Here is a 54,869-nt window from a genome sequence, read left to right as displayed (position 1 = left end):
GGCGATGCACAGCGGCTGCACCCTCGACCAGGTCTCCGATCTCAAGCTGGCGGTCGACCAGATCTGCACGCTCCTCATCGACGCGGCCGCACCCGCGAGCGAGATCACCTGCCGATTCCACGGGGGTCGCGAGGTGTTCGACATCGAGGTCACCGCGACGACCGTGCGACCCTGGCGACCGGCACCCGACAGCCTCGACTGGCGGATCGTGGAACTGCTCGCGGACACCGTCTCGGCGAGCGAAACGCCTTCGCCGAACGGGGAAACCGCGGAATCGACGGTGAAGCTGAGCATCGGGATGCCGGCATGACGCTGGCCGACATCGATTCTCCCCCTGCCGGAGCCGGGCCGGCGAAAAACCGAAGAATCGACGAAGCGGAACTCGCGGAGCTGTTCGTCGCCCTGCGTGCATGCACCCCCGGTTCCGCCGAGGCCACCGCCCTTCACGAGAAGATCGTCACGGCCTCGATGCCGTTGGCGCAGAACATCGCTCAGCGATTCGCCGGCCGCGGTGAGGACATCGACGATCTGAACCAGGTCGCGTATGTGGGCCTGCTCCAGGCGATCGACCGGTTCGACGCCGAGAAGGGGCGGGGTTTCGCCGCGTACGCGGTTCCCACCGTCATGGGCGAGATCCGTCGCTACTTCCGCGACCACGCCTGGTCCACGCGCGTACCGCGGCGGCTCAAGGACCTGACCGTGTCCATCAACAAGGTCACCGACGACCTCTCGCAACGTCTGGGCCGGTCACCGACGGCAGCGGAGATCGCGGCCGAGGTCGGTGCCGGCACCGGTGAGGTCATCGAGGCGCTCGCCGCCCGCAGTGCATATCAGCCCGCCTCCCTGGACACGCCCCTCGATCTGTCCGACGACGGTTCGGGTGCGACGCTGGCGGACACGCTCGGCGAGGAGGACGAGCAGCTCGCGAAGTCCGAGCGCTATCTCCTCCTGAAACCGCTGCTCGAGCGCGTCCCGGAGCGCGAGCGGCACATCCTGATCCTGCGGTTCTTCGAGGAGAAGAGCCAGTCGGAGATCGCGCGGGAGATCGGTGTCTCCCAGGTGCACGTCTCCCGGTTGCTGGCCCGGACCCTGGCGGAGATGAGGTCCCGGCTGGCCGAGGAGTAGGGCGATCGCCCGGTTCGGATGGGCCGGGCGAGGGTACCCACGTCACCGAAGAATGCGCTGTTCCCACGGAGGCTGTCGTGACCGCTCACTCGCACCGCGACGAATCGGACTTCGTCGTGGTGGCCAACCGTCTTCCGGTCGACCTGGAGGAACAGCCCGACGGGGCGAGAGTGTGGCGGCGCAGTCCCGGCGGCCTCGTGACGGCCCTCGAACCGGTCCTCCGGAGCCGCAACGGGACCTGGGTGGGATGGCCCGGTGCCTCGAAAGGGGAGATCGAGCCGTTCGTCCTCGACGGGCTGCGGATGCACCCGATCCATCTGAGCAAGGACGAGGTCGAGGGCTACTACCACCGATTCTCGAACAGCACGCTGTGGCCGCTCTACCACGACGTCGTGGTCAAACCGACCTTCGACCGCAGCTGGTGGGGCACCTATCGGGAGGTGAACCTCCGATTCGCCGAAGCCACGGCGCGCGCGGCCGCACCCGGAGCCACGGTGTGGGTGCACGACTACCAGCTTCAACTGGTGCCCGCGATGCTCCGGGAGCTGCGACCGGATCTCGAGATCGGCTTCTTCCTGCACATCCCCTTCCCCCCGTCCGAGCTCTTCGCGCAACTGCCGTGGCGTGTCGGCGTGCTGCAGGGAATGCTCGGCGCCGATCTGGTCGGATTCCATCTGCCCGGGGGCGCGGAGAACTTCCTGGCGCTCGCCCACCGGCTGCTCGGTCTCGAGACCCGGCCGATCCGCGACGGTGTGGGCAGTGTGGACTGCGGCGACCGGACCGTGCGGGTGGGCGCATTCCCCATCTCCATCGATTCGGCGGAACTCGTGGAGCAGGCACGCAGCGAGAAGATCCGTGCCCGGGCCGCCGAGATCCGGGAGGAACTCGGGGACCCCGAGCACCTTCTCCTGGGGGTGGACCGCCTGGACTACACGAAGGGCATCGATCTGCGCCTGCAGGCGATCGGCGAGCTCTACGACGACGGTCGGCTCGATCCGGCGAAGCAGGTGATGATCCAGCTCGCCACCCCCAGCCGCGAGCAGGTGGAGCAGTACGCACTGATGCGCGACGCGGTCGAGCTGCAGGTGGGGCGGATCAACGGTGAGCACGGACAGCTGCACCGGCCCCCGGTGCACTATCTCTACCAGCCCGTCGACCGCGAGGAGCTGATCGCCCTGTTCGTGGCCGCCGACCTGATGCTCGTCACTCCGTTGCGCGACGGAATGAACCTCGTCGCAAAGGAATACGCGGCATGTCATGCGGACGGCACCGGAGCGCTCGTGCTGAGCGAATTCACCGGCGCCGCACACGAACTGCATCAGGCGTACCTGGTCAATCCGCACGACCTCGACATGGTCGGGGACACCATCGTCGAGGCGCTCCGTGCCGATCCGGCCGAGCGCAAGGAGCGGATGGCCGCCCTGCACGAGCAGGTGGTCGAGAACGACGTCCATCGTTGGGCGGCAAGGTTCCTCGACGCCTTGAAGCGATCCGGGGATTGACGGCCCGAGCGATCGCCGGGACCGCTCAGCGCCGGGGCAGGCGCACGACCTGGACGAAGAAGTTGTCGATCTGCCGCACCGCCGCGATGAACTGGTCCAGATCGACCGGCTTCGTGACGTACGCATTGGCGTGGAGTTTGTAACTCCTCACGATGTCCTCCTCGGCACCGGACGTGGTGAGGATGACGACCGGGATGTCCGCCAGGTCCGGGTCGGACTTGATCTTCTCGAGGACCTGCCGGCCGTCGTACTTGGGCAGATTCAGATCGAGCAGGATCAGATCGGGCCGGACGGCGTCGGCGTATTCGCCCCTCCGATACAGGAAGTCCAGTGCCTGTTCCCCGTCGCGCACGACGTGCAGCGTGTTGCCGACCTTGTTGAATTCGAAAGCCTCCTGGGTCATCAGGATGTCTCCCGGGTCGTCCTCGACGAGCAGGACGTCGATGGCGTGGCCTGAGGGGCTCATGGGTTCGTTCCTTCGGTCGGTGTGGCAGCGACAGGCTGCGCGTCATCGATGGGTGGGTTCTCGGCGACCGGGAGGGTGAAACAGAAGCGGGCGCCGGTATCGGAACCGGGGTCGAGCCGGATCTCGCCACCGTGGTACTCGACGATCTTCTTGCACAGGGACAGGCCGATCCCGGTGCCCGAGTACTCCTCGCGGGCGTGCAGACGCTGGAAGATGACGAAGATCTTCTCCGCGAATTCTTCGGGCACACCGATTCCGTTGTCCTGCACGCATATCCGACACATGTCGCCGTCCTGCTCCGCGGTGATGACAACCCGCGGTTCGGTGTCGGGGCGGCTGAACTTGAGCGCGTTGCCGATCAGGTTCTGCCAGAGCATCGACAGCAGGGTCGGGTCCCCGTCGACCTCCGGCAACCGCTCGGGCCGCTCGATCCGTGCGCCGGTGTCCTCGACGACGGCGGCGAGGTTCGCCAGGGCCTTGTCGAGCGGGCGGTCCAGGGGGAGTCGCTCGAATCCGTCACCGACGCGGCCGACCCGGGAGAACGCCAGCAGGTCGTTGATCAGTGCCTGCATCCGGCGCGCGCCGTCGACGGCGAAATCGATGTACTGCCGGCCGCGGTCGTCGAGCACGTCGCCGTAGCGTTTCTCGAGCAACTGGCAGAACGAGGCGACCTTGCGCAGCGGCTCCTGCAGGTCGTGGGACGCGACGTAGGCGAACTGCTCGAGATCCGCGTTGGATCGCCGCAACTCCTCCGCGGTCGCATCGAGCTGGCGGGTCTGCTCCTCGAGCTGCCGCTGACGATCACGGACGACGTCCAGTTCGGCGACGATGCGGCGGCGCATTCCCTCGATGTCGGTCGCGAGGGAACGGATGTCGGCGGGCCCGCGGCCGGCGTCGACCCGATGCTCGAATTCGCCCTGCGCGACCCGGCGTGAGGACGCGGCCAGCCGCGCCAGCGGTTCGGTGACCGCAACGCGCACGAGCACGGCGAAGATGCCTGCCGCGACCACCAGCACGATGGCCAGGGCCGCGTACACGACGTTGCGCATCGTGCGCGCGCGATCGATCTCCGCCCGCGCGTCGTCCACCGCCTCGGTCAGGTGCTGGTTCTGCTGGTCGAAACTCGCGCGGAGCTCGTCGAACAGGTCCCTGCCGCGCTCGTAGAACGCCGGATCGGGTGCCGGAGCGGCGAGCAGGGGTTCCGCGAAGGTGGACTGCCATTCCTGGGCGGTCCGTTCGAGGGCGTCGAGATCGGCGAGCAGGTCGGGTCGGCCCTCGAGCAGTTCCCGGATCCGGTCCTCGGACTGCTGCTCGATCTGCAGGCCGTCCCGATAGGGGGCGAGGAAGGTCTCGTCCGCGGTGAGGGCGTAGCCGCGCACGCCGGTCTCCTGGTTCACCAGCGCACTCTGCAGCTGATAGGCGGCCGAGCGGGCCGGCATGAGGCGGTCCGTCAGGTCGTCGGTGACGCGCGAGTTCGCGCCGAGCGCCGCCGCGCCCGCTGTGGCGCCGGCGATGACGAGCAGCGTCATGATCGCCAGGATCAGGTTGAACCAGGCCTGCACCGTCAGTTTCGTGCCCGCGGCGGCCTGGGGGGTCGGAGTCGTCACGAGCGGCCGTCCTCGCTCGCCCATTGCACGTGCAGGACCGCGACATCGTCGCTCAGCCCGCCGTGCGGTGCCGCGAGCGTTTCCACGTGGGCGATCAAGGAATCGACGAATTTCTCTCCGCTGCAGTTGCTTCCGAGTTCGCTGGCGTACTCGAGCAGGCCGTCCTCGCCGAGCCGGTCCAGTTCGCCGACCCTCGCCTCGAACAGTCCGTCGGTGAACAGCACCAGTCCGGTCCGTTCGTCGATCTCGATCGTGGTCTTCCGCCACGTGCCGCTCTGCTTGCGCAGGCCCAGCGCCGGTCCGCCGGGCACCTCGAGCCACTGGACGTCGTCCGGGGTGCGCAACAGGATCCCCGGATGCCCGGCGCGCACCACCTCGATCGAACGGCGGTCGGCGGAGAGGACCACGCTGGTCGCGGTCGCGAAGATGTGCGACCGCGGGCGTTCGGCGACGAGCAGTTGTTCCAGTGTGTTCATCTTCGTCTCGACGTCGACACCACCGAGAACCATTGTGCGCCAGCCTATTCTCAGGTTGACGCCGAGCGCCGCCTCGTCGGCGCCGTGGCCGCAGACGTCGCCGATCAGCACGTGCACGGCGCCGTCACGGGTTTCGACGACATCGTAGAAGTCGCCACCCAGCAGACCGCCGGCCCGGCCGGTCCGGTACCGGGTCACCACATCCACATTTTCGCTGCGCAGCAACGGAACCGGAAGCAGACCGCGTTCGAGCCGGGCGTTCTCGCGGGAGCGCTGTTCACTCGCCTGCAGCGCGGCGGCCGCGTGTTCGGCCCGTTTGCGTTCGATCGCGTAACGCACCGAGCGGGTGAGCAGCTCCGCGTCGACGACACCCTTGATCAGGTAGTCCTGTGCGCCCTCGGCGACCGCGGTGAGCCCGGCCTGTTCCGCGGCGAGGCCCGTCATCACGATCACCGGCACACCGGGTGCGTACTTCTGCACGGCCTCGAGAGCGTCGAGACCGTGCGCGTCGGGCAGGTTCAGATCCAGCACGATGCAGTCGGGCCGGGTTGTGCCGAGCCGGGTGCGGGCCTCGTCGAGCGACTGTGCCCAGACGATGCCGAAGTCGATCACCGCGTCCGAGGCCATCTCCTCGACGAGCAGAGCGTCGCCGGGATCGTCCTCGATCAGGAGCAGGGACACCACGGCAGCTTCGGACCTGCCCAAGCCGCCATCGGTGTTCAACACACGTCCTCCTGCGTTCGTCGCGTGACGCCCGCCGGGCCCTTCCGGACCCGGCGGACATGGTGAACCTTTATCGAATCTAGCCGTTGACGGCCGGTTCGGGATCGCGAGTTCCCGTCCCGGAGTCCGCCCCGTCCCGCGACGCGAGCTTGCTGGGCCACCAGATCCGCTTGCCGATGTCGATCGTCAGCGCCGGGACCAGCAGCGATCGCACGAGCAGCGCATCGAGGAGCACACCGAAAGCGACGATGAACGCGAGCTGTCCGAGGAACAGCAGCGGGATCACCGCGAGCGCCGAGAACGTGGCGGCCAGCACGATGCCGGCCGACGTGATCACGCCGCCGGTCACCGTCAGCGCGCGCAGCGTGCCCTCCCGGGTGCCGACCCGTGCGCTCTCCTCACGGACACGGGTCATGAGGAAGATGTTGTAGTCGATCCCGAGCGCGACGAGGAACACGAACCCGAACAGCGGCACCACCGGGTCCGCGCCGGGGAAGTCGAGCACGTGGTTGAACAGCAGCGACGACACCCCGAGCGTTGCCGCGTACGAAACGATCACGGTGATCATCAGCAGCACCGGGGCGACGATCGCTCGTAGCAGCAGGATCAGGATCAGCAGCACCACCGCCGTGACCACCGGGATGATGACGGTGCGGTCGCGGGTCGCGGTGTCCTTCGTGTCGAGATCGACGGCGGTGGTACCGCCGACGAGGGCCTCCGCCTCCGGAACGGCGTGCACGGCGTCGCGGATGCGTTCGACGGTGTCCTCGGCCTCGAGCGAATCGGCGGGATCGGAGAGCGTGGCCTGCACCGCGATCCGGCCGTCGACGACCGTCGGGGCACCGTCGGGACCGGCCACCGGGGTGACCGTGGTGACGCCCTCGAGGCGAGCGGCCGACGTGACCGCCTCGAGGGCGCCTTCGCGGGCGACGATCACCGTGGGCGAACCGCTGCCGGCATCGAAGTGTTCACCGAGGATCTCCTGACCGGACGACGAATCGGTCTGGAGCAGAAACAGATCCGACGATGCGACACCGCTGGCCTTGAACTGCGGCAGCAGCAGCGCGAACCCGACGAGGACGACGCTGCACACCATCCAGATCGGCCTCGGGTTGGCGCCGACCTTCTGGGCGATCGAATTCCAGAACCGGTGCGCCGACGCGAGATCGCCGCGGTCGGCCTGGGGATCGGCCTTCGGGCGGGACGGCCAGAACGCGGAGCGGCCGAGCAGCACCAGCGCGGCGGGCAGGAACGTCATCGACGCGACGAACGACGCGGCGATACCGATCGCGGCGACCGGTCCGAGACCGCGATTCGAGTTCAGATCCGACAGCAGCAGGCACAGCACACCCGCGATGACCGTCGCGGCGGACGCGGCGATCGGCTCGAGCGTCGACCGCCACGCCGTGCGCATCGCCTCGTACTTGTCCTCCACCGCACGCAGTTCCTCGCGGTATCGCGCGACCAGCAACAGGGCGTAGTCGGTGGCGGCACCGAACACGAGGATGAACAGGATGCCCTGGCTCTGCCCGTTGAGGGCGATCGCGCCGGCGTCCGCGAGCATGTACACCGCGAGGCTGGCCAGAGCGAGCGCGAACACCGCCGAGATGATCACGACGAACGGCAGGATCGGGCTGCGGTAGACCACGAACAGGATCAGCAGCACCACACCACCCGCGACGAGCAGCAGCATCCCGTCGATTCCGGCGAACGCAGCGGACAGGTCGGCGATCTGCCCGGCCGGGCCGGTGACGTGCACGGTCAGCCCGTCCGGCGGGGACGCCAACCGGTCGCGCAGTTCCTCGACCACCTCGCCGACGTCGGTCTCCGCGTCGATCGGCACGATCAGCTGGGCGGCCTGACCGTCCTGCGACGGAATCGGAGGCGGACCCACCGACTCGGCGGCGAGAAACGCCAGGTCGTCGGGGGTGATCCCGGATTCGCGTTCGGCGACGACGATGGCGGGCACCGCGTTCGTGGACGTGAACTCCGCATACAACTGATCCGCGCGGGTCGATTCGGCCGACGCGGGCAGGAACGCGCTGTTGCCGTTCTGCGCGACCTCACTGAGCTTCCCGGCGAACGGACCGCCGCCCCCGGCGATCGCGAGCCACACGAGCAACAGCAGTGCGGGTAGCAACCAGCGGAGTCGCCTCTTCGGGCGCTTCGGTGGTGTCGTCGTGGTCGTCAAGCGTTCCTCCTGAAGTCGGTGGCCCTTCGCCGCGTGAACTATCCTGCCGTGCCCGCGTGGACGAGGGGCATTCGGAGCCGTACCGGCCGCGGATGGGTGTTGCCGGGCTCCCTTTTCGGGACACGAACCGCGTTAGGGTGTGGCGTGGCCGCCACACCGTCCCCGGATCGGTCCCGCACCGACCTGATCGACCGACTGCGCGCGGCCGGGTGCGTGTTCGCCGAGGAAGAAGCGGACCTGCTCGCCGTCGCGGCCCGAAGCCCGGAGGAACTGTCCGAACTCGTCGCCCGGCGCGTCGACGGCATGCCGCTCGAGCACGTCCTGGGCTGGGCCGAGTTCTGCGGACTGCGCATCGTGGTCGAGCCGGGGGTCTTCGTGCCGCGTCGCCGCACCGAGTTCCTCACCCGCTGCGCGGCGGAGAAGCTGATGCCCGGCGACGTCGTCGTCGACATGTGCTGCGGTTCGGGTGCGGTCGGGGCGGTGCTGGCTCACTCGGTCGCGGGGATCGGCCTGTACGCCGTCGATGTCGACCCGGTCGCCGTGCGGTGCGCCCGACGCAACATCGAGCGCTTCGGCGGCCGCGTGTTCACCGGCGATCTGTGCGCGCCGCTGCCCGCGTCGATCGCAGGGCGCGTCGACGTGCTCGTCGCGAACGCGCCCTATGTGCCGTCGCACGCGGTCGCGTTCATGCCGCCCGAGGCGCGGCTGCACGAACCGCTGGTCGCGCTGGACGGGGGCGGCGACGGGCTCGACGTGCACCGTCGGCTGGCGGCCGAGGCCCCCGGTTGGCTCGCCCCGGGTGGGCGGCTGCTGATGGAGATCGGGGAATCCCAGGTGGACACTGCGATCGCGACCTTCACCGAAGCCGGTCTCGCGGCGACAGTGCGGGTTTCGGAGGAGCACGACGCCACCGTCGTCGTCGGCACCCGTCCGTCGTAGCGTGCCCCGCAGCCGCCGACGGCCCAGACAGGAGCGCGATGCATGCCGCGCGCTGCTGTCTTCTCGGCGCGCCGGTAGCTCGGGCCGGATGATCTGCCCATCCGCCCGGTCGGGAGTTGGGTAATTCGCCCGACGCGGCGGATCGGCCTGCGCTCCTAGCGTGAGAGACGTTCACAGCAGTACTCACTCGGAGGTTCCCATGAACGCCGAACATGTCGAAACCGTCATCATCGGAGCAGGCCAGGCCGGTCTGTCCACGGGTTACCACCTCCGTCGCCGGGGACGGCCGTTCCTGATCGTCGATGCGAGCGACCACATCGGGGACCACTGGCGCAACCAGTGGGACACCCTCCGGCTGTACACCCCGACGAAATACGACAGTCTGCCGGGACTGCGCTTTCCGGGTGGGCCGTGGACGTTCCCCGGCAAGGACGACGTCGCCGCCTACCTGAACTCGTACGCCGAGACGTTCGAGCTGCCGGTCCGCATGCGCACCCGGGTCGAGCGGCTCTCCGCCTCGGACGACGGCTACGTCCTCGACTGCGGGGACCGGAGGATCACCGCCGAGAACGTCGTCGTCGCCACCGGCACCTTCGGACGCACACCGAAGCTGCCGGACTTCGCCGTCGACCTCGATCCGTCCATCCGGCAGCTCCACTCGAGCGAGTACCGCCGTCCCGCGCAGCTCCGGCCCGGGCCGGTCCTCGTCGTCGGCGCCTCCCACTCGGGCACCGACATCGCCTACGAGGTCGCCGCGACCCATCCCACGACCCTCTGTGGCCGGGATTGCGGCCAGCTCCCGGTGCGTCCGGAAAGCCCGGGGTTCCGGGTGGTCTTCCCCGTCATGGTGTTCGTCGCCAAGCATGTGCTCACGCGGCGGACGCCGATCGGGCGCAAGGCGATGCCCGAGATCCGATTCCACGGTGGGCCGATGATCCGGGTCAAGCGGCAGGATCTCCGTGACCGCGGTGTCACGCGCGTGCCCGACCGGATCGTGGGTGTCCAGGACGGCCTTCCGCTACTCGCCGACGGGACCGTCGTCGACGTGACAAATGTGTTGTGGTGCACCGGTTTCCGTCAGGTCTTCGACTGGATCGATCTGCCCGTGTTCGGCGACGACGGCTGGCCGAAGGAAATGCGAGGCGTGGTCGCGGACGCACCGGGTCTGTACTTCTGCGGGCTCTCGTTCCAGTACGGATTCGGGTCGATGGTCCTGCCCGGTGTCGGCTACGACGCCGAGTTCCTGGCCCGGACGATCAGTGCGCGTCGCGCCGAGGCAGCTTCGCAACCCGCCGCTGCCTGACCCCACCGCGCGTATCCTCCGAGATGGAGGACGCGCGATGGGCATCGTGGAGGATCTGGCGCGGGCACGTGAGGCGTTCGAACGCCGCGAATGGGCCGTGGCGTTCGATCGGCTCTCCTGCGCCGGCACCCTCGACGCCGGGGACCTCGACGACCTGGCCACTGCGGCCTTTCTCTCCGGCGAAGTCGACGCCGCCGTCCGCGCGTTCCAGCGCGGCTATGCGGCCGAGGTGCGGCAGTGCAACCCGCTCGGCGCGGTTCGGTTCGCCTGCTGGTTGTGCCTCGTGCTGAGCCTGCGCGGGGAGATGGCCGTGGCCGGCGGCTGGGTCGCGAGGGCGCAGCGCCTGCTGGGGGACCGGTCCGACGACGTGGCGACGGGCTTCCTCTCGTTGTTCGAAATGCATCGACACCTCGCGGGCGGCGATATCGCAGGTGCGGAGGTCGCCGCGAACCGGATGAGCGACGCCGGGTCCCGCAGCGGGAACGCCGACCTGATCGCGTTGGGCCTGATGGGCAGAGGGCGCATGCTGATGTATTCCGGGCACGTGCCCGAGGGGCTCGATCTGCTCGACGAGGCGATGGTCGGGGTCGCGGCTTCCGAGGTGTCGCCGATCGTCGCGGGAATGATCTACTGCTCCATGATCGAGGCCTGCCAGGAGGTGGCCGACTTCGTCCGGGCCGAGTCGTGGACGTCCGCCCTGACCAGGTGGTGCGAAGCCCAGCCGTCCCTGGTCCCGTTCACCGGCCAGTGTGCGGTCCACCGCGGGCAGATCCTGCGATTGCACGGGGCATTCCCGGAAGCGATCGACGAATTCGCCCATGCTGCACAGAGATACGCGGAAACCGGAACCCCGGGAGCTGCCGGGCTCGCACTGGCCGAACAGGGCGACGTGCTACGGATCCGAGGCGAGTACGACGGGGCCGAGGCCGCGTTCACCGAAGCATCCGTTCTCGGCTACGAACCCCAACCGGGTCTCGCTCTCCTGTGGTCGTGCCGGGGGAGAACATCCCAGGCTGTCGCGGCGGTCCGCAGGCTTCTCGCGGAAACCCCGGATCCCGTGCGGCGATCGCGGTTGCTACCGGCCGCCGTGGAAGTGCTGACCGGCGGGCACCAGATCGACGAGGCACGCACCGCCGCCCGGGAACTGACGGAGCTGTCCGCCGGATTCGGGTGCATCGGGTTGCGGGCGATGGCCGCGTACGCCTGCGGGATCGTCGAACTCGCTTCGGGTGAAACGGAATCCGCGCTCCGCTCCGCACGGGACGCCTGCCGGATCTGGACGGACCTCGACGCACCCTACGAAGCCGCCCGGTCGCGGGTGCTCGTCGGGACCGCTGTCCGGGAGATCGGCGACGAGTACTCGGCTCGGGCGGAATTGACCGCGGCCCGTGGGATATTCGACCGGTTGGGTGCCGTACCGGACGGACGGGATGTCGACCGGATGCTGCGGCACGGTCTGCCGGGCGGGCTGACGGAACGCGAGGTCGAGGTGCTTCGCCTCGTCGCCACCGGCTGCAGCAATCCGGAGATCGCCGAGCGGCTGGTGCTGAGCGAGAAGACGGTGGCCCGGCACCTGAGCAACATCTTCACGAAGCTCGACGTCACCTCCCGCACCGCGGCCGCGGCCTACGCGCACGAGCACGGGTTGTTGTGATCTGTGGACCGCTGCCGTCGTGCGCCCGCAACCGCTGACAGGCAAGACAGCAGCGCGATGTATGCCGCGCGCTGCTGTCTTCGCGTCGCGCGGCTCGAGGGGATGGCCGCGTGTCCGGCGTCGAATTCCTGTACCCGGGGGGGACCCTATCCGGGGAGGACAGAAAAGGATTTGCGGTAAATGGTGTTCGAGGTCAAGGTCACTCACCGGGTCACGTCGACCGGGGTGGCGGCGTGTGAGGTCCACCCCGATCTCTTCGTCGACGAAATGGGACGGGTCTTCACGACCGCCCAGGCTGTGGTGGACGAAGCACACATTCCCGCCGGGATCCGTTCGGTGGACGACGACGCGGTCTTCGTCGTCGAGGACGAGGCGATCGAGCTCGCAGTCGACTGGATCGAGGTGTTGTCCGGCGATCGCAGGGCTGCGAAGCGGCTCGAGCAGCGGACACAGCGTCGGTGGGCTCCTGTGGCCGGGCCCGGTCCGCTCGTGCGTCCCGACGTCGACTGGGCATCGCTGCGAAGGGACAAGCGGACCGTGGAGTTCGCGGTGCGGGCGTCGCATCGCATCAAGTCGCTTGGGGAGCTGGCCTGTGAGCTCTACCCTGATGTGTTCGTCGGAAAGGACAGCAGGGGAGCGTATTCCAGATACGCCGGCATGGCGATGCAACAGCCCGGCGACTTCGTCCAAGAGCTGTCGGCCGGTACGCAGGAGTGGTTCCGTGTCCAGGGTTTGAAGGAAGCTCTCAGCTGGACGTCGACCGTCGCCAAGATTCGCGACGAGTTCTGGTTGAAGCGGCACGGAGAACGCAGAGCCTTCGACTGGGTGCCGGTCGGACCGATGGGTCCTGCCTGCCCGCCGCGCAGCGTCCTGACTCCCTGACCAGCAGCCGCCGACGGCCGAGACAAGAGCGCGATGCATGCCGCGTGCCGGTGACTTCCCGGCGCGCGGATACCGCGCGGATGGCTCCGGGTCAGGTCAACGGCAGTTCGGCGAAGATGCTCGACGGCTGGGTGGATCCGCCGGTCGGTTCGACGCTGAATCCCAATGCGGTTGCGCCGGAGATGTCGTCGAGCACGGCCGTCGTCGACGGGGCGACGTCGTCGGGGGTCATGGTGCCGGCGGAGGTCATGCCCTCGGGGCCGATCAGCCACATCTGGTAGACGGTGCCCTCGCTCGGCGGGGTCACGTTGTTCATCACCAGGACCCCGGCGTCGACCTCCTTCGAGTAGACGACGGTCGCGGTGCCGCCGCCCTCGATGGAGCCCGACGTCGTGCGCACGTCGTCGGCCGCGAGGATCTGCGCGGACGTCGGGGGAGGGGTGACGTCCTGGCGGACCCACGATCCGACGCCGATGGCACCGACGGCGACGATCACGGCCGCCGCGGCGGCGAGCAGGAAGTTCCGTCGCCGATTGCGGTACTGCTCGAGCGAAATCGGCCGAGACGTCGCCTCCGGCGCGGAAGTGCCTGTGGTGTCGATGGTTTCGAGCAGACGCTGCCGGACCTGTTCGGGTGGTTCCACGGCGCCGACGGCGGAGACCTGCGCCATCGCCTCGCGGACCTCACGGACCTCCCGCTCGAATGCGGCGGCCACCTCGGGGCTCGCACCGGCGACGCGTGCCTCGATCTCGTCGCGTTCGGAATCCGAAACCGCGTCGAGGGCGTAGACCGCGGCGAGATCGAGAAGGTCGTCACCGCCGAAATCGGCATGGGTGCTGTTCGTCATCGCTGCTCACCCCCAAGGCAATTCCGCAGACGGAGCAATCCGTCCCTGATTCTCGATTTGACGGTCGGGAGAGAGGCGGACAGTTGTTCCGACACCTCCCGGTAGGTCAGGCCGTTGTAGTACGCGAGCTCGACCGACTGTCGCTGCAGATCGGTGAGCGTGCCGAGGCAGTCCGCGACCTGCTGCGTGTCGTCGCGGCGCACCACCTCCTCGCTCACCGCGTCGAACGCCGGGTCCGTGGACAGTGCCCCGTAGCGGGCCTCCCGGTCGGCGCCGGACTGTTCGGAACGGACCCGGTCGACCGCCCGGCGGTGGGCCAGGGTGATCAGCCACGACAGCGCCGAACCCTGAGAGGGATCGAACCCGGAGGCCGTGCGCCACACCTGCAGGTAGACCTCCTGCAGCGTTTCCTCGCTGTATCCCGGATCGCGCAGCACCCGCAGCACCATGCCGTAGGCACGGGCGCGCGTGAGGTCGTAGAACTCGGCAAAGGCCGACCGGTCCTCCGTCGCGATCTTCGCGAGGAGTCCGTCGAGTGTGTCGGTGCCGCCGCCGACGTCCGTCATCGGCCGTGTCCGCTCATCGCCGGAAAGCCTAGCTGGGCGAATCGGGCAGCTCAACTCGCTCCGGTGACGGAAGCGTGCGGTGTCAGCCGGTGGCGCGGGGGCGAACATGACTCTCAGATCCATCGTGCGCGCGGCGCGGGGGCCGCGGAAGGAAGTACGAGGTGCGCTGCTGGTACTCGGGGTAGCCCGGCCGCCGCGACATCGACCGCTCCAGTAGCCGCGCACCGGTGGCGTACACCAGGAAGTACGTCATGATCGCGGGCGAGGCGACGGTGAGCACACCCGGCCACACGCTCGCGGCGATCAGCCACAGGCCCCACCACACCGTGGCGTCACCGAAGTAGTTCGGATGACGGGTCCACGCCCACAGCCCACGATCCATGATCCGGCCGCGGTTGGCGGGGTCGGCCTTGAACGCGCGCAGCTGCCGATCACCGACCGCTTCGAACACGAACCCGACGACCCACAGCACCACACCGGCGACCAGCGCGACCGTGCCGAGACCGCGGGTGGGTCCGGCGACCGCGGACACCTGGATCGGCAGGGAGACGAACCACTGCGCGGCTCCCTGGGTGACGAAGATCTTCCGCACCACGATCGCGATTCCCGTCGCTTCGCTCGCCCCGTTGCCGACGGAGGCGCCGCCGGCCCGGTTCAGCAGAGCCGTGTACCGCGGGTCCTCGCCCTTGCCCGCGGACTTGCGGTGCATGTGCCAGGTCAGCCGCACACCCCACAGGGCGACGAGCACGAGCAGCAGCACACGGCGGACCGGGTCGCCGCTGCCGAGCGCCGCCGCGACCGCGGCGACGTACACGAAGCCCGCGCCCCACGCGACGTCGACGACGTTGTACCGGCCGATCCGGCGCCCGACGGCGAACGTGGCCGCTTGCAGGACCGCGAGCCCGGCAAGGCTGACCAGCGTGACGGTGAGGAAACTGCTCCAGGCGCTCACGGCCGGGCCTCCTTCGCGAGAACGATGTGCTGGACGTCGAGGTAGCCGGAGCGGAAACCGGCCTCCGAGTAGGCGAGATAAAAATCCCACATCCGGCGGAAGGTCGCGTCGAATCCGAGCGCCGTGACCCGGTCGCTTTTCGCGGTGAACCGTTCGCGCCACAACCGCAGCGTCTCGGCGTAGTGCTCACCGAAGCCGAGACGGTCGACGGTGCGCAGCGACGTGTGGTCCCGGGTGATCGTCTCGATCGCCTCGGTGGACGGCAGCAGCCCGCCGGGGAAGACGTACTTGTGGATCCACGTGTAGGTGTCGCGGGTCGCCAGCATCCGCTCGTGCGGCATGGTGATCGCCTGCAGGGCGACGCGCCCGCCGGGACGCAGCAGCCGGTCGAGGACGCGGAAGTAGGTGGGCCAATAGTCGTAACCGACGGCCTCGATCATCTCCACCGACACGATGGCGTCGTACTCGCCGTCGATCGCGCGGTAGTCGAGCAGATCGATCTGCACCGCGTCGCCGAGCCCGGCCTCGGCGATGCGGAGGCGCGCGAGTTCCTGCTGTTCGCTCGACAGCGTCACCGATCGGACCTGCGCCCCGCGCTGCGCCGCCCGCAGGCTCAGCTCTCCCCAGCCCGTGCCGACTTCGAGAAGACGTGTGCCGGGGCCGACGCGCGCGGCGTCGAGCAGGCGGTCGATCTTGCGCCTCTGTGCCTGTGCGAGGTCGTCCCAGCGGGCCGGGAATTCGTCGAACAGGGCGCTCGAATAGGTCAGGGTTTCGTCGAGGAACGATTCGAACAGGTCGTTGGACAGGTCGTAGTGGCGGGAGATGTTCGAGCGGGTGTTCTTCTCCGAGTTACGTTCCGCGGCAGGGTGGCCGGCGACGAACAGGCGGCGCAGTCGCTGCAGCGGGCGGGGGATCAACCGGTCGACCTCGGCCGCGAAGGGGGTGAGCACCGCGACCGGGTCGGGTGCCGCCCAGTCCCCGGCCATGTAGGCCTCGCCGAATCCGATGAGCCCCGCGGTCCCGAGGCGCCGGGCGAATGCCTCGGGCCGGCGGATGATCATGCGCGGCAGGATCCGCCCCCGCGCTGCGGCACCGACCACGGTGCCGTCGGGATATTCCACGCGCACATCCAGCCGGGACGCGGCGCGGCGGAACAGGCGGTCGGCGACCGCACCGGCCACCCGTGCGTGCCGGTCGGCGCGGACGCCGGCGATGTCGGGCCAGCGGTGCGCATCCACGACGGGTGCGGTGTCGTCGAGTTCCGGTGCGGTCATCGGACTTCCTCCTGGAGACGGTGGCCGGTGGGCCGGGGGACGAGGGGCAGTCTGCGCAGCCACAGGGTGATGCCCTGCCGTCGGATACGGGCCGAGACCATCAGCGGCGCAAGAGGATCGGTGAGCTGTGCGACCGCGACGGTGGCGGCGGTCGCCCGCTGTGCCCGGCCTCGCATCGTCGCGGTGAACGGGATCGACCCGTTCCGGTGCAGGATGACCGCCACCTTCAGCTCGTTCCCCGGTTCCGGGACGGACAGGTGGTAGCGGCCGTCGACGGGATTGAACGGGGAGACGTAGAACGCCTTGTCGACCTCGGCGCGACCCGTGGCGTCGGTGCGCACCAGGTAACAGTGGCGGCCGCCGTACGTGTTGTGCACCTCGGCGACCACGCACACGAGAGCGCCCGTGTCGTCGTGGCACCAGAACAGGCTTAGCGGGTTGAACACGTAGCCGAGCACCCGGGCGTTGAGCAGGGCGGTCACCCGCCCGCCGCGCAGGTCGACGCCGTGCTCCGCGAGGTAGGCGTCGAGGGCGTCGCGCAGTGTCGCCCGCGGCTGCGGATCGTCGAAATGGTCGGCGGGGTCGAAACGCGCGAAGGGCCGCAACCACAGCGGGAGCCGGGGGAGGTCGTCGAGGTCGACGAACCAGCTGTAGCTGCGGTATTCGAAGCCGTGCCGGATCGGGGCGTGGCGGGTGTGCCGGATCCGGGTCCGGTAGAGCGACGGGGTGGTCATGGCGCGAGCACCTCCGCCTCGGCGTGCGGGAACTTCGTGGGGGCGCTGTCCCATTCGACACCGAGACGACGTGCCGCCTCGACGCCGGAACGCGCGCCGTCCTCGTGGAATCCCCAGCCGTGATAAGCGCCGGCGAAAGCGAGTGTGGGGCTGCCGAGTTCCGCAAGACGCTGCTGCGCTGCCACCGATTCCGGTGTGTACAACGGGTGTTCGTAGGTCATCTCGGCGATCACCTTCTCCGGGTCGACGCGGTCGGCGCCGCCGAGCGTGACGAGGAAACGCCGATCGGTGACGGTGGAGATCCGCATCAGCCGGGTCATGTCGTAGGTGACGACCACCGAGCCGCTGCCGTCGCCGTCGCGGGGGATCAGGTAGTTCCACGACGCCCGGGCGCGTTCGGCGCGGGGCAGCAGCGACGTGTCGGTGTGCAGCTGGGCGTGGTTGACGGAGTACGGCATCGCGCCGAGAACCTGCTGCTCGAGGGTGGTGGGACGGGCGAGCATCGCCAGGGCGTGCCGGGGGTGTGTCGCGATGACCGCGGCGTCGAAGGCGCGTGCGTCCCCGTCCCCGGCGACCACGCGGACACCGTCGCCGGTGCGTTCGACATGGTGCACGGGGGTGTGGACGAGCACTTCGTCGAGCCCGGCGGCGATCTTCTCGACGTAGCGGGCCGAGCCACCCGTCACGGTGCGCCACGTCGGTGATCCGAAGACGGTGAGCATGCCGTGGTGTTCGAGAAAGGTGAACAGATAGCGTGCCGGATAGCGGGTGGCCTGCACCGGATCGCACGACCAGACCGCCGCGACCAGCGGCGTCATGAAGTGTTCCTCGAAGTACCGCGAAAAGCGATGCCGGGCGAGGAATTCCGCGAGAGTGACGTCTCCGGGGTCACCGCTCTCGGCGAGCAGGGCACGGGCGAGGCGATGGAACCGGACGACCTCGCCGAGCATGTGCAGGTAGCGGAGGCGGCTCAGCGAGCGCAGGTCGGGGAACAGGCCGGGCAGACCCTTTGCGCCCGCGTATTCGAGTCCGGTCGCGTCGGACCGGATGGACATCGACATGTCGGTGTCCTGCGTGGCGACGCCCAGTTCGTCGAACAGTCGCAGCAACGTCGGATAGGTGCGGTCGTTGTGCACGATGAACCCGGTGTCCACCGGCACCCGCACCCCGTTCCCGAGGTCGACGTCGTGGGTGTGGGCGTGGCCGCCGAGACGCGCGTCGGCTTCGAAGAGCGTGACGCGGTCGCGGCGGGCGAGGACGTGGGCCGCGGTCAGGCCCGCGACGCCACTGCCGATCACGGCGACGGAACGGGGCCGGTCATGCTTCACGGGAGCCTCCGGGGGAGTGGGTGGGCGGGGTCAGGGCGTCGGACAGGAAATCGGCGGTCAGGGCGTGCCAGCGCTCGGGCCGGGTGAGCAGGAAGTGACCGGCGCCGGGGAACGGCAGCCAGGTCGCATCCACGCCGCGGCGGCGGGCGGCCTCCGTCTGGGCTTCGGCGACCGACGGGTCGGTCCACGTGTCCGCGGTGCCGTGGGCGACCAGGAGCCGCCGGCCCGGCGGGATCAGGGCGCCGTCGTTGTCCGGCCACCACGGGGCCAGCGCCACCACCGCCTCGACCTGAGGGTGCGCGGCGAGGTGTGCGACGACACGCCCGCCCATCGAATGCCCGACAAGTCCGATGGGAGCATCGGGCCGGCGGCGGCGGATCTCGTCGAGGGCACGCAGACCGTCCTGCACGGGGCTGCGGACGTTCCCGTTCCAGCCCCGCACCGTGTATTGCACCTGGCGGACGGTGATGCCGGTGCCGGCAAACCGCAGCCGCAGAGACTCGGTGAGCAGCGACATCCGCAGCTGCGACAGGTGCCACCACCGGGCGGTCGCGGTACTCGCCGGCTTGCCGCCGGGCAGCACCAGCACGTGGGCGCGGCCGCGGCTCGAAGGAATCTCCATGACCGCCATTCGGAGCCGCAGACGCGGCGGATGGCTCGCCGCAGAAACCGGCCCCGGAAACGGCTCTCGAAAAAAACTTTCGGATCCGACCCATCCGCCCCCCGACCGGTGGCGAATGACCGGTGACACACCCGATCGACGGAGCCCCCGGGCCCTCGCCACGGAAGGAAGACGAACGATGGCTATTCGAACGCGAAAGAGCATGGCACTGATCGGAATCGGCGCCGCAGCAGTGATGGGTCTGTCGGCGTGCTCGTCCGACGACTCCGACTCCGCAACGGAGTCGGCGACTTCGGCAGCGACCTCGGCGATGTCGTCGATGGAAGCGACGACCACCGCGGAGGCCGCGGCATCCGGACTCGTGGGCCCGGGCTGCGCCGCCTACGCCGAGCAGGTACCGACCGGACCCGGTTCGATCGAAGAGCTCGCACAGCAGCCGGTCGCCACCGCCGCCGGGAACGTGCCGGTCCTGACGACGCTGACCGCAGCGGTTTCCGGGCAGCTCAACCCGGACGTGAACCTCGTGGACACCCTCAACGGGGGCGAATTCACCGTCTTCGCGCCGGTCGACGACGCGTTCGCGAAGGTCGATCCCGCCACCGTGGAGACGCTGAAGACGGATTCGGCGTTGCTCACCAATGTCCTGACCTACCACGTGGTTCCGGGGCAGATCGCTCCCGCCGACATCGCGGGTGACCAGACCACCGTCCAGGGCGGGACCGTGACGGTGACCGGCTCGGGTGACGACTGGAAGTTCAACGACGCCAACCTGATCTGTGGTGGAATCAAGACTGCGAATGCCACCGTCTACCTGATCGACGGAGTGCTGCTGCCGCCGCAGCAGTAATTCCGGTGCCCGGACCGACGAAAGGAGATCCCGTGAAACGAGCGATGTTCGGACTCGCCGCGGCGGCACTCGCCGCGGTGGGTCCGGCCCTCGTCGCGGCACCCGCGCAGGCGGCGCCGCTGACTCCCGTTCCTCAGCTCGACGTGACGCAGTACGTCGGCGGCTGGTACCAGCTCGCCGCCAATCCTGCGCCGTACAACATCGACTGTGTTCGCGACACCACCGCGCAGTACACCCTTCTCGACGAACGCAATGTGCGCGTGGAGAATTCGTGCACGACGATCACCGGCGAGCGGCGCGGGATCGTCGGCAACGCCCGCGTCAACGACACCGCGTCGCTGCACGTGTCGTTCCCGGGTGTGCCGTTCCAGGACTCGCTCGACGGTCCGAGCAACTACATCGTCACCTACCTCGCCGACGACTACTCGTGGGCCCTCGTCGGTGACCCGACTCGGGTGTCCGGATTCGTGCTGTCGCGCTCGCCGGTGGTGGACGGCGCTGCGTGGCAACAGATCCGCACGGTCGTCGAGGACGCCGGGTACAACTCGTGCCTGATGCTGACCTCCCCGACCACGGAAGGATTGCAGGAGATCAAGCCCCTCTGCACGGTGTAGCGGAAGGCACTGTGTAGCTGAGGAACCGGCGCCGGGATCGCAACTTCGGATGCGACCCCGGCGCCGGTCTCATGCGCCCACGCCGGCTTCCCGGCGCGCGGCGCCCGCGATGTTCTCGAGCATGCCCTTGAAGATGATCCCGTGGAACGGCAGCAGCGAGTACCAGTACAGCCTGCCGGCAAGTCCTTTGGGGAAGAATATCGCCCGCTGATGCAGGCGTGTCCGGTCCGGGTCCAGCGGTTCGAGACGCCATTCGAGCCACGCCCCGCCCGGCGCGAGCATCTCGGCGCGCAGCCGCAGCAGTTCGAAGCGGTCGATCCGCTCGACGCGCCAGAAGTCCAGGGCGTCGCCGGTGTGCAGCGTCGTCGGGTTGCGGCGCCCCCGTGTCAGGCCCACCCCACCCGCGAACCGATCCAGCCAGCCCCGGATCGTCCACGCCAACGGGAAGGAATACCAGCCGTTCTCGCCGCCGATGCTCTCGACGACCGGCCACACCTCACGCGCGGGGCAGTCGCAGTCCAGGCTGCGTTCGTCGGTGAACACCACCTCCCCGGCCCAGTCCGGATCGGACGGCAGCGGGTCGGCGGGTGCACCGACCGGTGAGGCGTTCGCCCACGTGGTTTCCACCTCGCCGCGATCGATGCGGCGCAACGCCAGCGCGACCGCGTCCCGGTATCCGGTCGTGCCGCCAGGTGGGGGAGGGATCACCGCGTCGATGTCGTGCTCCGAGACGACCGCATCGGTGCTCAACGATTCGATCAGTGCACGCCCCAACGACGGGGGAATGGGGGTGACCAGGCCGATCCACAGTCCGGCCAGTCTCGGGGTGAGGACCGGCAGCACCACGATGCGCCGCCGCCGCAGCCCCGCGACCTCCGCGTAGACCTGCAGCATCTCGCCGTAGCGCAGCACGTCGGGGCCACCGATGTCGAAGGTCCGGCTGCGCGGCAGCGGTGCGTCGGCGGCCGCGACGAGATAGTGCAGCACGTCGCGCACCGCGATCGGCTGGATCCGGTTGTTCACCCAGCGGGGTGTGGTCATCACCGGCAGACGGTTGCCGAGGTGGCGGATCATCTCGAACGACGCCGAACCCGACCCGATGACGACGCCCGCCTGCAGCACCAGCGTGGGTACCCCGGAGTCGAGGAGGATCCGGCCGACCTGTTCCCGCGACCGCAGATGCGGCGAGAGCCGGTCGGAATTCGGATGCAGGCCGCCGAGATACACGATCCGGCCGACGCCGGTACGTTTCGCCGCCGCGGCGACGTGCTCGGCGGATCGCTGTTCCGCCTCCGCGAATTCACCTCGCCCGCCCATGGAATGGACGAGGTAGTAGACGACGTCGATGTCACGGCACGCGGCCTCCACCGAGTCCGGATCGTCGAGATCGCCCTGCACCACCTCGACGTCGCCCGCCCAGGGGACGTCACGCAACTTGTCCGGGGTGCGGGCCAGCACCCGCACCCGGTGCCCGGCGGCGACGAGGCGAGGGGCGAGCCGTCCGCCGATGTATCCGGTGGCGCCGGTGACCAGGATGCGCAGCGGGGCAGTCATGTCTGTTCGAGGATGTGCCCGAGTTGATGCCGCAGGCTGTCCTCGATGTGGGGACGTCGGTATGTGTGTCCGGCCTCGAGCAACCGGCGCGGCACGACGTGCTGGTCGGCGAGGGCGAGTTCACGGGCACCCTGGTCGCCGAGAAGCAGTTTCGGACCGAACGACGGCACCGGCAGCAGCGCCGGCCGGTGCAGCACGCTCGCCAGGATCCGCGTGTAGTCCTCGTTGCGGACCGGTTCCGGCGCAACGGCATTCACGGGTCCGGACAGCGACGGGTCCGCGAGCGCCCGGTGGTAGACATCGATCAGATCGTCGATGTCGATCCACGACAGCCACTGCCGACCGTCGCCGAGCCGGCCGCCGAGCCCGGCCGCGAACAGCGGACGCAGGATCTGCAGGGTGCCGCCGCGCGGAGTCTGCACGATGCCGGTGCGCACGTGGACCACACGCAGGCCACCGGCTTCGGCGGCTTTCGTCGCGGCCTCCCAGTCGGCGACCAGGTCGGCGAGGAATCCCGAACCGCGGGAAGCGTTCTCGTCGAGCATCTCGTCGCCGCGGTAGTAGCCGTACAGGCCGATCGCGGACGCGCACACGAACGAGGCCGGTCCGTTCGCGGTGTTCGCGGCGCATTCGGCGAGCAGCCGAGTGGGTTCGATCCGGCTGTCGCGGGCCGCGGCCTTGTGCTCGTCGGTGAATCGTCCACCGATGGACGCACCCGCCAGATGCACGACGGCGTCCACGCCTTCGAGCAGATCCTCGGCCGGCTCCTGCGGATCCCATTGCCGCTCGTGGTGATCGCGGGGTGCTCGGCGCACGAGCCGGATCACCCGGTATCCGCCGCTGGTCAGGAACGCGGTCAGTGCGGTGCCGACCAGCCCGGAGGTCCCGGTGACCGCGACCGTCACCGGTCGCACACCCTGCGACTGGGCCCAGCGGTGTGCGTCCAGGTCGTCGGCGATCTGCCGGTGCCGGTAGCGGAAGGTCTGCAGCAGAAGCTTTTCCGGGATCGGGGTGTCCACCCGGTCGACGATGCGGGTGCGGCCGCGGCCGACCGCTTCGAAGATGTGCTCGTGCCGCCACGACGCGACGAGACCGGCGGGGAGCGAGGTGAGACCGTCGCGGCCCAGTTCGTCGACGAAGCGCGCGGGCGGATCGTAGTCTTCGGGCCGGTGGTCGGCGATCCACCGCAGGCCACCGGGAAGTCCCAGCACCGCGCGGCCGTCGGCGAGCGAATCCGCCTCCGCGATCACCCGCATCGGCTGCCACGGCGGCATCAGCCGCTGGATCGCACCCGGCCGGGCGTGCCAGGCGAAGACCTCGTCGCGCGGCACGTCGACGATGCTCGAATACTCGATGCCCATGGTCCCCTCCGTATCAGCTTCGTCGTATCCGGTGGTTCGGGGCGGCGGTGTCCCCGGATGGGTAGATCTACCGTCTCGCGATCTCGCCGTACCGGGCCAGCGCGACCTGCCGTTCGTGTGTGTGGTCGACGATCGGGTCCGGATAGCCCGGGGACGATCCGTTCGGTGACGTGGCGGTCGGCGGCCGGTGCACCCCCTTGCCGGGAATGCCGCGCAGTTCGGGTACCCAGCGGCGTACGTAGTCACCCGTCGGGTCGAACTTCTCGCCCTGGGTGGTCGGGTTGAACACCCGGAAGTAGGGTGCCGCGTCGGTGCCGCACCCGGCCGTCCACTGCCATCCGTGCTGGTTGGAGGCCAGATCGCCGTCGACGAGGTGATCCATGAAGTGTTGGGCGCCCCACCACCACGGCAGGTGCAGATCCTTCGTGAGGAACGAGGCGACGATCATCCGCACCCGGTTGTGCATCCAGCCCTCCGCGAGCAGCTGGCGCATGCCGGCGTCCACGATCGGGAATCCCGTCCGGCCCTGCTTCCACGCGGTGAACGCGCGGTCCGCTTCAGGGCCGGTGTCGTAGCGGATGTCGTCGAACCGGTCGTTGTAGTTGCGGCGGGCGGTGTCCGGCCGGTGGTGCAGCACGTCGGCGTAGAAGTCGCGCCAGCACAGTTCGCTGCGCAGTGTCGTCGCGCCGGGATCGGAACGGTCGCGCAGGTCGTGCAGCAGGGTGCGCGGATGCACGCACCCGAACTTCAGGTACGGAGACAGCCGGCTGGTGCCGTCCAGGTCCGGGCGGTCCCGGTCGCTGTCGTACCGGTCCAGCGCGTCGTCGCGGAACTGCTGCCAGCGTTTCTGTGCCGCTGCCTCTCCGGCGGGCGGCAACGCGACCCCGAGGCTGTCGTCGTCGGCCGGTATCGACGTTCTGCCGTCGACGCCGTCCGGGTCGATCCACGCCACCGTCGACGCGCCGGTACGGGCCGGTGCCCGCCACCCGTGCTCGAGCCATGCCTTCCGGAACGGCGTGAAGACCCGGTACGGGCTGCCGTCGCCCTTGAGGATCCTGCCCGGTGAGACCGCGTAGGGCGATCCCGTCCGCACGAGCGGCACGTCGCCGAGGGCATCCTCGACGGCCCGGTCCCGGCGCGACCCGTACGGGGCGTAATCGGCGCTGATGTGGACCGATGCCGCGTCGAGGTTGCGGGCGAGCCGAGGGATCACCGTCACCGGATCCCCGCGGACGACGAGCAGGCGTCCGTCGAGGTCGTCGTCGAGAGCGCGCAGGCACCGCAGCAGGAAGGCGGTGCGCGGGCAGGGCCGCAGCAGCCGGTCGTCGAGCACGAACACCGCGGCCGCGCTGTCTGCCGTGTCGGCGGCAGACAGCAGGGTGGGCAGGTCCTGCAGCCGCAGGTCGCGGCGGAACCAGACCAGTGCGGGGCTACTCACCCGTCCAGTGTGCCCGGATCGGCACACGACGACACACGACTTCGGCAGCCCCGCAGAACCCGCAGACGAGGTAGACAGCCGCGCGCTGGCGGCAGCGCGCCGCTGCCTTTCCGATCTGCGGCTATGCAGGGGGCCGCGAATCGTCGAAGCCTCCCGTCTCGGAGAGAATGGGAGTCATGTCCGACGCCTACGAAGTACCCATCCGCGACGAGTCGATCCGGCTCGGCCAATTCCTGAAGCTCGCGAACCTCATCGAATCCGGGGCCGAGGCGAAGGAGGTCATCGCGGACGGACTGGTCTCCGTCAACGGCGAGGCGGAGTTCCGGCGCGGCCGGCAGCTGCACGTCGGCGACATCGTGGAGATCGCAGGGGCCAGCGCACGCGTCACCCGCGAAGGGTAGCTACGCCGCGCGCGCCGCGACCCACGCGGCGATCTGCGTGCGCGACCCGAAACCGAGTTTCGCGAGGATCCGTTCGACGTGACCGTCGACCGTCCGCGGTGAGATCACCAGATGCTCGGCGACCGCGCGGTTGCTCAGGCCCTCCGCGATGAGCGCGGCGATCTCGAGTTCCCGTTTCGTCAGGGGCGAAACACTCGTCGGTGCGGTGGCCTCGGCGGCGGCTTCCCCGAGCGCGAAGACCACCGCTTCGTCGATCGTGGTCCCCGCATACGCGGAGGCGAGCTTGCCGAATTCGGCTTCGCCGAGCGCGTCGACGGCGCGCTGCCGCGCGGTACGCGAATCGTCGGTGACATGGGGGCCGAACGCCGAGATGTCGGTGCCCAGCCGTGTCCACACCGCGTCGGCCGCGCCGAACAGGCGCGCCGACATCCGGGGATCGGATCCCGCACATGTCCACGCCAGCACCTCGATCGACAGCGCGGTGCAGATCTTGTCCTTGTAGGACCGCTGGATACGCAGGGCGGCCCGGGCCGCGTCCACCCCCGCGCCGGGTGCCCCCTGATGCAGATGCACGAGGCTCGAAACCCACAGCGAATAGGCGCGATTCCAGTTCTCGCCGTAGCGCTCGGACAGGTCGAGGACCGTCTTGCAGGTGGCGAGCGCGGCGTCGGCATGCCCGTCGTAGATCTGCGCCATGGCGAGCTGGAACGACGCGGTCAGCACCGCGGCGGTGTCCTCGTGGGAGCGGAGCACCGCGATCGCCGACTCGTACAGGCCGATCGCCTCGGTGGTGCGGCCGCGGAAGAGCAGGTGCAGGGCCGCCCAGTGGTCGGTGTGTGCACCCAGGTGATCGTCACCGAGAGTTCCGGCGAGAGAACGGCATTCGGTCAGGTGCCGCTCGGCCGCATCGTGATCTCCCTGGATCAGCGCGATCCAGGCAGCCACCCACAGGGCATCGCCGCGGGCTCGGACCGGATCGGTGACGTGCTGCAGGACGCGCTCGAGGCGGGTGCGGCCGTCGGCGAGGTTGCCGCCTGCGATCCAGTGATAACGCAACGCCACCGCGAACTCGGCGGTGGTCGGCGACGACGATTCCTCTCGCAGCGACCAGTCCAGCGCCGCAATGTGATTCGGATGGTCGATGCGCAGGTTCGTGAGGATGTCCCGCTGTGTCGATCCGCACCAGTCCTGCGCGGCGCGTGCGGCCCGCGCGGCATAGTGGTCGCGATGCCGGCGATACAGTTCCGCAGTCTCGCCGCACCTCTCGGCAAGCTCGGCTCCGTATTCGCGCACGGTCATGAGCTGGGTGTACCGGAGCTCTTCGGCGGCGCGCTCGGTGCCGACGAGGGACTTGGCGACGAGCCGGTCGAGCAGGTCGACGATGTCGTCCACGGGAAGCGCACCGAACCCGCACACCGCCTCTGCCGCTTCGAGATCGAACGAGCCGGGGAAGACGGAAAGGCGTGCCCACAGCAGCCGCTCGTCCTCCGAGCACAGGTCGTAGCTCCAGTCGATCAGAGCGCGGAGGGTCTGCTGCCGCGGCAGGGCGCTGCGGTTGCCGCCGGTGAGCAGCGCGAACCGGCGGTCGATCCGCTCGACGAGTTGTGAGGGCGACAGCGACCGCAGCCGGCTCGCGGCGAGTTCGACGGCCAGCGGGATGCCGTCGAGGGACCGGCACAGCTGGGCGATCGCGTCGGCGTTCGCGTCGGTGAGCTCGAAGTCGGAGACGGTGTTGTGGGCGCGTTCGACGAACAGCGTCACCGCCTCGAACGGCGCGATGTCCACCGCCCGGTATCCGGTGCCCGGCGGGGGAGTGCCCAGCGGCGGCAGCAGGTAGGTCTGTTCCCCGGCGATGCCGAGCGGTTCGCGGCTGGTGGTGACCACCCGGATCTCCGGTGCTGCGGCCAGCAACGACGTGACCAGCGTGATCACCGCGGAGAGCAGGTGCTCGCAGTTGTCGACGACGATCAGCATGTGCCGGTTGCGGGTGTGCTCGGCGAGCTTGTCGAGCACCGGACGATTGGACTGGTCGGTCACGCCGAGGGCGGCGGCGGCCGCGGACGGCACCGTGTCCGGGTCCCGGACGGCCGCCAGATCGATCCACCGGACCGAATCGCGGAACGCGCGCGCCGAGCGCACCGCCAGCTCCTCCGCGAGCCGGGTCTTGCCCACCCCGCCGGGTCCGACCAGCGACACCAGACGGGCCTGCTGCAGGCACGCGCGGGCCGCGTCGAGTTCACGGCGACGCCCGACGAAGCTGGTCAGAGACCTGTGCGGGACGGTGGTGGCGGACAGCGCCGGACTCCCTTCCGAGATGCCGAAGGATCGAGGCCGAAGATACCCGATCGGGCTGTGACCCCCAACACAGGTAGCTACGGGGGTGTTCTCCCCCATGTGGGGTGGGTGTGATCCACGTCATGGTGGTCGTGTCCGGATCGGCACCCCTCGAGTGCCTTCCCCCGTGATCCACGAGGAGTCAGCATCATGTCCTTCGATCCTTCTTCCGCCTCTCCCGACGTCGACGCGGTCGTGGTAGGAGCCGGGTTCACCGGCCTGTACGCGCTGTACAAGATGCGCGACGAAATGGGCCTGACGGTCCGGGTTTTCGACGCCGCCGACGATGTGGGCGGCACCTGGTACTGGAACCGGTATCCCGGCGCGCGTGTCGACATCGAGTCGGTCCACTACTCGTACTCGTTCTCGAAGGAACTGCAGCAGGAGTGGCGGTGGAGCGAGCGGTTCGCCGCGCAACCGGAGATCCTCGACTACCTGCGGCACGTCGCCGACCGCTTCGACCTGCGCAAGGACATCACGTTCGGTACCCGCATCACCTCCGCGGTGTGGGACGAGGACCGCCGCGTGTGGACGGTGGGCACCGAGTCCGGCGACTCGGTCACCGCGACCTACCTGATCTCCGGTGCGGGCAACCTGTCGGTGCCGAAGAAGCCGGAGTTCCCGGGCATCGAGAACTTCGCCGGCGAGGTGTACCTGACCGGCAACTGGCCGCACGAACCGGTCGATTTCATCGGCAAACGCGTCGGGATCATCGGCACCGGGTCCAGCGGCATCCAGGCGATCACCGAGATCGCGAAGCAGGCCGGGCACCTGTCGGTGTTCCAGCGCACCCCGAACTATGCGACGCCGATCGGCAACACCCCGGTCACCGACGAGGAGATCGCGCACGTCAAGGCGCACTACGACGAGATTCGCGCCGCCTCCCGCAACCACTTCCTCGGCGTCCCGTACGACCAGGTGCAGGACTCCGCGCTCGCGGTCTCCGCCGAGGAACGCCGACGTGTGTTCGACGAGCGTTGGGACGCAGGCGGATTCCGGTTGTTCATCGACAGCTTCCGGGACATCCTGTTCGACAGGGAAGCCAACGACACGGTCGCCGAATACATCCGCGAGCGCATCTACGAACGGGTGAACGATCCCGAGGTCGCGAAGCTGCTCGCGCCGACGAACTACCCCTACGCGACCAAGCGTCCGCCGCTCGAGACGAACTACTACGAAACCTACAACCGCGACAACGTCACCCTCGTCGACGTCGCGAGCGCGCCGATCCGGGAGATCACCGCGACCGGTGTCCGTACCGCGGCCGCCGACCACGAACTCGACGTCATCGTCCTGGCCACCGGATTCGACGCGATGACCGGGCCGCTGCTGGCGATGGGCATCGTCGGCCGCGACGGCGAGCGGCTCGAGGACAAGTTCGCGGGCGGACCGCGCACCTATCTGGGGCTGATGATGCACAAGTTCCCGAATCTGTTCCTGGTCACCGGCCCGCAGTCCCCGTCGGTGCTCTACAACATGCCGCTCGCGATCGAGGACCACGTCGACTTCGCCACCGACGCCATCGCCCATCTGCGAGAGCGCGGTCTCGACACGATCGAGCCGACCCTCGAGGCAGAGGACGCGTGGGTCGAGCACTGCGCCGAACTGGCTGCGGCAACGCTGATGCCGAACACCGACTCGTGGTACATGGGCGCGAACATCCCGGGCAAGCCGCGGGTCTGCATGGTCTACCTCGGCGGAGCGCCCGCGTACCGGGCCAAGTGCGCCGAGGTCGTCGAACGCGGCTACGAAGGCTTCGAGCTCGGCGGCGGCGAGCAACTCGCCCGCGCCTCCTGACGCCGCTCCGATCACTCAGCAGCACAACACTTTCGAAAGAAGGCAGACAGATGGCACTGGACGAGCACGTCGCGCAGTTGATCGCGGGACTGCAGGCACAGGGACTGAAGTCGTTCGAGCAGATGTCGGTGGACGAAGCGCGCGCAGTCGTCGCGACGTTCACCGGGCTGCAGGCGCCGGCCGAACCGGTCGCGCGGGTTCACGAGGCGCGGTACAGCAGCGCCGGCCGGGAGCAGGACCTGCGGATCCATGTTCCGGAGGGTGAGGGGCCGCATCCGGTGGTGCTGTACTTCCACGGCGGCGGATTCGTGGCGGGGAGCCTGGACGTCGTGGACGAGCCGGCTCGCGGAATCGCCAACGCCACGGGCGCCATCGTGGTGACCGCCGCGTACCGGCTCGCGCCCGAGCACCGGTTCCCGGCCGCGCCGGACGACGCGTGGGCCGCACTGAAGTGGGTCGCCGCCAACATCGCGGACTACGACGGCGACCCTGACAACATCGTGATCATGGGCGACAGCGCCGGCGGCAACCTGGCGGCCGTCACGGCGCTGCGGGCCCGTGACCAGGGCGGACCCCGGCTGCGCGGGCAGGTGCTCGTGTACCCGGTCGTCGATCCGGAGGCGCAACTGCCGTCGCGGAGAGAATTCGCCGAGGGGTACGTGATCACCGCGGCGGGGCTGGACTGGTTCTGGGAGCAGTACCTGTCCGCGCCCGGCGATGCGCAGAATCCCTATGCGGTGCCCACCCGCGCGGACAGCCTGGCGGGTCTGCCGCCGACGCTGATCCTCACCACGGAGAACGAGGTGGCGCGCGACGAGGCCGAGGAATACGGCGCCCGCCTCCACCGGGACGGTGTCGACGTGACCACCGTGCGATTCGACGGCCTCGTGCACGGGGTGTTCTGGATGTCCGGTGCGGTGCCGCGCAGTCGTGAACTACGCAGTGCGGTAGCCGAATTCGTCGGCACCGTCACCGCATCCGATCAGGCCTCGGCGCGGACGACGACGCCGTCGCTGTCGCTGTAGACGATCTCACCCGGGTTGAACGTGACCCCGCCGATCTCGACGGGCACGTTCTTCTCCCCGGAGCCGGTCTGGGTGCTCTTGCGCGGGTTCGTGCCCAGCGCCTTGATGCCGATCTCGAGCGTGCGCAGGATCGCCGAGTCGCGGACCGCGCCGTTGACGATGACCCCGGCCCAGCCGTTGTCGACGCCGCGGCCGGCGATGATGTCGCCGACGAGCGCGGTGTGGATGCTGCCGCCACCGTCGACCACGAGGACACCGCCGTTGCCCGGCTCGCTCAGGGTCTGCTTGACGAGCAGGTTGTCCTGGAAGCAACGGATCGTGGTGATCGGCCCGCAGAACTCGGTGTGCTTGCCGAACTGGATGAACTGCGTGTCGCAGCTGCGGATGTCCGGACCGATCTCGTCGGCCAGGTCGGCGGTGGCGGTGAACTCGGGCTTGGTTGCTTCGCTCATGAGCAGAGGATAAGTCCCAGCTCATACGGTCAGATGATCGTACTCATAACCGGTCAAAGCGGTAGATTCTTGTATTCTTACCGGACAGCGCTTGGGCTGTGCGACGGGACTACAGGACGGTGAAATGCCACTCGACGGACGCTCGACGGTTGTTCGCGTGCCGAAGGCCGGCGAACTGATCGCGGCGAGCCTGCGCAGGCAGATCATCACCGGCGAGCTCGAGCCCGGCGAGCCGCTGCCGAACGAAGCGGCCCTGATGGAACGGTTCGGGGTGTCCCGGCCGACGCTGCGCGAGGCGTTCCGCATCCTCGAATCCGAAGGCATCATCACCGTCCTGCGCGGCGCCCACGGCGGCGCCCGCGTGCAGGCGCCGGACCGCTCCACCGCGGCCCGCTCGACCGGTCTGCTGCTGCAGTACCGGGGCGTGCCCCTCGCCGATGTCTACCGGGCCCGCACCGAACTCGAGGTCGCGGCGGTCGGTCTGATCGCCGCGAACCCGGAAGATCGCGTCGACACCCTCGCCGAACTGGTCGAACGCGGCGCGGAACTGATCGGTGACCCGATCGGGTTCGCGCGGTACGACACCGAGGTGCACCGCATGGTGATGGAACTCGGCGGCAACCAGACGATGGCGGTACTCGCGGGCATGCTGCTCGACATCATGGACGCCCACAACGCCCTCTACATCTCGACGCGCAGCGACGTCTCCGACCGCCCCGGCGCGTCGGTCGCGCTGCGCGCGAACCGCAAGCTCGTCGAATTGTTGCGCAACGGGGAACCCGGTGCCGCCGAAGCCTTTTGGCGCAAGCATCTCGACAGTGTCGAACGGGTCATGACCGGGGATTCGGCGACCACGCTCGTCGAGGTGCTGTCCTAGCGGGCGACGCGGCAGCAGTCAGGCGGTGAAGGTCAGCCACAGCAGCGTCGCATTCAACGCGACGATCAGACCCACCGTCAGCCAGGCCGCCGCACTCGTCGCCGGAAGATTGCGCTGCGCGCCCATCAGCACCGGGTCGGAACTGATCCGCACGAGCGGCACCAGCGCGAACGGAATGCACATGCTCAGCACGACCTGGCTGAGCACCAGGGCGAACGTCGGATCGACACCCGCCGCGAGCAGGATCAGCGCGGGCACCATCACGATCACGCGCCGCACGATCGGCCGGAGCCGGATATGCAGCAGACCCGCCATGATCTCGGCGCCGGCCGCGGATCCCACCGCCGTCGACGCGAGGCCGGACGCGAGCAGGCCGACCGCGAAGACCACGCCGATCGTCGGGCCGAGGGAATCGGTGATCGCGGCGTGCGCACCCTCGATGCTGTCGGTGCCCTCCCGTCCGCGCAGCGCCGACGCGGCGAGCAGCAGCATGCCGATGTTCACGGTGCCCGCCACGACCAGGCCACCGGCGACGTCCCAGCGGGTCGCCCGCATCACCCGGTCCAGGCGGGGCCCGGGTTCGACCCTGCCGTGCCGGGCGCGGGCGAGCGCCGAATGCAGGTAGATCGCGTGGGGCATCACCGTCGCGCCGAGCATCGATGCCGCCAGCAGGACCGTGTCGGTTCCCTCGAAGCGGGGCACCAGCCCGGCCGCGGCGTCGGTGAACGACACATCCGTGAACGCCAGACCGGTCAGGAACCCGACGGTGATGATCGCCAGCAGCGCGACCACCACGAACTCGAAGGAACGCTGGCCGCGGCGGTCCTGCACCGACAGGATCGCAATGGACACGGCACCGGTGATCAGCCCACCGACGAACAGGGGCAACCCGAACAGCAGGTGCAGGGCGAGGGCACCGCCGATCACCTCCGCGACATCGGTGGCGATCGCCATCACCTCGGCCTGGAGCCAGAAAGCGCGGCGCGACGGGGTGCGCAGGCGCATACCCAGCAGCTCCGGCAGGGAACGCCCCGTCACCACACCGATCTTCGCGGACAGGTACTGCACGAGGATCGCCATGATGTTGGCGACCACCAGCACCCACAGCAGCAGATATCCGTAGCGGGCACCGGCGGTCAGATTGGCGGCGACGTTACCGGGATCGACGTACGCGACGGCCGCCACGAAGGCGGGGCCGAGCAGGAGGAAGAGACGCGACTGGTGCGTCCGAGTGTCGATAGAGGTCACCGACCGAATCGGCGTTCGTACTCCGCGCGCTCGCGGTCCGCCCGCTCCCGCTCCTTCGCGCCGAGCAGGGCCGGATCCAGGCCGTGCTGCTGCAGCCGGTGCCGCTGCCAGATCGGCCGCAGCGCGACCGAGAAGTAGATCCACGGAAGCAGCAACAGCAGCATCATCGCGATCGGAATCCACACCGGGCCCGGAATCAGCAGGAACAGCAGAAGGAACGGGATGATCGGGGTGATCCAGCGCACCAGGTAGCGTCGCGTGCTGCCGGGACCGAGAACGTCGTTGCGGACCCAGTCCTGCATTTCTGTCGGCAGCCGGCGACCGAACACGTAGCCGATGAGCTGGATTGGATTCGGTCGTGCACTACTCATGTGGACCAGGATAGTGGCCTATCCGTAGAGGCCGGAGATGCTGTCGGCGAATCGGTCGACCACCACCTTGCGCCGGAGCTTCATGCTCGGGGTCAGATCACCGGCCTCGATGCTGAGTTCACGGTCCAGGATCGTGAACTTCTTGATCTGCTCCCACCGGTTGAGCTGGGCGTTGAGCTCGTCGATGTATGCGGCGATCAGCGACTCGGTCTTCTCGTGCCGCGCGATCTCCGCGAACGACAGCCCCTCCAGTCCGTTCTTCTTGGCCCACTCGCCGATCGCCTCGGCGTCGAGCGCGACCAGCGCCACGCAGTACGGCTTGCCCTCGCCGTGCACGACGATCTCGGCGGCGTACGGGCAGATGCCCTTGAACGTCGCCGCGACCGCGGACGGTGCGACGTACTTGCCCTGCGACGTCTTGAACATGTCCTTCTTGCGGTCGGTGATGCGCAGGAAGCCCTCGTCGTCGATCGAACCGATGTCGCCGGTGTGGAACCAGCCGTCGGCGTCGAACGACTCGGCATCGGCATCGGGACGGTCGTGGTAGCCGCTCATCACGCCGGGGCCCTTGATCAGGATTTCCCCGTCCTCGGCGATCTCGACGTCGGTGCCGGGGAACGGCCAGCCGACGGTGCCGAACCGGTACGCGCTCGGGCGGTTGAGGAACGACGCGGCGGACGTCTCCGACAGGCCGTACCCTTCGAGCACCTTGATGCCGACCGCGTCGAACCACTGCGCGACCTCGGCGTCGAGCGGGGCGGAACCGGAAACGAAGAAGCGGAGCCGGCCGCCGAAGCGTTCCCGGATGGTCGAGAAGACGAGCTTGTCGGCGATCTTGTACTGCACCGTGTCCAGTGCGGAGGGGGATCGTCCCTCCTGGCGGGCCTTCGACGTGCGCAACCCGACCCCGATCGCCCAGTCGAAGATCTTCTTCTTGACGCCGCCTTCCTCCTCCATCATTCCTTCGATACGGGCGTGCGCCTTCTCGAAGATGCGGGGAGCGGCACCCATGAACGTCGGGCGAACCACCGCGAGATTTTCGACGATCTTGTCGACGCGACCGTCCACGACCGTCGGGAAACCGATCTGGATCGGCACGCTCAGCAGCACCTTGCCGAACACATGGGACAGGGGCAGCCAAAGATACTGCAGGTCGTCGGGGTGCAGGATGCCCAGCGAATCGACCGCGGCCGCGGTGTACGTCCACGCCGAATGCGGCAGCCGCACACCCTTCGGCTTGCCGGTGGTCCCGGACGTGTAGATCAGCGTCGCCAGATGCTCGGGCTTGATGCCGTGGATGCGATCGAGCACGACGCTGTGCTGTTCCTCGAGCAGCTTGCGGCCGAGGTCCTCGAGTTCGGACAGGCCGATCACCCAGTCGCCGTCGCCGGTGCCGTCGATGACCACGACCTTGCGCACGTCGGGCAGTTCGCTGCGGTGGGCGGCGAGCTTGCCGACCTGTTCCTGATCCTCCGCGATGACCACGCGGCTGCCGGAGTTCGAGACGATGAACGCGACGTCGGCGGCGTTCGTCGTCGGATACACGGTGGTGGTGGCGCCGCCGGCGCACATCGTGCCGAAGTCGGCGAGGATCCATTCGTACCGGGTCGACGACGCGAGTGCGACACGATCCTCCGGTTCGATCCCCAGGGCGATCAGGCCGCCGGCGATGAGACGCACCCGGTCGACGGTCTGCTCCCACGTGACACTCGCCCAACCGCCTTTGCCGTCCGGGAAGCGGAACGCCTCGTCGTCCGGGTTGCTGGTGACGCGGTCGATGAGCATTCGCGCGAGCGACGGCGACCGCTGTTCGATCTTCGAGAAGTCGACGGGCTCGTCGGATTTGCGAAGGACGGTCATGCGCCCAAGTCTAGGAAGCCTGGTCGGCTCCGTCTCCGCTTCCGACAACCTCGATGCGCACAGTGGGAGACACGCGCGCGCGGCGGGTTACGCGCGGGTGTCTTGTGGGGCGGCGGATGGTGGTGAGGCGGCTGTGGCCGGTTCCCGGCCGATGGCGAGCGCCATGAGCGCGGCGATCGCGCACAGGGCCCCGGCGACATAGAACGCGGCGTCGTACCCGCCGAGACGGTCGCGGACCAGACCCGCCAGGAACGCGACCAGTCCCGCACCGACCTGGTGCGACGCGAGCACCCAGCCGAACACGATCGGGGCGTCCGGACCGAAGTGCCGGCGGCACAGCGCGACCGTGGGCGGGACGGTCGCGACCCAGTCGAGGCCGTAGAAGACGACGAACGCGATCATCGGCGGGTGCACGGTGTTCGCGAACAGCAACGGCAGCACGAGCAGCGAGATGCCGCGCAGCAGGTAGTAGATGCCGAGCAGGCGGCGCGCGTCGAACCGGTCGGTGAACCAGCCGGAGGCGATGGTCCCGACGACGTCGAAGATCCCGATCACCGCGAGCAGGCTCGCCGCGGCCGTCAGGGGCATGCCGTGGTCGTGGGCCGCGGGCACGAAGTGCGTGCCGACGAGGCCGTTGGTGCTGGCACCGCAGATGGCGAATGTGCCTGCGAGAAGCCAGAAGACGCGGGTGCGCGCGGCGGTCGCCAGGACCCGCAGGGCGCGCAGCCCGGCGTTGCCGGTGCTCGGCTCGACACGCACGTAGTCGGGGCCGGCGCCGTAGGGGACGGTGCCCACGTCCTCGGGCCGCTCGCGCAGGAACAGCACGACGAGCGGCACGACGGCGAGCGCCGCGAACGCCACCGTCAGGGCGACCGCCTGCCAGTTGTACTTCTCGGCGAGCAGCGCCAGGACCGGAAGGAACACGAGCTGACCCGCCGCGCTCGCGGCGGTGAGGATGCCGGTGACCAGACCGCGGCGCGCGACGAACCAGCGATCGGTGACGGTCGCGACGAATGCCAGCGCCATCGACCCGGTGCCGAGCCCGACCAGCACGCCCCACAGCAGGATCAGCTGCCAGGTGGCGGTCATGAAGACCGTCAGTCCGCTGCCGGCGGCGACGAGCCCGAGGGCGGCGGTGACGACCGCGCGCATCCCGAAGCGTTCCATCAGGGCCGCGGCGAACGGCGCGGTGAGGCCGTAGAGGACCAGATTGATCGATACGGCCGCCGAGATGCTCGCCCGGGACCAGCCGAAATCCGCGTGCAGCGGTTCGATGAGCACGGACGGCGCCGCACGGAACGCGGCGGCGCCGACCAGTGCCAGGAACGCAACGGTCGCGACCACCCAGGCGAAATGGATCCGGTGGGTGGTCGGGGGAGGAGCGGCGGTCTCGATCGTCACGGCGATCATTGTCTCCGGTAACGACCGCTCGGTGCCAGTGGCAGAAATGCCAGACGTCGTCCGAATTCTGCCACCGGCCGACCCGAGTTGCGACGGGCGGCGTGATTCCGCCGCTCGCTCACGCCTGCTCGATCACTCCTCGAAGTAGCGGAGGATCACCTCGACGACGACAGCGGGACGCTCGCTGCCTTCCAGTTCGATCCGTCCGTCGACGGTGAGCTGCACGCCGCCCTTGGGAAGTTTCTCGAAATCCTTCAGGCTTGCGTCGAGGCGGACCTTGCTTCCCGCCGGCACCGGGTTGGTGAAGCGCACCTTGTTCAGGCCGTAGTTCACGGCCATGGTGGCGCTGTCCACCTTCAGGATCTGCTCCCACATGGGGATCAGAAGCGAGAGGGTGAGGAAGCCGTGCGCGATCGGGCCGCCGAAGGGGCTCTCGGCCTTCGCGCGCTCGAGATCGATGTGGATCCACTGGTGGTCGTCGGTGGCGTCGGCGAAGGTGTTGATCCGGTCCTGTTCGACTGCCATCCAGTCGCTGGTGCCGAGGGATTTGCCGACGAGGGGCTCGAGGTCGGCGAGGGTGGCGACGTGCGTGCCGTTTGCCATGTGTTTCCTCCTGCTCGTCCTGCTCGTCGAGTCCGAGGACTCGGAAGGCTTCCGAGTCCGATGACTCGGAAAGCATTCTGTGCGAAGACTTGCTTCGCCCACACAACTTTCGAGCAGTCGAAGGGTCACAGATGGGGCACGGTGGTGATGGACGGACGGCGGTGATGGAACAGACGACGTCGACGTCACCGATGCGACCGTCCGCCGCCGAAAAGTTATGGAAGAAGGCAGGTGTGAATTGCTCGGTGCGGGGCATCCTCCGGTATGGAACCGAATCGACGAAGTGGGAGCCCCGAGTCGATCCTCGGGGGCCGATTGCTTGCCTTCGCCGGTGACGGCGACATCGTAGGCCTGTCCCAGTACGTGACCGCGCTCGTGTACGGCGCGGCACCGGGTGACGCCTCGTACGACGACGTGCTCGAGTGGGTGGTCACCACGATCGCCGACGTGATCACCGACAAGATCGGGCCGATCGTCGACAGCGAGGTGGACGGGGTCACCGGCTTCGCGGTCACCTTGCGTACCCCGGACGGAATCCAGCTGGCGATCGACGACCTGCCTACCCCCGAACGACATGTGTGGAAGGCGATCGCCGAGGTCCTCGACGGAGACCTCCCGCGGGCGCACGGCACTCTCGCGCCCGTCGAACACGGAAGTGAGCCCGGGGAACAGGCGCATGCGCTGATCGAGGCCGTCAGCTGGCTCGACCGGCTGCTCGACCTTCCCGCACTGAACGGGCCGTACACGGTTCCCGAATAGGGAACACCTCGACGTCGTTCCCACGGGCTCGTGATCAAAGACGTTCTGCGCGTGGAGCGGTGGCCGACCTCGGAATCTCGACAACCGACCGCTCGGTCGAATCCTGCGTCCGCACCGGCTTCACGCCGATCAACGTTCGGCAGTCCGGTGTGACGAGCCAGATCCGGCCCGCGTGCTCGACCTCGAACAGTCCGTCCGCACGTCGGGTGACGATGCCAGCCGGAAGCTGGGCAGCGCAGGAGCGTACAGCTGCGTGAAGTTCCTCGTCGGGGGCCTCCAACAGGCCCTCGATCTTGGCGAAGGACCGCTGAACGCGCGCGGTCAGATACACCTCGGAGGCATCGAAGACGTCCGCGAACCGCTCCGGGGGCACCGGTTCTCCCGGCTCCCGGCGCGGGACGGCCGACGGCCGCCGCGGAATGTGGCGCCGGAAGCGTGAGGGAACATGGCTCTTGACCTGTTCCCAGGTGCGCTCCCGGTGGACGGTGGAGTAGGCCGTGATGGCCGTCCGGTCGGGGGAGAGCACCAGGTCGTAACCCTGACGGGACAACCGCACGAATCCGTTCGCGGAGGTGCTGGAGGCGGACTTGACGAGGAAGTCCTCGAGCATGGAGCGCAGCTGCACCTCGGCGCTGCGCGCACTCCCGCCGTGATGGAACCGGAAGCTGTCCACGGCTCGGGTCGTGACATGGACACCGGGAATCTCGTCGAGAGTCACATCGGTGATCTCAACCGGCGAGGCGCGGATGTGGGTGTCGGTCCCGCGCGGGGACCCGTGGGTTTCCGGAGCCGCCGACGTGTTCGGGCGGACGAAGCCGGCGCAGTCGTCCTGACGGCACCAGCCGTCGAGGTACTCGGTGACGTTGGTGCAGGCGGTGCCGTCCCGGTGAAAACGCGTGCAGCGGGTCATGAAGTGAATTGTGCCGAGAACCACCGACATTCGGAAGCGTGGTTCTCGGCACGATTCGGCTGGGGCCGGGTGGCCGGGGAAGGCCTCAGGCCGCGACCTCGACCCCCAGCGCCTCGAGCAGGATGCGACGGTACTCGGCGGTCTCCACGACCCGCGAGGCGCGCGGATGCGGGAGATCGACGGTCAGTTCCACCGCGAGTCGGCCGTGGTCGAGCACGATGATCCGGTCGGCGAGGGCGATGGCCTCGTCGACGTCGTGGGTCACCAGCAGCACCGCCGGCTGATGCTTGGCGCACAGCTCCTGGAGCAGCCCGTGCATCTTGATCTTCGTGAGCGCGTCGAGCGCACCGAACGGCTCGTCGGCCAGCAGCAGCTCGGGTTCCCGCACGAGCGACCGGGCAAGCGAAACTCGTTGCTGCTCACCGCCGGACAGCTCGTTCGGCCACGCCTTCTCCCGGCCCGCGAGACCCACCTCGGCGAGGGCCTTGCGGCCGCGCTCGGCGGCGTCGGACCCGTCGAGGCCGAGGATCACGTTGTCGAGCACCCGCGCCCACGGCAGCAGCCGCGAATCCTGGAACACGACCGCACGCTTCTTCGGCACCTCGATCGTGCCGGAACCGGGGACGCCGTGGTCGAGTTCGGCCAGCGCCCGCAGCAGCGTGCTCTTGCCGGATCCGGAGCGCCCGAGCAGGGCGACGAATTCGCCGGCGCGGATCTCGAGGTCGATGCCCTGCAGGACCGCGCGTCCGTCGAAGCCGCGGGCCAGGCCCGAGGTGCGGACGGTCAGCTTCCGATCGTCTTGCGCCATGCCAGCGCCTTCCTTTCTGCCGAACGGACCAGCAGGTCGCTGCCGAATCCGAGGATCGCGTAGACGACGAGGCCGACGATGATGACGTCGGTCATGCCGTAGTTGCGGGCCTGGTACATCAGGTACCCGATGCCGCTCGAGGCGTTGACCTGCTCGACGACCACCAGTGCCAGCCACGCGATGGTCACCGCCAGGCGCAGGCCGGTGAAGAAGCCGGGCAGTGCCCCCGGCAGGGCGATCCGCCGGATGAACTGGGCCCGCGACAGATCCAGTGTTTCGGCCAGTTCGACGAAGCGGGAGTCGATTCCACGCAGCGCCGAGTAGGTGTTGATGTAGACCGGGACGAACACCGACAGCGCGATGAGGAGGATCTTCATCTCCTCGCCGATGCCGAACCACAGGATCGCGAGCGGCATCAGGGCGAGGGTCGGGATCGACCGCTTGATCTGCACCGGGCCGTCGATCAGCGCCTCGCCGATGCGGGACAGACCCGCGATCAGTGCCAGGGCCAGACCGAGAGCGACGCCGATGACGCCGCCGATCAGGGCGCGCTGGACGGACGTCCACAGGTTGGACTGCAGGCGTCCGTCGGCGATCAGATCACCCGCGGTGGTGACGACCGTCCACGGTTCGGACAGGGTCTTCGGGTCGAGCACCCCCGTCGCCGACGCGATGATCCAGATCACCAGCAGCAGAACCGGTCCGATCGCGAGACCGAACTTGATGGGCTTGCCCGGAGCGAGACGACTGCGGGTGTTGCGCGGCTGCAGATCGGGCCCGCCGGTGCGTTCGGGCTTCTGGTCGGTGTCGGCATCGCCGGCCAGACCACTACCGAAACGCCGGGGTTCGACGACGGAGGTGCTCATCGACCTTGTCCTTTCGACTCGTCGGGTCCGGTCAGACGCCGGCCGACGCGAGTTCGCGCGCGTACTGGCTCGCCGGACGGGGCAGACCGTAGTGGTCGCGCAGGGTGGTGCCCGAGTACTCGGTGCGGAACAGGCCCCGCTCCTGCAGGATCGGCACGACCGTCGAGATGAACGCCTCGAGGCCCTGCGGGTACTGCGGCGGCATGATGTTGAAGCCGTCCGCGGCACCGCCCCGGAACCACTGCTCGATGGTGTCCGCGATCTGAACCGGCGTTCCCGCAACGACATTGTGGCCGCGCGCCCCGGCGAGCTTGTGCAGCAGCTGGCGCAGCGTGGGCTGCTCCCGCTCGACGATCTTCGCGAAGACCAGCCGGCGGCTGTTGTTGTTGTCGGTGATATCGCCGGAGCCGGCGAACAATTCGACCGGCACCTTCTCGTCGAGCCCGAGACCCGAGATGTCGATGCGACCCATCTTCTGCAGCTGGCCGACACCGTATTCGACGATGGTGAGCTCGTTGAACTCGCGGTGCAGATCCTTGGCCTCGGCCTCGGTGGCGCCGATGAACGGGCTCAGACCCGGAAGGATCTTCACGTGATCGGGGTTGCGGCCGAAACCGGCTGCGCGAGTCTTGATGTCGCTGTAGAAGGCCTGCGCGTCCTCGATGCGCTGATGGGCGGTGAAGATCGCCTCGGCATAGGTGGACGCGAAATCGCGTCCGTCGTTGGAGGATCCGGCCTGCACGAGCACCGGACGACCCTGCGGGGAACGCGCGGAGCCGAACGGGCCGCGCACCTTGACGTACTCGCCTTCGACATCTATGCGGTGGATCTTGTCGGTGTCGGCGTAGACGCCGGCTTCCTTGTCGATGACGAGGGCGTCGTCCTCCCACGAATCCCACAGCTTGATCGCGGCGTCGACGAATTCCCGTGCGCGGGCGTAACGCTGGTGGACATCGGGGTGATCGGTGAGGCCGAAGTTCGCTGCCGCCGCGTCGGTCGCGGTGGTCACGATGTTCCACGCGGCGCGACCGTTGGAGATGTGGTCGAGCGAGGAGAACAGGCGGGCGAGGTTGTAGGGCTCGTAGTAGGTGGTCGACGCGGTCGCGATCAGACCGAGGTGCGAGGTGACCGTCGCCATCGCCACGAGCGTGGTGATCGGCTCGAGACCGTAGTCGGGGCGGTACTTCACCTCGGTGCGCAGGGCGGGGCCGTCGGCGAAGAACACGGCGTCGAGCTTCGCGCTCTCGGCGAGGCGGGCGAGCTCCTGGAAGTAGGTCACGTCGTAGATGCGCTCGGGCACGCTGCCGGAGTGGCGCCACGAGGCCTCGTGGTGGCCGGTCGGGTAGATGAAGGCGTTGAGGTTGAGCTGGCGGTTCGTCATGTCGAATTCCCCTCGGAAAGATCAGCTGCGGGTGTGGGCGGCGCCGGACTCGGCGACTGCGGCGGTGACGACCTCGTCGAAGCGCAGGTCGAAGGCGTCGGCGGCCTCGACCGGCTTGGGCAGTTCGCCGGCGGCATCGATCACGTCGATGGTGTGCTGCTGGATCGCGATGAGATCCTCGTCGAGATGCGGGAAGGTGGTGATCCCGGCGGTGTCGAGGATGCGCTGTCCGTCCTCGACCGTCAGGCCCTGGCTCTTCACGAAGTAGGTGTCGATGTACGCGTCGCGGTTGTCGTTGGCCCATGCGACGGACTTGATGTACGCGGTGACGTAGGCGCGGATCGCCGCGGCGGTCGCCGGGTCGGACAGAGCCTTCTTGCTCGAGTAGAGGTAGGAGATGCCCTCGCTGAGGTCCTCGATCTCGGGACGCGGCAGCGACGTCGCACCCGGGGTCTGCATGTAGCGGGAGAAGACCGGCTCGCTCATCGGAGCGGCGTCGATCTGGTTGGAGCGCAGTGCATCCGGGAAGTCCGGCAGCGACATCGGAACGAGCTCGACGTCGTCGACCGAGAGGCCGGCCTTGTCGAGGCCACGGAGCACGAAGGCCTGCTGCGAGGTGCCCTCGGCGTAGCCGATCCGCTTGCCCTTCAGATCCGCGAGGGACTTGATGTCCGAAGCATTCGGGGCGATGCCCATGTTGAGGCCGTTGTTAGTCTGCATGGCCGTGACGACCTGCACGTCGTCACCGGCGACCAGGGACTGGACGGTCATGATCTCGCCGGCCCACGCGACGTCGACCGCGTCGGCGCGGAACGCCTCGAGGATCGAGGGCGCACCCTGGAAGGTCGCGAACTCGTACTCGAACGGCAGCGTGTCGAGCTGTCCGGAGCCGGTGAGGAGGGACAGCTGCCGTTCACCCTGGTCCGCGATGACGAGCTTGGTGCCCGCGGGGATCTCGGTGGGCAGCGGTCCCTCGGCGGCCGGTGAATCGCCGGAGGAACCGGATCCACAGGCGGCAACCGCCGTCATGACGAGGGCGACAGCGGCTGTGAATCCAGCACGACGTAGGCGAGACATACGAAGCCTTCTCTTTCCAGCGATGAACAGGGACGGGCGACCGGGAGGACCGGGCCCGATGACCATCCTGGGGAAGAGATCGTTACCGGAACAGAATTATCGTCAGCGTGATCAAAAGGCGTGCTTCCCGCACGTCGGGGGTGTGAACGGCCTCGCTTCCCCGTCGGACAGCCGCGCGCGGCCGGCTGCGCGCCGCTGTCGTATCGCTCGGCGGATCCCGGCTCGCGTCGAGCTGCGGGTGACGGAATTGTGACAGCGGCCACCCCCGCGCGCTAAGTTTGGTGTTACTCGGAAAACTACTCACCGGTAGGGGTGCGATATGCCTGCTCCCAGCGCTGCGACCTTCACGCGGCTCGCGGACCTCATTGCCATCGACGACGTCGCGCAGCGGACCACGCGTCCGGTCGTGGAGGCATTCAGCGGCCGGGAGATCGCTTCGATCCCGGTCGGCACCGCAGACGACGCGAAGACCGCGATCGAGCGTGCCCGCATCGCGCAGGCGGCGTGGGCGGCCAGGCCGGTCGCCGACCGCGCACGCATCTTCCACCGCTACCGCGACCTCGTGCTGCGCCGGCGCGAGCAACTGATGGACATGGCGCAGGCCGAGACCGGCAAGTCCCGCGCGTCCGCGCAGGAGGAGGTCGTCGACATCGCGATCACCGCCCGCTACTACGCGCGCACCGCCGAGAAGCTGCTGCGCCCGCACCGCGCCACCGGCATGCTGCCCGGACTGACCAAGACCGTCGTGCGGCATCATCCGAAGGGTGTCGTCGGTGTCATCGCGCCGTGGAACTACCCGATGACCCTCGCGGTGTCCGACGCGATCCCGGCGCTGCTCGCCGGCAACGCCGTCGTCCTCAAGCCGGACAGCCAGACCCCGTACTGCGCGCTCGCGTGCGTCGAACTACTCTACGAGGCCGGACTGCCGCGCGATCTGTTCGCGGTCGTGCCCGGGCCCGGCTCCGTCGTCGGGACCGCCCTCGTCGAGAACACCGACTATCTGATGTTCACCGGATCGTCGCAGACCGGCCGGATCCTCGCCGAGCAGGCAGGGCGCCGCCTCATCGGCTTTTCCGCCGAACTCGGCGGCAAGAACCCCATGATCGTCACCGCCGGCGCGAACCTCCGCGAGGTCACCGACGCCGCCGTGCGCGCGTGCTTCTCGAACTCCGGCCAGCTGTGCATCTCCATCGAGCGCATCTACGTCGAGAAGTCCATCGCCCCCGAGTTCACGCGCATGCTCGGCGACCGCGTCCGCAAGATGACGCTCGGCCCCGGTTACGAGTTCGGGATCGAGATGGGCTGCCTGATCAACGAAACGCAGGTCAAGACCGTGTCGTCGCACGTCGACGACGCGGTGGTCAAGGGTGCGACCGTCGTCGCCGGTGGCAAGGCGCGTCCCGATCTGGGACCGCTGTTCTACGAACCGACCGTGCTCACCGACGTCCCCGAGGACGCCGAGTGCTACCGGGAGGAGACGTTCGGTCCGCTCGTGTCGGTGTACCCGGTGGAGAACGTCGAGGAGGCGATCCGTCGCGCCAACGACACCGAGTACGGCCTCAACGCCTCGGTGTGGGCGGCGACCAAGGCGCAGGGCGAGGCGATCGCGGCTCGTGTCCGCGCCGGCACGGTCAACGTCGACGAGGGCTACGCGCCGGCGTGGGCGAGCACCGACGCGCCGATGGGCGGCATGGGCATCTCGGGTGTCGGCCGTAGGCACGGAGCGGACGGGTTGCTCAAGTACACCGAATCGCAGACGGTCGCGACCACGCGGATCCTCAACCTCGGCGGGCCGCGCGGACTGCCGCCGAAGCTGTGGAACAAGATCATTCCGCCGTTCATCCGGTCGCTGCAGTGGCTGCCGGGTAGGTAGCCGCCGACGGCGTGCGGCTCTTGGGCCGTAGTCGCTTTCAGTACAGGCCCCGCCGGTCCCTGTCGGGTGGAACCGAATCGACAGGTCCGGCGGGGACGGCACGGTCTTCCGTGTCGAGACCCGTCCTCGGTCCACGCGCATTTCGATTTCAGTGCACGGCCACAACGAACGCAACCCGCGATTCCCGGTGATTCACTAGACTTCGCTTCGATCGGTTTTCGCCGGACGGAGCAGCCATGAAGCTGAGAGCGGTGGCGCAGAACCCCATCGAATCGATCTTGAAGCGGCTGAACGTGGTTCCGGTGCCGCTGCTCGAAACGCAGATGGCGTTCACCCTGTCTCGTGTGGTCATGGCGGCCACAAAACTGGGCGTGTTCGATGCGCTGGCCGCCGGCCCGCTGCCGGCGGCACGGGTCGCCGACGAATGCGACACCAGCCGGATCGGCACCGAGAAGTTGCTGTTCGCTCTCGCCGGCGCCGGGTATCTCGACGCCTCCGACGGCGAGTACGCGTTGACACCGGTCTCGCGGAAGTGGCTGGTCACGGCCAGTTCCCACTCGCTGGCGGACAAGATGTTGTTCCAGTTCCTCGAGTGGGACTGGCTGGCGCGCACGGAAGACTATGTCCGGACCGGCGATCCCCTGGACGTCCACACCGCGATGACCGCCGACGCCGACTGGGACCTCTACCAGCGTGGGATGCGCGCGATGGCTTCCACCCCCGCCCGTGAGCTGGTGCGACGTCTCGAACTGCCCAGGGGTGCCCGTGCCATGCTCGACATCGGTGGATCCCACGGCTACTACTCGGTGGCCCTGTGCCGTAAGCACAAGCGTTTGCGGTCCGTGATCCTCGATCTGCCCGAGGCGGTGGCGCAGGCCGCGCCCATCCTGGCCGCCGAAGGGATGGGAGATCGGGTGGTGCACCGGGCCGGGGACGCCCTCACGGCCGATCTGGGCGAAGACGCCTACGACCTCGTTCTCGTCTCCGGGCTCGTGCACCACTTCTCGGACGAGCAGAACCGTGAACTCGCCGGCCGTGTTTCCCGCGCTCTGCGTCCGGGCGGCGTGCTTGCCGTGCAAGACATCTTCCGGCCGTCCACCCCGAAGCAGGCGGGTCAGATCGGCGCCCTGCTCGAGTTCTATTTCGCGCTCACCAGTCAGTCCGGAACGTGGTCGATCGAGGACATGACCCGCTGGCAGCAAGAGGCGAACCTGCAACCCCGCAAGCCCATCCGCTATCGCACCGTTCCCGGTACCGGTATCCAGGCGGCCGTCAAACCTCGCTGATCGAGAATCCTTGCCCGGCAAAGTATTCGGGCAATGGGACAAGCAATGACCGCGTGCGTGAACGCCCGTCTCGGCGGCGAGTGTCGCGACCGCTCAGGAACCGGTGGTCGCGGCCTCCACCGGAAGCTCCTTCCGGCGCTCGATCGTGGTGGCCAGCGGCTTCTCCACGACGAAGCACAGCAGCACCATCGAGAGCAGAGCGAGCGGGCTGATCCACAGGAAGATCGGGGTGAGTGCCTCGTTGTACGCCTCGACGACCGTCAGCCGCGCGGCGTCGGGAAGTTGCCGGACGGCCTGGGGCGTCAGGGAATCGGCGACGACGCCGGCCGGGGCGCGTTCGGCGATGAGCGTGGCCACCCGGCTCGCGAAGACGCTGCCGACGACGGCGGAGCCCAGCGTTGCGCCGATCTGCCGGAAGTAGTTGTTGCCCGCGGTCGCGGTGCCGACCTCTTCGATGGGGAACGAGTTCTGGACGACGAGGACCATGAGCTGCCCGGTCATGCCCAAGCCCACCCCGACGACGGCGAGGAAACAGCACAGCACCCACAGCGCGGTGTCGACGGTGAGCAGCGACAGCAATGTCAGTCCGGCCGCGATCAGCACCGAACCGATCATCGGGATGATCTTGTAGCGGCCGGTGTTGCTCACCACGCGGCCGGCGATGGTGGAGGTGAGGAACAGCGACCCCATCATCGGGAGCATGAGCAGGCCGGCTTCGGTGGCGCTGACCCCGGCGACCATCTGCAGGTAGGTCGGCATATATCCGGCGACACCGAAAAGCGCGACACTCACGAGCAGACCGGACACGGTGATGAGGTCGAAGTTGCGGTCGCGGAACAGGTGCAGCGGCAGCACGGGTTCGGTGGCGCGGGACTCGACGAACACGAACAGCGCCGCGGCGGCGACGGTGCCGGCGATCAGGACGAGGATCGTCGGGGACGTCCACGCGTACGTCGTGCCGCCCCACGTGCCGATCAGCACGATGCCGGTGGTGGTGACGGACAGGACCGCCATGCCGGCGACGTCGATCGACGGGCGGGGGCCGGTTCTCGCAGGCAGTCGCAGGAACACGATCGCCGCGGTCGCGGCGAGCAGGCCGAGCGGCACCGTGATCCAGAAGACCCACCGCCAGCCCGGGCCCTCGGTGAACCAGCCGCCGAGCAGCGGGCCGGCCACCGACGACAGCGCGAACACGCCGCTCATGATGCCCATGTACCGGCCGCGTTCGCGGGCCGGGATGACGTCGGCGATCGCGGCCTGCGACAGGATCATCAGACCGCCGCCGCCGACACCCTGGATCGTGCGGCCGACGATGAGCCAGGTGATGTCGCCGGCGGTCGCGCTCACGACCGAGCCGACGAGGAAGACACCGATTGCGCCGAGCAGCAACGGCTTTCGGCCGAAGAGATCGCCGAGTTTGCCGTACGCGGGCATCATGATCGTCGACGCGAGGATGTAGACGGTGATGACCCACAGCATGAGGTCGGCGCCGTGCAGTTCGCCGACGATCGTCGGCAGCGCGGGGTTGAGCACGGTCTGGTTCAGCGAGGCCAGCAGCATGGTGAGCATGAGCCCGGCGAACAGGAACACCAGCCCGCGGGGTGACTGGGAAGCGGGGGTGTCACCCGAAGTTTCGGCCATGGAAATTTACATTACTGCAAAAATAGACGCAGTTGAATCGTTCCGTGCACCCTGAGCAGATGTCCACCGACGACGCGTTCACGATCGCTAGCCTTCACAGGTGACCGCCGACCTGCACGTCCTCACCCAGTCACTGGTCGGTGTGCTCGTCCTCGTCGTCGTGGCCACCGCGGTGCTGTGGGCGTACGGGGTTCCGCACCGCTTCGCGCCCGCACTCGCGATCGCGCGCGGGGCCGTCCAGCTCGCTCTCATCAGTCTCGTGCTCAGCGGTGTCATCACCGACGGTCTCTGGGTGGCGGTCGTCCTCGGGGTGATGTTCGCGGTGGCAACGTGGACCGCGACGCGCCGAATCGGCCGCGGCACCGCCACACTCGGGATCGTCGCGGTCGCGATCCTGGCCGGTGCGGGGGTGGCCCTGGCGATCGTGTTCGCGACCGGCGCCATCGAACTGTCGCCCCGCTACGCACTCGCCATCGGCGGCATCGTCATCGGCAACGCCATGACCGTCGCGGCCCTGGCCGGGCGGCGCTTCCTCGAGATCGTCGACAGCCGCTGGGAGGAGGTCGAGGGATGGCTCGCGCTCGGCGCCACCCCGCGGCAGTCGACGGCCGAACTCACCCGGGTCGCGGTGCACGCCGCGCTGATCCCGGCGACCGATCAGACCAAGACCACCGGCCTGGTGACGCTGCCCGGCGCGTTCGTCGGCGCGATCTTCGGGGGCCTGTCGCCGCTCGAGGCCGGACGGTTCCAGATCATGGTGCTCGCGTCGATCATGGCCGCCGCAGCGATCACCGCGGTCGTCGTCGCGCGCGGTCTCGGTCCGGTCCGCTCGCGGCCGACCGTCCCGGCCTGACCGCGCTCAACGGGACGCCGTCGCCCGGAACCCGGTCACTTCCCGGAACACCTCGAGCGCCCGGTCGACGAGTGTCTCGACGTCGGCCTCCGGTTCCGCGATCGACGAGCGCATAGCGAACCGGATGATCGAGCCCGCCGACAGGACCAGCATCTGCGCGGCCTCGCGGGTGCCGACACCGCCGGTGACGGCGCGATCCGACTCGGCCAGTTTCTCCGCAACCAGATCCGACACCAGCGACTGCGCGGTGTCGACGTGCGCCATGCGGCGGCGCGCCAGCTCCGGATGACGGCAGGTGAGCTCGGCGTTCCGTTCGCGCTGCTCGGGACCGGGGCCGGAACTCTGCAGCACGTCGAACAGCAGGCGGGTGACCTTCTCGACGGCGTCCTCGTCGGCGCCGAGGGTGAACTCGGCCGCGGTGCGCTCGTCGATCGCCGGGGCGCGCAACCCGAGGACGGCGTCCTCCTTCGACGCGAAATAGTTGAAGAACGTCCGTGCGGAGACATCGGCCTCCGCAACGATCGACTCGATCGTCACGTCGGAGAGCCGGTCGTGGGCGAGCGCCGCGGCGGCCGCCGCCGAATGGATCGCGGTCCACGTCCGAGCCCGCTTGCGCGAACGCAGCGAGAGCTTCGGCCCGGTATCGGTCACGAGAGTCCTCCAGCCATCGGTATCACCGTAGTGCAGTGCCGCGGCGTTGTGGCCACGGTGCAGCGGTTATGCCGCTGCGGGTGCGCGCCGGTCCTCGGGCAGTCGAACGGACTCGCGGCGCGCGACGTGCCGCAGCAGCGGAATGCTCCCGGCTCCGGCGACCAGCGGGAACCAGTAGGTGCACAGGCGGTAGATCGCGACGGCGGCGGCGGCCGGTCCGGCGTCGAACCCCAGCGCGACGAGACCGGCGACCAGGCCGGCCTCGACGATGCCGATGCCGCCCGGAGTCAACGGGATCTGCCGGGCCACCTGCGTCGCCACGTGCAGCGTGGCGAGGGAGGCGACCCCCGCCTCGATACCGACGGCGAGACATGCCGCGATCAGGCACAACAGGTCGAACATCCATTTCGCGGTGGTCAGTGCGAACACCCGGTGCCACACCCTCCGCGGGAGCCGGGCGACCTCGGCGAGCGTGTTCGCGAGCTTCGCCTTCCAACCGGCATCCGGGGGGATTTCGACGGTCGGGGCGGGCGCGCGTCGCCGGGCCACCTCGGCGGCGGCCACGACCACGGCGATCCCGGCGGCGACGCATGCCGCGAGGACGACGTGGAGCACGTCGTCGACCATCCACTCGGCCAGCCGCGGACTGACGGTCGCCGAATAGACCACGCCCAGGGCCAGCATCGACACCCCGGCGGACAAGGTCAGCGCGACCACCGCGTGACCGGGCGTCAGGCCCGCGAACGTGAGCCAGCGGTAGTTGTAGCCCGCCGCGAACGCGCCACCGGCGGGCAGTCCCTGCGTCACGGCGGTGGACGCGTAGGTCACCAACTCCGAGCGGCGCCGAGACATCTCACCCCCGAACGCCGAGACCACGACGTTCTGCAGGCGGGCCAGCATGTGCATCGCGACCATCTGGACGGCAAGCGCCCCGATCACCCACTGCACCTGAGCGTCGAGCACGGCGTCGCGGATCGTGGACAGGGCGGGAAGCTGGGCGCGGAGGATCCAGGCGGCCGCGGCGACGACCGCGAGCCCGACGAATACACGTGTCGCGGGGTGCCGGGCCACGGTGCGCAGCCTCGAGCGGCGGCGAGTCTGCGCTGCCGTCGTCGCGGTTCTCGGCATCGGGTCGTCTCCTGGATCGGTCGGCCGATCGTAACTCTGCAGCGGTGCAATCTTTTATTTCTGTGACATTTCATACGACCGCCGGGGGGTCGCACGGTTCCGGTACCGAACACCGGGTATCCAGCAGGTATGGCCAAACATCCCGGGGCCGAGCAGTACCTGCCGGCGAGCACCGACCTCGACGCCCTCGCGTCCGCGGCCGCCGGATGCCGCGGCTGTGATCTGTACCGATACGCGGGTCCCACCGTCTTCGGGGACGGACCCGCGACCGCGCGGCTGCTGCTCGTCGGCGAACAACCCGGCGACCAGGAGGACCGCGCCGGCGAGCCCTTCGTCGGGCCCGCCGGGCACCTGCTCGACCGTGCCCTCGAGAAGGCCGGGATCGACCGCGGCGACGTCTACGTCACCAACGCCGTCAAACACTTCAAGTTCGCCCGCGAGGCCGGCGGCAAGCGGCGCATCCACAAGAAGCCGTCGCGCGGCGAGGTGATCGCGTGCCGGCCGTGGCTGTTCGCCGAACTCGAAGCGGTCCGCCCCGACGTGCTGGTGTGCCTCGGGGCGACGGCCGCGCAGGCACTGCTCGGCCCGTCCTTCCGGATCACCGAACATCGCGGCCAGGTCCTGCACGCCGACCCCGAACTGAAGCTGCCGTCCGACCCGCAGATCATCGCGACCGTGCATCCGTCGGCGATCCTGCGGATGCGCACCGGCCGCGACGACGCGCTCGAATCCCTGGTCCGCGATCTGCGGCGCGCGGCGAGTCTCGTCGGCTGAAGTCGGTGCTCAGGGGGAGGTCGCGAGGGCGGCGGCCAACCCGAACGCGACCGAGGTCGCGCACACCTCGAGCACCGCGTTGCGCAGCGACACTTCCGCGGTCGCGCGGTGCGCGGTCGCGGCGGGCACCCACGTGCGACGCCACCGCGCCCCCAGAGCCACCAGGCCGGCGAGGACCACGGTCTTGGCCAGCACGATGCGGCCGTAACCGGTGTCGACCAGCGCGGACAGCGAGCCCAGCCGCACCGCCGCGTCGATCACCCCGGTCGCGGCCAGCACCGCGACGCACCACGTCGCGAGCGTCGAATAGCGCGGCAGCAGCCTGGCCCACGCGCCCCGAGAGCGCACCGTCAGCGCGAGCGCGACCAGCACACCGACCCACAGACCGGCCGCGAGGACGTGCAACGCATCGAGCAGCGAACCCAGAGGCTGCTGCGACATGTGCCCGGACACCGGTCGCGCGATCAGCGCCGGCGCCGCCACCGCGAGCACCGGAGCCGTCGGCCACGACGCATCTCGCCGGTACGCGACGACCGCGACGACGGTGCACGCCGCGACACACCCGAACGCCGCGACCCCGATCCGCCCGGAGCCCACGGTCCCCGCGAACTGCGCGAACCGTGCGGTGTCGAGGCGGGGGACCGGCACACCGGCCACCGCCGCCGCCTCGAACACCAGCAGCGCGCCCTCGCACATCAGCCACACGCCGCCGAATGCGGCGATCGCCCGCCACAGATCGGCGGGCGCGACCGGGGGACGACGGTCGCCGCGGACGGCGACCCCGAGTGCGGCCAGGCCCAGCACGGTCACCCCGGCGCACAACGACAGGGCACGCACCCAGCTCGAACCCTGGGGCGCGGCCAGCAACCAGCCGGCGGCCACACCCGCGGTCGCGCCGACGACGGCACCGAGCAGCCATCGCCGGCGCGGCGGTACCACGGAGGTCAGGCCTTCGGCTTGCGCAGCGCGAACCACAGCCCGCCCGCGATCACCACGACCGCGGCCACGACGAACCACCACACCGCGACCCCGCCGCCGTCACCGTCGGCCGAGGTCGCGGCCGGGGTCTCCGGGGCTGCGGTGGCCGTGCCCGCGGCGGGAGCGCCGGGCGCGCCCGCCCCGTCCTGCGTGAGCGTGAACGTGCGGGTACCGCTGACCGGATGCCCGTCGGCGGAGGTCACCCGGAACGCGATGGTGTACACGCCGGCCGGACCCAGCTCGCCGACCTCGACGCCGACGGTCGCGCCGTCGACGACCGGATCGCCCTTCGACCACAGGTTCCCGTCGGGGCCGACGACGGTGAGCGCCGCGAACTGCTGCTGCATCGCCTCGTTGAACGTCACCGTCACCCGTACGGGTGCCTGCGCGATCTGCGCGCCGTCCTCCGGGTTGCTGGACAGGACGACGGCATGCGCCGACGCCGGTCCGGCGGTCATCACCAGGGCCGCGACCAGGGCGGCCAGGATCGTGAACAGGCGATTCATGAGCGCCGTCCCTTCAGTACCGCACCGAGGCCGAGTGCGGCGCCGAGCGCGCCGAGCACCAGGCCGATCCCGCCGAGCCAGCGGGCGGTGTCGTCGGTTGCAACCTCGGAGGTCGCGGTGGTTTCGGACGCCGCGGTGGCTACGACGGCGTGGCCGTCGCCGCTGCTCGCGGTGAGGGTCAGGCTCGGCGCAGGCTTCTCCGGCTCCGCGTCGCCGGTGGTCTCCTGATCCCACGCGACGACCTGACCGTCGCTGTAGGTCTGCACCGCCGGGAACGACACCGCGTCCTGTTCGGGCAGCGGCCCTGCGGACAGCAGGAACTGCTGGAACTGGCCGGGTCCGACGGCGACGCCGGGATCGGCGGTCCAGGTCACGGAGGTCGCCAGACCGGACGCCGGGTCCTTCGTGACGGTCGCGGTCCAGCCCGGCATCGGCTCGGTCCGCGCGGACTTCAGGCCGGGCAGCGTCACCGTCAGCGCGGTGGTTCCGGCCGTCTCGGACTCGGTGGGCACCCGGAACGTGAGCACCGTATAGCCGCCCTGGGTGGCGCCGGGTGCGACGACGCTGACGTGCGCGGAGGCGACGCCGGCCCCGGCGAACAGCATCGCAGCGGTAATGCCCGCGGCCGTGACGGCGCGGGTCGGAAGGGTCTTCATCTTCTGTACTTGGCTTTCTGATCGGAGAGGACGTGCGGTTCAGGCGACCGCGACGGGTGGTCCCCTCCGACGGATGCTCGGTGGTGGTCGCGCCTCGACGACGCAGCGCACCGCACCGCCCGGCACGACGCGCGCCGGAGCCTCCACCGGCACCGGGCCCGCCGACAGCACGGCGTGCACCACGCGGGTGATCGCCGCGTGCAGCCGTTCGGCGACGGTGAGCAGCCGGGCGCACCCGGCGACCGCGACCGCGTGCGCTGCCAGCATCAGCCACGACGGGTGGGCGTGCTCGGCCGGCACGGTCGCGAGGACGATGTGCGTGCCGGCCTGGCCGGCCGCGAGGAACACGGCCGTCGGCACCGCCGGTAGATGTGCGCCCGCGACACCGACGGCGGCGGCGACCGCGATGAGCAGCGCCGCACTCGGTCCCGTGGGAAGCCCGCCACCGGCCGCGGCGTGCGCGACGATCGCGAGTGCCGCCGTCAGGGCACCCGCGGTCGCACCGCGCAGAATCGGACCGGCAGCCATGGGATCGTCAGCGCACCCCGAGCCGCGCCAGCAGGTCGGCTTCGATGCCGTCGAGCTCGGCGGAGATCGCCGCGTGCGCCGAGCGGCGACGCGGGGCGGGCATCTGCTCGGCCGCACTGATCGCGGTCGTGAGATCGGTGAGCCGGGCCCGGGTGGCCTCGGCGAACTTGGCGGTTTCGGCGTCCTGCGGATGCTGCTCGACGATCTTGGCGACGGAATGTTCGGCGCCGGCGACGCGGGCGCTCAGTCGCGCGCCGTGCCCGGTGAACTCGCCGAGCTGGTCGATCGCGATGCCCATGCGCTGCGCCCGCCGGGCGTCGAGCTGCCCGCGCAGTGCGGTGACGGCCTGGTAGACCAGCGGTACCAGCACCGGCGCCAGCAGGCGTGCGACCCCGAGGTAGCGCCGCACCTTCGCGGCGGTGAAGCCCTGGGAGGCGGCGGCCTTCTCCTGCGCCTTGAGCGTGGCGATCTGCTGCTTCTCGATCCGGGTCTGCGACTTGACGAGCTCCCTGTCGACTTTGGCCTGTGCCTTCGCGGCGCGGCGGTCCCGTCGAGACTGGTTCTTTGCTCCGAGCTTCGCTTCGAGCGCGGCCTTGTGCTTCAGGGCCTTCGCTTCGGCCTTGCGGGTGGCGCGACGCTTCCGCCGTTTGAACAACGCCATCGAACAGCACCCTCCATTCGGTGTGACGGCGCAGCGGCGCCTGAAGAATCAGGCTGTCTGTGCCGGTGGTATCGGTTCACCTTAGGACGAATACCCTGGACGGTTGTGGATGCACCCATCGAAATGCGGCGATCGCCCGTTCTCATCGAGGCGAGCGCG

53 protein-coding genes (2 of these 53 cut by a window edge) are annotated in these 54,869 nt (G+C 69.1%); 19 read left to right on the top strand and 34 right to left on the bottom strand.

What is annotated here, in order from left to right; genetic code table 11:
* The 3 genes from ACWDUD_RS08615 to ACWDUD_RS08605 form a co-directional block, all read left to right on the top strand.
* Nucleotides 1–310 carry the 3' portion of an ATP-binding protein gene (locus tag ACWDUD_RS08615; protein WP_231610564.1) on the top strand. It extends 134 nt beyond the left edge of the window, so only the last 310 of its 444 coding nucleotides appear in the window; its start codon lies beyond the left edge, outside the window; it ends in the stop codon at nucleotides 308–310.
* Complete coding sequence (locus tag ACWDUD_RS08610) at nucleotides 307–1,125, top strand: SigB/SigF/SigG family RNA polymerase sigma factor (RefSeq protein ID WP_248675565.1); 819 nt, start codon at nucleotides 307–309, stop codon at nucleotides 1,123–1,125. Before ACWDUD_RS08615 ends, ACWDUD_RS08610 begins: the two co-directional genes overlap by 4 nt.
* A gap of 77 nt (nucleotides 1,126–1,202) precedes the next feature.
* Nucleotides 1,203–2,627, top strand: coding sequence for an alpha,alpha-trehalose-phosphate synthase (UDP-forming) (locus ACWDUD_RS08605; RefSeq protein WP_450109059.1), 1,425 nt, complete (start codon nucleotides 1,203–1,205; stop codon nucleotides 2,625–2,627).
* A gap of 25 nt (nucleotides 2,628–2,652) precedes the next feature.
* On the opposite strand, the gene ACWDUD_RS08600 is transcribed toward ACWDUD_RS08605, so the two are convergent.
* From ACWDUD_RS08600 to ACWDUD_RS08585, 4 genes are all read right to left on the bottom strand, one after another.
* Nucleotides 2,653–3,093 carry a response regulator gene (locus tag ACWDUD_RS08600; protein ID WP_197252350.1) on the bottom strand — a complete coding sequence of 147 codons (441 nt, stop codon included), beginning with the start codon at nucleotides 3,091–3,093 and terminating at the stop codon, nucleotides 2,653–2,655.
* Complete coding sequence (locus tag ACWDUD_RS08595) at nucleotides 3,090–4,622, bottom strand: sensor histidine kinase (RefSeq protein ID WP_450109073.1); 1,533 nt, start codon at nucleotides 4,620–4,622, stop codon at nucleotides 3,090–3,092. The genes ACWDUD_RS08600 and ACWDUD_RS08595 overlap by 4 nt, the downstream gene beginning before the upstream one ends.
* 74 nt (nucleotides 4,623–4,696) lie before the next feature.
* Nucleotides 4,697–5,902, bottom strand: a complete 1,206-nt coding sequence (locus tag ACWDUD_RS08590) for a PP2C family protein-serine/threonine phosphatase (protein ID WP_450109058.1) — start codon at nucleotides 5,900–5,902, stop codon at nucleotides 4,697–4,699.
* Between the two features lie 76 nt (nucleotides 5,903–5,978).
* Entirely contained in the window at nucleotides 5,979–8,090 is a 2,112-nt protein-coding gene (locus tag ACWDUD_RS08585; RefSeq protein ID WP_450109057.1) for an MMPL family transporter, read from the bottom strand.
* Between the two features lie 144 nt (nucleotides 8,091–8,234).
* Here ACWDUD_RS08585 and ACWDUD_RS08580 point away from each other — a divergent pair, with 144 nt between their 5' ends.
* The 4 genes from ACWDUD_RS08580 to ACWDUD_RS08565 all read left to right on the top strand — a co-directional run bounded on the left by ACWDUD_RS08580 (nucleotide 8,235) and on the right by ACWDUD_RS08565 (nucleotide 12,868).
* Nucleotides 8,235–9,029 carry a putative protein N(5)-glutamine methyltransferase gene (locus ACWDUD_RS08580; RefSeq protein WP_450109056.1) on the top strand — a complete coding sequence of 265 codons (795 nt, stop codon included), beginning with the start codon at nucleotides 8,235–8,237 and terminating at the stop codon, nucleotides 9,027–9,029.
* Nucleotides 9,030–9,228: 199 nt separating this feature from the next.
* Nucleotides 9,229–10,332, top strand: a complete 1,104-nt coding sequence (locus ACWDUD_RS08575; RefSeq protein WP_450109055.1) for a flavin-containing monooxygenase — start codon at nucleotides 9,229–9,231, stop codon at nucleotides 10,330–10,332.
* Between the two features lie 37 nt (nucleotides 10,333–10,369).
* Nucleotides 10,370–11,986 carry a LuxR C-terminal-related transcriptional regulator gene (locus tag ACWDUD_RS08570; protein WP_450109054.1) on the top strand — a complete coding sequence of 539 codons (1,617 nt, stop codon included), beginning with the start codon at nucleotides 10,370–10,372 and terminating at the stop codon, nucleotides 11,984–11,986.
* 180 nt (nucleotides 11,987–12,166) lie between these two features.
* Nucleotides 12,167–12,868 carry a hypothetical protein gene (locus ACWDUD_RS08565; RefSeq protein ID WP_197252354.1) on the top strand — a complete coding sequence of 234 codons (702 nt, stop codon included), beginning with the start codon at nucleotides 12,167–12,169 and terminating at the stop codon, nucleotides 12,866–12,868.
* A gap of 91 nt (nucleotides 12,869–12,959) precedes the next feature.
* Here ACWDUD_RS08565 and ACWDUD_RS08560 read toward each other — a convergent pair whose 3' ends face one another.
* The 7 genes from ACWDUD_RS08560 to ACWDUD_RS08530 form a co-directional block, all read right to left on the bottom strand.
* Nucleotides 12,960–13,715 (bottom strand): anti-sigma factor, encoded by a 756-nt coding sequence (locus tag ACWDUD_RS08560; protein ID WP_450109053.1) that lies wholly within the window; start codon nucleotides 13,713–13,715, stop codon nucleotides 12,960–12,962.
* On the bottom strand, nucleotides 13,712–14,281 hold the full coding sequence (locus ACWDUD_RS08555; protein ID WP_450109052.1) for a sigma-70 family RNA polymerase sigma factor: 570 nt from the start codon (nucleotides 14,279–14,281) through the stop codon (nucleotides 13,712–13,714). Before ACWDUD_RS08555 ends, ACWDUD_RS08560 begins: the two co-directional genes overlap by 4 nt.
* Nucleotides 14,282–14,363: 82 nt before the next feature.
* Nucleotides 14,364–15,233 carry a DUF1295 domain-containing protein gene (locus tag ACWDUD_RS08550; RefSeq protein WP_450109051.1) on the bottom strand — a complete coding sequence of 290 codons (870 nt, stop codon included), beginning with the start codon at nucleotides 15,231–15,233 and terminating at the stop codon, nucleotides 14,364–14,366.
* Nucleotides 15,230–16,507 carry a class I SAM-dependent methyltransferase gene (locus tag ACWDUD_RS08545; RefSeq protein ID WP_450109050.1) on the bottom strand — a complete coding sequence of 426 codons (1,278 nt, stop codon included), beginning with the start codon at nucleotides 16,505–16,507 and terminating at the stop codon, nucleotides 15,230–15,232. The genes ACWDUD_RS08550 and ACWDUD_RS08545 overlap by 4 nt, the downstream gene beginning before the upstream one ends.
* Entirely contained in the window at nucleotides 16,504–17,241 is a 738-nt protein-coding gene (locus tag ACWDUD_RS08540; RefSeq protein ID WP_450109049.1) for a DUF1365 domain-containing protein, read from the bottom strand. The genes ACWDUD_RS08545 and ACWDUD_RS08540 overlap by 4 nt, the downstream gene beginning before the upstream one ends.
* Complete coding sequence (locus tag ACWDUD_RS08535; protein ID WP_450109048.1) at nucleotides 17,238–18,569, bottom strand: NAD(P)/FAD-dependent oxidoreductase; 1,332 nt, start codon at nucleotides 18,567–18,569, stop codon at nucleotides 17,238–17,240. Before ACWDUD_RS08535 ends, ACWDUD_RS08540 begins: the two co-directional genes overlap by 4 nt.
* Entirely contained in the window at nucleotides 18,559–19,191 is a 633-nt protein-coding gene (locus ACWDUD_RS08530; RefSeq protein ID WP_450109047.1) for a dienelactone hydrolase family protein, read from the bottom strand. The genes ACWDUD_RS08535 and ACWDUD_RS08530 overlap by 11 nt, the downstream gene beginning before the upstream one ends.
* A gap of 178 nt (nucleotides 19,192–19,369) precedes the next feature.
* Between ACWDUD_RS08530 and ACWDUD_RS08525 the strand changes: the two genes are divergently transcribed.
* Together ACWDUD_RS08525 and ACWDUD_RS08520 are read left to right on the top strand one after the other, a co-directional pair.
* Nucleotides 19,370–20,038: a fasciclin domain-containing protein gene (locus ACWDUD_RS08525; RefSeq protein ID WP_450109046.1), complete on the top strand. Its 669-nt coding sequence runs from the start codon at nucleotides 19,370–19,372 to the stop codon at nucleotides 20,036–20,038.
* A gap of 44 nt (nucleotides 20,039–20,082) precedes the next feature.
* Nucleotides 20,083–20,652 carry a lipocalin family protein gene (locus ACWDUD_RS08520; RefSeq protein WP_450109072.1) on the top strand — a complete coding sequence of 190 codons (570 nt, stop codon included), beginning with the start codon at nucleotides 20,083–20,085 and terminating at the stop codon, nucleotides 20,650–20,652.
* A 69-nt stretch (nucleotides 20,653–20,721) separates the two neighbouring features.
* On the opposite strand, the gene ACWDUD_RS08515 is transcribed toward ACWDUD_RS08520, so the two are convergent.
* From ACWDUD_RS08515 to ACWDUD_RS08505, 3 genes are all read right to left on the bottom strand, one after another.
* Entirely contained in the window at nucleotides 20,722–22,206 is a 1,485-nt protein-coding gene (locus tag ACWDUD_RS08515; protein ID WP_450109045.1) for an SDR family oxidoreductase, read from the bottom strand.
* Nucleotides 22,203–23,567, bottom strand: a complete 1,365-nt coding sequence (locus ACWDUD_RS08510; RefSeq protein WP_450109044.1) for a TIGR01777 family oxidoreductase — start codon at nucleotides 23,565–23,567, stop codon at nucleotides 22,203–22,205. The genes ACWDUD_RS08515 and ACWDUD_RS08510 overlap by 4 nt, the downstream gene beginning before the upstream one ends.
* A gap of 67 nt (nucleotides 23,568–23,634) precedes the next feature.
* Nucleotides 23,635–25,005 (bottom strand): cryptochrome/photolyase family protein, encoded by a 1,371-nt coding sequence (locus tag ACWDUD_RS08505; protein ID WP_450109043.1) that lies wholly within the window; start codon nucleotides 25,003–25,005, stop codon nucleotides 23,635–23,637.
* A gap of 176 nt (nucleotides 25,006–25,181) precedes the next feature.
* Between ACWDUD_RS08505 and ACWDUD_RS08500 the strand changes: the two genes are divergently transcribed.
* Nucleotides 25,182–25,406: an RNA-binding S4 domain-containing protein gene (locus tag ACWDUD_RS08500; protein ID WP_450109042.1), complete on the top strand. Its 225-nt coding sequence runs from the start codon at nucleotides 25,182–25,184 to the stop codon at nucleotides 25,404–25,406.
* Here the strand turns inward: ACWDUD_RS08500 and ACWDUD_RS08495 are convergent, their stop codons facing one another.
* Nucleotides 25,407–27,671, bottom strand: a complete 2,265-nt coding sequence (locus tag ACWDUD_RS08495) for an ATP-binding protein (RefSeq protein WP_450109071.1) — start codon at nucleotides 27,669–27,671, stop codon at nucleotides 25,407–25,409.
* A gap of 219 nt (nucleotides 27,672–27,890) precedes the next feature.
* On the opposite strand from ACWDUD_RS08495, the gene ACWDUD_RS08490 reads away from it, so the two are divergent.
* Together ACWDUD_RS08490 and ACWDUD_RS08485 are read left to right on the top strand one after the other, a co-directional pair.
* Nucleotides 27,891–29,537 (top strand): flavin-containing monooxygenase, encoded by a 1,647-nt coding sequence (locus tag ACWDUD_RS08490; RefSeq protein WP_197254743.1) that lies wholly within the window; start codon nucleotides 27,891–27,893, stop codon nucleotides 29,535–29,537.
* 50 nt (nucleotides 29,538–29,587) lie between these two features.
* Nucleotides 29,588–30,562, top strand: coding sequence for an alpha/beta hydrolase (locus ACWDUD_RS08485; protein WP_450109041.1), 975 nt, complete (start codon nucleotides 29,588–29,590; stop codon nucleotides 30,560–30,562).
* Here the strand turns inward: ACWDUD_RS08485 and rraA are convergent.
* The gene (gene rraA, locus ACWDUD_RS08480) at nucleotides 30,520–31,014 is read right to left on the bottom strand and encodes a ribonuclease E activity regulator RraA (RefSeq protein ID WP_450109040.1); all 495 of its coding nucleotides are present in this window, start codon (nucleotides 31,012–31,014) and stop codon (nucleotides 30,520–30,522) included. The genes ACWDUD_RS08485 and rraA overlap by 43 nt on opposite strands.
* A 124-nt stretch (nucleotides 31,015–31,138) precedes the next feature.
* Here rraA and ACWDUD_RS08475 point away from each other — a divergent pair, with 124 nt between their 5' ends.
* Nucleotides 31,139–31,891 (top strand): FadR/GntR family transcriptional regulator, encoded by a 753-nt coding sequence (locus ACWDUD_RS08475; protein WP_450109039.1) that lies wholly within the window; start codon nucleotides 31,139–31,141, stop codon nucleotides 31,889–31,891.
* 18 nt (nucleotides 31,892–31,909) lie between these two features.
* Here ACWDUD_RS08475 and ACWDUD_RS08470 read toward each other — a convergent pair whose 3' ends face one another.
* From ACWDUD_RS08470 to ACWDUD_RS08450, 5 genes are all read right to left on the bottom strand, one after another.
* Entirely contained in the window at nucleotides 31,910–33,148 is a 1,239-nt protein-coding gene (locus tag ACWDUD_RS08470) for an Nramp family divalent metal transporter (protein WP_450109070.1), read from the bottom strand.
* On the bottom strand, nucleotides 33,136–33,510 hold the full coding sequence (locus ACWDUD_RS08465; protein ID WP_197254737.1) for a DUF5313 family protein: 375 nt from the start codon (nucleotides 33,508–33,510) through the stop codon (nucleotides 33,136–33,138). Before ACWDUD_RS08465 ends, ACWDUD_RS08470 begins: the two co-directional genes overlap by 13 nt.
* Nucleotides 33,511–33,528: 18 nt before the next feature.
* The gene (locus tag ACWDUD_RS08460) at nucleotides 33,529–35,370 is read right to left on the bottom strand and encodes an AMP-dependent synthetase/ligase (protein ID WP_450109038.1); all 1,842 of its coding nucleotides are present in this window, start codon (nucleotides 35,368–35,370) and stop codon (nucleotides 33,529–33,531) included.
* An 87-nt stretch (nucleotides 35,371–35,457) separates the two neighbouring features.
* Complete coding sequence (locus ACWDUD_RS08455; protein WP_450109037.1) at nucleotides 35,458–36,771, bottom strand: MFS transporter; 1,314 nt, start codon at nucleotides 36,769–36,771, stop codon at nucleotides 35,458–35,460.
* Nucleotides 36,772–36,903: 132 nt separating this feature from the next.
* The gene (locus ACWDUD_RS08450) at nucleotides 36,904–37,374 is read right to left on the bottom strand and encodes a MaoC family dehydratase (protein ID WP_248675587.1); all 471 of its coding nucleotides are present in this window, start codon (nucleotides 37,372–37,374) and stop codon (nucleotides 36,904–36,906) included.
* Nucleotides 37,375–37,638: 264 nt separating this feature from the next.
* Here ACWDUD_RS08450 and ACWDUD_RS08445 point away from each other — a divergent pair, with 264 nt between their 5' ends.
* Nucleotides 37,639–38,133, top strand: a complete 495-nt coding sequence (locus ACWDUD_RS08445) for a hypothetical protein (RefSeq protein ID WP_450109036.1) — start codon at nucleotides 37,639–37,641, stop codon at nucleotides 38,131–38,133.
* A 34-nt stretch (nucleotides 38,134–38,167) separates the two neighbouring features.
* Here the strand turns inward: ACWDUD_RS08445 and ACWDUD_RS08440 are convergent, their stop codons facing one another.
* The 5 genes from ACWDUD_RS08440 to ACWDUD_RS08420 all read right to left on the bottom strand — a co-directional run bounded on the left by ACWDUD_RS08440 (nucleotide 38,168) and on the right by ACWDUD_RS08420 (nucleotide 43,127).
* Nucleotides 38,168–39,043 (bottom strand): hypothetical protein, encoded by an 876-nt coding sequence (locus ACWDUD_RS08440; protein ID WP_450109035.1) that lies wholly within the window; start codon nucleotides 39,041–39,043, stop codon nucleotides 38,168–38,170.
* Nucleotides 39,044–39,128: 85 nt separating this feature from the next.
* Nucleotides 39,129–39,851 carry an ABC transporter ATP-binding protein gene (locus tag ACWDUD_RS08435; RefSeq protein WP_248675589.1) on the bottom strand — a complete coding sequence of 241 codons (723 nt, stop codon included), beginning with the start codon at nucleotides 39,849–39,851 and terminating at the stop codon, nucleotides 39,129–39,131.
* A complete protein-coding gene (locus ACWDUD_RS08430) occupies nucleotides 39,827–40,717 on the bottom strand; it encodes an ABC transporter permease (protein WP_450109034.1) in 891 nt (296 codons plus the stop codon). Before ACWDUD_RS08430 ends, ACWDUD_RS08435 begins: the two co-directional genes overlap by 25 nt.
* 31 nt (nucleotides 40,718–40,748) lie before the next feature.
* Complete coding sequence (locus tag ACWDUD_RS08425; RefSeq protein ID WP_450109033.1) at nucleotides 40,749–42,098, bottom strand: LLM class flavin-dependent oxidoreductase; 1,350 nt, start codon at nucleotides 42,096–42,098, stop codon at nucleotides 40,749–40,751.
* A gap of 21 nt (nucleotides 42,099–42,119) precedes the next feature.
* The gene (locus ACWDUD_RS08420) at nucleotides 42,120–43,127 is read right to left on the bottom strand and encodes an ABC transporter substrate-binding protein (protein WP_231611203.1); all 1,008 of its coding nucleotides are present in this window, start codon (nucleotides 43,125–43,127) and stop codon (nucleotides 42,120–42,122) included.
* A 367-nt stretch (nucleotides 43,128–43,494) separates the two neighbouring features.
* On the opposite strand from ACWDUD_RS08420, the gene ACWDUD_RS08415 reads away from it, so the two are divergent.
* Both ACWDUD_RS08415 and ACWDUD_RS08410 read left to right on the top strand, forming a co-directional pair.
* Entirely contained in the window at nucleotides 43,495–45,048 is a 1,554-nt protein-coding gene (locus ACWDUD_RS08415; protein ID WP_450109032.1) for a succinic semialdehyde dehydrogenase, read from the top strand.
* Nucleotides 45,049–45,284: 236 nt separating this feature from the next.
* On the top strand, nucleotides 45,285–46,334 hold the full coding sequence (locus ACWDUD_RS08410) for a methyltransferase (RefSeq protein WP_450109031.1): 1,050 nt from the start codon (nucleotides 45,285–45,287) through the stop codon (nucleotides 46,332–46,334).
* 93 nt (nucleotides 46,335–46,427) lie between these two features.
* On the opposite strand, the gene ACWDUD_RS08405 is transcribed toward ACWDUD_RS08410, so the two are convergent.
* Nucleotides 46,428–47,975: an MDR family MFS transporter gene (locus tag ACWDUD_RS08405; RefSeq protein ID WP_450109030.1), complete on the bottom strand. Its 1,548-nt coding sequence runs from the start codon at nucleotides 47,973–47,975 to the stop codon at nucleotides 46,428–46,430.
* A 100-nt stretch (nucleotides 47,976–48,075) separates the two neighbouring features.
* Here ACWDUD_RS08405 and ACWDUD_RS08400 point away from each other — a divergent pair, with 100 nt between their 5' ends.
* Nucleotides 48,076–48,828 (top strand): ABC transporter permease, encoded by a 753-nt coding sequence (locus ACWDUD_RS08400; protein WP_450109029.1) that lies wholly within the window; start codon nucleotides 48,076–48,078, stop codon nucleotides 48,826–48,828.
* A 6-nt stretch (nucleotides 48,829–48,834) separates the two neighbouring features.
* Here the strand turns inward: ACWDUD_RS08400 and ACWDUD_RS08395 are convergent, their stop codons facing one another.
* Nucleotides 48,835–49,479: a TetR/AcrR family transcriptional regulator gene (locus ACWDUD_RS08395; RefSeq protein ID WP_450109028.1), complete on the bottom strand. Its 645-nt coding sequence runs from the start codon at nucleotides 49,477–49,479 to the stop codon at nucleotides 48,835–48,837.
* A 66-nt stretch (nucleotides 49,480–49,545) separates the two neighbouring features.
* Complete coding sequence (locus ACWDUD_RS08390) at nucleotides 49,546–50,607, bottom strand: lysylphosphatidylglycerol synthase transmembrane domain-containing protein (protein ID WP_197250646.1); 1,062 nt, start codon at nucleotides 50,605–50,607, stop codon at nucleotides 49,546–49,548.
* 129 nt (nucleotides 50,608–50,736) lie between these two features.
* Here ACWDUD_RS08390 and ACWDUD_RS08385 point away from each other — a divergent pair, with 129 nt between their 5' ends.
* Nucleotides 50,737–51,381 carry a UdgX family uracil-DNA binding protein gene (locus ACWDUD_RS08385; RefSeq protein WP_450109027.1) on the top strand — a complete coding sequence of 215 codons (645 nt, stop codon included), beginning with the start codon at nucleotides 50,737–50,739 and terminating at the stop codon, nucleotides 51,379–51,381.
* A gap of 9 nt (nucleotides 51,382–51,390) precedes the next feature.
* Here ACWDUD_RS08385 and ACWDUD_RS08380 read toward each other — a convergent pair whose 3' ends face one another.
* From ACWDUD_RS08380 to ACWDUD_RS08360, 5 genes are read right to left on the bottom strand one after another with little or no spacing between them, the layout of a single operon-like run.
* A complete protein-coding gene (locus ACWDUD_RS08380; protein ID WP_450109026.1) occupies nucleotides 51,391–52,320 on the bottom strand; it encodes a copper resistance D family protein in 930 nt (309 codons plus the stop codon).
* A gap of 5 nt (nucleotides 52,321–52,325) precedes the next feature.
* The gene (locus ACWDUD_RS08375; RefSeq protein WP_450109025.1) at nucleotides 52,326–52,865 is read right to left on the bottom strand and encodes a copper resistance CopC family protein; all 540 of its coding nucleotides are present in this window, start codon (nucleotides 52,863–52,865) and stop codon (nucleotides 52,326–52,328) included.
* The gene (locus tag ACWDUD_RS08370) at nucleotides 52,862–53,521 is read right to left on the bottom strand and encodes a YcnI family copper-binding membrane protein (protein ID WP_450109024.1); all 660 of its coding nucleotides are present in this window, start codon (nucleotides 53,519–53,521) and stop codon (nucleotides 52,862–52,864) included. The genes ACWDUD_RS08375 and ACWDUD_RS08370 overlap by 4 nt, the downstream gene beginning before the upstream one ends.
* Nucleotides 53,522–53,560: 39 nt before the next feature.
* The gene (locus tag ACWDUD_RS08365) at nucleotides 53,561–54,049 is read right to left on the bottom strand and encodes a hypothetical protein (RefSeq protein WP_450109023.1); all 489 of its coding nucleotides are present in this window, start codon (nucleotides 54,047–54,049) and stop codon (nucleotides 53,561–53,563) included.
* A 7-nt stretch (nucleotides 54,050–54,056) separates the two neighbouring features.
* Nucleotides 54,057–54,710 carry a DUF6474 family protein gene (locus ACWDUD_RS08360; RefSeq protein WP_450109022.1) on the bottom strand — a complete coding sequence of 218 codons (654 nt, stop codon included), beginning with the start codon at nucleotides 54,708–54,710 and terminating at the stop codon, nucleotides 54,057–54,059.
* A gap of 123 nt (nucleotides 54,711–54,833) precedes the next feature.
* Between ACWDUD_RS08360 and ACWDUD_RS08355 the strand changes: the two genes are divergently transcribed.
* Nucleotides 54,834–54,869, top strand: partial view of a TM0106 family RecB-like putative nuclease gene (locus ACWDUD_RS08355; RefSeq protein ID WP_450109069.1) — the beginning only. It continues 1,536 nt past the right edge of the window; only the first 36 of its 1,572 coding nucleotides appear in the window; its start codon is at nucleotides 54,834–54,836; its stop codon lies beyond the right edge, outside the window.

This window comes from Rhodococcus sp. NPDC003382 (assembly GCF_053589135.1).
The sequence above is the reverse complement of the archived record's forward strand: the minus strand, read 5'-3'. Positions and strand labels throughout refer to the sequence as shown.

What these genes read in the sequence shown, in the direction of transcription:
- ACWDUD_RS08610 (WP_248675565.1), top strand. Translation starts at nt 307, where the DNA reads ATGACGCTGGCCGACATCGATTCTCCCCCTGCCGGAGCCGGGCCGGCG.
- ACWDUD_RS08600 (WP_197252350.1), bottom strand. Translation starts at nt 3,093, where the DNA reads ATGAGCCCCTCAGGCCACGCCATCGACGTCCTGCTCGTCGAGGACGAC.
- ACWDUD_RS08595 (WP_450109073.1), bottom strand. Translation starts at nt 4,622, where the DNA reads ATGACGCTGCTCGTCATCGCCGGCGCCACAGCGGGCGCGGCGGCGCTC.
- ACWDUD_RS08575 (WP_450109055.1), top strand. Translation starts at nt 9,229, where the DNA reads ATGAACGCCGAACATGTCGAAACCGTCATCATCGGAGCAGGCCAGGCC.
- ACWDUD_RS08570 (WP_450109054.1), top strand. Translation starts at nt 10,370, where the DNA reads ATGGGCATCGTGGAGGATCTGGCGCGGGCACGTGAGGCGTTCGAACGC.
- ACWDUD_RS08565 (WP_197252354.1), top strand. Translation starts at nt 12,167, where the DNA reads ATGGTGTTCGAGGTCAAGGTCACTCACCGGGTCACGTCGACCGGGGTG.
- ACWDUD_RS08560 (WP_450109053.1), bottom strand. Translation starts at nt 13,715, where the DNA reads ATGACGAACAGCACCCATGCCGATTTCGGCGGTGACGACCTTCTCGAT.
- ACWDUD_RS08555 (WP_450109052.1), bottom strand. Translation starts at nt 14,281, where the DNA reads ATGACGGACGTCGGCGGCGGCACCGACACACTCGACGGACTCCTCGCG.
- ACWDUD_RS08545 (WP_450109050.1), bottom strand. Translation starts at nt 16,507, where the DNA reads ATGACCGCACCGGAACTCGACGACACCGCACCCGTCGTGGATGCGCAC.
- ACWDUD_RS08540 (WP_450109049.1), bottom strand. Translation starts at nt 17,241, where the DNA reads ATGACCACCCCGTCGCTCTACCGGACCCGGATCCGGCACACCCGCCAC.
- ACWDUD_RS08530 (WP_450109047.1), bottom strand. Translation starts at nt 19,191, where the DNA reads ATGGAGATTCCTTCGAGCCGCGGCCGCGCCCACGTGCTGGTGCTGCCC.
- ACWDUD_RS08525 (WP_450109046.1), top strand. Translation starts at nt 19,370, where the DNA reads ATGGCTATTCGAACGCGAAAGAGCATGGCACTGATCGGAATCGGCGCC.
- ACWDUD_RS08520 (WP_450109072.1), top strand. Translation starts at nt 20,083, where the DNA reads ATGTTCGGACTCGCCGCGGCGGCACTCGCCGCGGTGGGTCCGGCCCTC.
- ACWDUD_RS08515 (WP_450109045.1), bottom strand. Translation starts at nt 22,206, where the DNA reads ATGACTGCCCCGCTGCGCATCCTGGTCACCGGCGCCACCGGATACATC.
- ACWDUD_RS08510 (WP_450109044.1), bottom strand. Translation starts at nt 23,567, where the DNA reads ATGGGCATCGAGTATTCGAGCATCGTCGACGTGCCGCGCGACGAGGTC.
- ACWDUD_RS08500 (WP_450109042.1), top strand. Translation starts at nt 25,182, where the DNA reads ATGTCCGACGCCTACGAAGTACCCATCCGCGACGAGTCGATCCGGCTC.
- ACWDUD_RS08490 (WP_197254743.1), top strand. Translation starts at nt 27,891, where the DNA reads ATGTCCTTCGATCCTTCTTCCGCCTCTCCCGACGTCGACGCGGTCGTG.
- ACWDUD_RS08485 (WP_450109041.1), top strand. Translation starts at nt 29,588, where the DNA reads ATGGCACTGGACGAGCACGTCGCGCAGTTGATCGCGGGACTGCAGGCA.
- rraA (WP_450109040.1), bottom strand. Translation starts at nt 31,014, where the DNA reads ATGAGCGAAGCAACCAAGCCCGAGTTCACCGCCACCGCCGACCTGGCC.
- ACWDUD_RS08475 (WP_450109039.1), top strand. Translation starts at nt 31,139, where the DNA reads ATGCCACTCGACGGACGCTCGACGGTTGTTCGCGTGCCGAAGGCCGGC.
- ACWDUD_RS08465 (WP_197254737.1), bottom strand. Translation starts at nt 33,510, where the DNA reads ATGAGTAGTGCACGACCGAATCCAATCCAGCTCATCGGCTACGTGTTC.
- ACWDUD_RS08460 (WP_450109038.1), bottom strand. Translation starts at nt 35,370, where the DNA reads ATGACCGTCCTTCGCAAATCCGACGAGCCCGTCGACTTCTCGAAGATC.
- ACWDUD_RS08450 (WP_248675587.1), bottom strand. Translation starts at nt 37,374, where the DNA reads ATGGCAAACGGCACGCACGTCGCCACCCTCGCCGACCTCGAGCCCCTC.
- ACWDUD_RS08445 (WP_450109036.1), top strand. Translation starts at nt 37,639, where the DNA reads ATGGAACCGAATCGACGAAGTGGGAGCCCCGAGTCGATCCTCGGGGGC.
- ACWDUD_RS08440 (WP_450109035.1), bottom strand. Translation starts at nt 39,043, where the DNA reads ATGACCCGCTGCACGCGTTTTCACCGGGACGGCACCGCCTGCACCAAC.
- ACWDUD_RS08435 (WP_248675589.1), bottom strand. Translation starts at nt 39,851, where the DNA reads ATGGCGCAAGACGATCGGAAGCTGACCGTCCGCACCTCGGGCCTGGCC.
- ACWDUD_RS08430 (WP_450109034.1), bottom strand. Translation starts at nt 40,717, where the DNA reads ATGAGCACCTCCGTCGTCGAACCCCGGCGTTTCGGTAGTGGTCTGGCC.
- ACWDUD_RS08425 (WP_450109033.1), bottom strand. Translation starts at nt 42,098, where the DNA reads ATGACGAACCGCCAGCTCAACCTCAACGCCTTCATCTACCCGACCGGC.
- ACWDUD_RS08420 (WP_231611203.1), bottom strand. Translation starts at nt 43,127, where the DNA reads ATGACGGCGGTTGCCGCCTGTGGATCCGGTTCCTCCGGCGATTCACCG.
- ACWDUD_RS08415 (WP_450109032.1), top strand. Translation starts at nt 43,495, where the DNA reads ATGCCTGCTCCCAGCGCTGCGACCTTCACGCGGCTCGCGGACCTCATT.
- ACWDUD_RS08410 (WP_450109031.1), top strand. Translation starts at nt 45,285, where the DNA reads ATGAAGCTGAGAGCGGTGGCGCAGAACCCCATCGAATCGATCTTGAAG.
- ACWDUD_RS08405 (WP_450109030.1), bottom strand. Translation starts at nt 47,975, where the DNA reads ATGGCCGAAACTTCGGGTGACACCCCCGCTTCCCAGTCACCCCGCGGG.
- ACWDUD_RS08390 (WP_197250646.1), bottom strand. Translation starts at nt 50,607, where the DNA reads ATGCCGAGAACCGCGACGACGGCAGCGCAGACTCGCCGCCGCTCGAGG.
- ACWDUD_RS08385 (WP_450109027.1), top strand. Translation starts at nt 50,737, where the DNA reads ATGGCCAAACATCCCGGGGCCGAGCAGTACCTGCCGGCGAGCACCGAC.
- ACWDUD_RS08375 (WP_450109025.1), bottom strand. Translation starts at nt 52,865, where the DNA reads ATGAATCGCCTGTTCACGATCCTGGCCGCCCTGGTCGCGGCCCTGGTG.
- ACWDUD_RS08370 (WP_450109024.1), bottom strand. Translation starts at nt 53,521, where the DNA reads ATGAAGACCCTTCCGACCCGCGCCGTCACGGCCGCGGGCATTACCGCT.
- ACWDUD_RS08365 (WP_450109023.1), bottom strand. Translation starts at nt 54,049, where the DNA reads ATGGCTGCCGGTCCGATTCTGCGCGGTGCGACCGCGGGTGCCCTGACG.
- ACWDUD_RS08360 (WP_450109022.1), bottom strand. Translation starts at nt 54,710, where the DNA reads ATGGCGTTGTTCAAACGGCGGAAGCGTCGCGCCACCCGCAAGGCCGAA.